The following is a 57,671-nucleotide window of genomic DNA, read 5'->3' as shown; positions in this document are numbered from 1 at the left end:
ATCAGGTTTTTCAAGAGGCTCAAAGGTTGGTGGCTGAGGGAAAAAGTGCAGTTTCAGCTTGCCTGCAAAAAGAGTCTGAAATTACTCAAATGTTGGAATTAACCGCGAATAGAGTTGCCGAATTGCAGCAGCAAATCACTCGAGTTATCGAAAATCCTCAGTGGGAAGTGTTGCGGTTGCAGCAGGAGTTGGCAATACTTAAAGAGAGCGACCGGCAATATCGCGAAACCGAGCAGCAGTTCCAACTCGCATCATTGGAATATGAGAATTTTCAACAAAGATTTAATTTTGCAGCGGCGACTCAATCAGCTAAACAGCAAGAATATCAAGATGCGATCGCCGAATCCGACCGTCGGCAGCAGCAGTTGCAAATTTGTGTTAATGCGCTTTATCAAATTACCGAATATCAACCTTATCCTAATTTAGCAAAAGCCTTAGAAGAAGACAAGCAAGACTTGGCAAATCTGCTGAAAGTTGCCGAAAAATCTTATCAAAATGCTCAAAATACGGTTATTCAAGCAGCAGAGAGAGAGCAACAAGCTGGAGAAGTTTTTGGAAAAGCCCAGGCCCATAAACAGCAGCTAAACCAGGATTGGTCAGCAAAATTAACAGCGGCTGATTTCACAGAAGAGACTTTTTTAGCAGCGGTTGCAACAGTTAAGGAACAATCAGACTGGGAAAATGCTATTCGTTCTCACCGCGAATCAAAAATTCAGTTAGAGACGCGGGCAAAAGATTTGAGCGAGGCGATCGCAGGCAGAACTACCGATGAAAATACTTTAGCACAAGTGCGATCGGCAAAACATACCGCCCAAGAAAACCTCAAACAAGCCAACAACAACCGCGCCGAACTTTTAGCTTGGATTCAAGTAGCAGTCCAAAATCTCGAACAAGCAGAAAGACTGTCACAGCAAATCACAAATTTCACAGAACAAGAGCAAACTTATCACACCTTAGCGCAGAATCTCAAATCCAACGAATTTCAATCTTACATTCTAGAACATTTAGAAGCAGAATTAGTCGGCAGCGCCACATTAATTTTGCAAGAATTAACCGAAAATCGCTACAAATTAAGAAACCAAGACGGCGAATACTGGGTAGCAGATAATTGGAACGGCGGGGAAGCTAGACGAGTGCGAACCCTTTCCGGCGGCGAAACCTTTGCCACTTCCTTATCAATGGCTTTAGCTTTGTCAGAAAAACTGTCTCAAGGATCTCACTTGGGCAGCTTATTTCTCGATGAAGGATTTGGTACTTTAGATACCGAAACTCTCGAAAGCGTTACTCAAATTTTAGAATCTTTGCGGCAGCGAGACAGGCTGATTGGAGTGATTACCCACGTTCGAGAATTGGGCGAAAGATTGCCCGCACAAGTTAAAGTGTTTAAGTCGCCGCAAGGTTCTAAAATAGAATTACATAGCTCCTGAATAGGAGAGGCGCGTGCCTGAAAGAGTAAACTTGCTTAAGGACGTAGATTATAACTAAACTTGCCCCTACAATTCCTTATAATATATTATGAAAAATCACCCGACTCGAATGCAATCGGTACAGTCGCCTATAATTCCAGTAGTTGGCGAACTGATTCGCAAAAATCCGGGAACAATATCATTAGGACAAGGCGTAGTTTACTACAATCCGCCACAAGAATCATTTGAAAAAATACCCGAATTCTTCGCAAATCCCGACAATCACAAATACAAAGCCGTGGAAGGAATTCCACAATTACAGGATGCAATCGCAGCCAAACTCAAAACAGATAATAACATAGACATTAACAGCAAAAACTACATTTGTGTTACCGCAGGTAGCAACATGGGATTTACCAACGCCATTCTCGCTATTACCTCGGCGGGAGACGAAGTTATTATCCAATCACCTTATTACTTCAACCACGAAATGGCGGTAATTATGGCAAATTGCCGACCGATAATAGTAGAAACTGACGCCAACTATCAACTTAATATCGCTGCTATAAAAAAAGCAATTACTGACAAAACCAGAGCCATAGTTACCATTTCACCAAATAATCCCACTGGTGTTGTTTATTCAGCCGAAGCACTCCGAGAAGTTAACGAAATTTGTCGCCAGCACAACATCTATCATATCAGCGATGAAGCTTACGAATATTTTACTTATAACGGCGTCAAACACTGTTCGCCCGCCGCTTTTCCCAACAGCAGCGAACATACAATTTCTCTGTTTAGCCTCTCCAAAGCCTACGGTTTTGCGAGTTGGCGGATCGGGTATATGGTAATACCAGAACACTTGCTCGTTTCAGTGAGAAAGATTCAAGATACAATCTTAATTTGTCCGCCGGTAATTTCTCAGTATGCAGCCCTGGGAGCCTTGCAAGTTGGTAGAGGTTACTGCGATAATTATGTAAGGGCGATCGCATCCGTGCGCCAACTCGTATTAGACGAACTCAATACCATCCAAAACTTGTGTACAATTTCCCCAGCCGCTGGAGCTTTTTACTTTTTCTTGAAAGTTGATACTGAACTCGATACCATGGAATTAGTAGAACAATTAATTCGCGAATATCACGTAGCAGTGCTTCCCGGTACAACCTTCGGCATGGATAGCGGCTGCTATTTGCGCGTTGCTTACGGTGCTTTGGAGAAAGCAACCGCCACCGCAGGTATTAGGAGATTAGTTAAAGGTTTGAAGACAATTTTAAACAAGTAAAATAGGAAAATTAAAAATGGTTGCAACTAACTTGAAATCAAATACAAATATTCAAGATGCCTCCGCTGCAAAACTAGCAGACTTGCGGGATTTGATGGCAGATTATGACTTAGATTGCTATTTCATCCCTGCGGTTGACGAACACTTAAATTTATCAGTTCCAGCCGCCAAGCAGAGGCGAGCTTGGATGTGCGGTTTTGCGGGTTCCGCCGGCGATTTGTTGGTTGGCAAAGATGCCGCTTGGTTGTTTGTGGATTCCCGCTATTACGAACAAGCAGAATTGCAAGTCGATACGGGAATTATTCACATATCGAAACTCGGCTTAGAAGGAAATTTAACCTATATTGAAACTTTGGAAAAACTGGCTGTTGAATCGGCACAAAAATCAAGGAAGATTCGCCTAGGTTTTGACCCGTTTACCGTAGCAACAGAGCAATATCAAAATTGGGTGAAACAATTTGCAACTGCCGAGATTGAGCTCGTACCAATCCGGGAGAATTTGACAGACAAAGTGCGATCGCAAAATCCTTGGAAAACAGCAGAGACTTTACCCGCGATTGATGCAGAACCCATATTTAGCTTACCTGTATCGCTGACAGGAGAAACCGCCGCCGAAAAATTAGCCAGAGTCAGGGAAGCCATGCAACAAGCCAACATCGATGTGCTTCCGATTACCAACCTCAATCAAATAGCGTGGCTGTTCAATCTCCGAGGCTCGGATATTCCCCACATTCCTATTTTCATATCTTATGCCATTGTCACCAAAGATTCAGCGTTTTTGTTGACAAATCCCGAACGAATTTCACCAGAAATTAAGCAACAATTGCGGGCAGATGTAACTTTGCTTCCCTACGCAGACTATCCGCATACATTAGAAACTTGCGTAAATTTGCCAAAGAAAGTTCGGGTACTTTTAGACCCGAAACACAGCACAGCAGGCACGTACCAGTTACTGTTAAACCAGCAAGAAGCGCAGTTTTACAACATCGAAATAATTTTTGATACTCATCCGGTAGAAGGGATGAAAGCTCGCAAAAATCCCGTAGAAATCGAGCAGATGAAATCAGCCAATTTTAAAGCAAGTCGAGCGAAAACTTTGACTTTAAAGTGGTTGACAGAACAGCTAGAAAATGGTAAGGTATTGACCGAGTTTGATGTCAAAGAAAACATCGAAAATTTTTACCAGCAAGAAACAGATTTTCAGACTTTAACTTTTAGAACGATCGCCGGTGCGGGAGCCAATAGCTCGATCGTACATTACGGAACCCCCAGCCCAGAAATAACCTTAAAACCGGGGGAATTGCTGTTATTGGACTCAGGCGCGCAATATTTAGCAGGTACAACCGACGATACGAGAACAGTAAGTATTGGAGAACCGACGGCGCTACAAATAGAACACTACACAACAGTGTTAATCGCGCACATCAACTGTGCAATGCAGCAATTCCCCAAAGGAACAACGGGATCGCAATTAGATGCGATCGCCCGTGCGGTATTATGGCAAGAACAGCTAGACTACGGACACGGTACAGGGCACGGAGTCGGCGCATTTTTAGCCGGTCACGAAGGGCCAAACGGCATCAGCAAATCTGTGCAGTATCCCCTAGAAGCCGGAATGGTAACTAGCATCGAACCGGGATATTACGAACCGGGATGGGGCGGAATTCGCATCGAAAATCTCTATGTTGTCAGGGAAATGCCATCAAAAAACGGTTTGGTTTGGTACGGATTTGAACCGCTGACGTATATTCCGTTTGAGCGCAAATTAATAAATGTCGATCGACTGTCAAAGACTCAACTAGCATGGTTGAACAACTATCACGCTTCGGTAGTCGAGAAACTGGAACCCGTACTTGATGCAGCAACAATTGAATGGTTGAAAAAAGCCTGCGCTGCGTTAGGTAAAGCCTTGTAATTGGTCGCACATTTAACTTGTGCACCTATTTTTATTAACACTCTTGTGGGGTGGGTACGCGAGTCCGCCCCAAGTGTAAAAAATAGCAAATATCAGATAGGGACACAGCACTGCCGTGTCCCTAATGTATTTAATCCGATATTTAATCCGATTGAAAACTGCTATAAAGCTGGTGACAAGACTCGAACTTGCGACAGGCTGATTACAAATCAGCTACTCTACCAACTGAGTTACACCAGCAGTGAAGATTAATATAGCAAACTTATAGCGATCGGCGCAACCCCCCCAGCCAATTTTTTTTTCAAATTCGCTCAAAACCCCTCCCCGTAAGGGCAAAACCGGAATTGTCTGCCCACAGCCCACTGCCAATTAACTAATCGCAGCGCCAAATCTTAATCGTCTGATCGGCACTGCCGCTGGCGAGCAAATTGCCCGAAGGTGCGATCGCCACCGAGTACACCGTACCCGAATGTCCCTTAAGACTGCTCAACAACTCCCCGGTCTGCAAATTCCAAATATTAATCGTATTATCATCGCACCCGCTAGCCAAAGTCAAACCGTCCCCACTGATAGCAACCGAATCGCCCCGACTCACATAATTCTGCAAAATATGCAGCGCCTCATTCATTCCTAAATTTGCTACACCCTTTCCCCTCGCATAATTAGTATTTAAAATCCGCAACAAACTGCCCGTGTGCAAATTCCGCAGCTTAATCGTATAATCATTGCTGACGCTAGCAAGAATCTGACCGTCCGGCGCGATCGCCACAGAATTCACCCCAACATTCAACCCCGAAAGAGTCCGCAGCAACTTACCGCTTTCCACATCCCAAACCTTGCTCGTCGCATCCGAACTGCCACTCGCCAATATTTTACCGTCCGGGCTAAAAACCACCGAATTCACATTGTCAGAATGACCCTTCAAAGTCCGCAGCAACTCACCACTCCGCAAATTCCATAACTTAATCGTATTATCAGCCCCGCCGCAGCTAGCAATTACCAGGCGCTTCGGGTTAATCGCCACCGAATTCACCTCCATAGAATGTCCCGGAAAAGTACACAGCAAATCACCGCTTTGCAAATTCCAAAACTTAATTGTTTCGTCCGAACTGCCGCTGACTAACATTTTTCCGTCATAGCTAATAGCAACCGAATTTACGCGATCGGTATGTCCCGTCAGAGTGCCAATTATTTCGGCTGTTTCTAAATTCCAAATCTTAATAGTTTTATCCCAACTGCCGCTAGCCAAAATTTTGCCGTCAGGACTAATCGCCAGAGAATTCACAAACGATGAATGTCCCGGCAGCGTGTATACACACCGCCATTTTAGATTTGTTAATTTATGAGCTAATTCCTTCGCCCGCTTAGATGCCTCCTCAACTGCCTCTCTGCGTTTGAGTTCAGCCTCTTCCAAACGCTTGCGTTCCGCCCTAGCTTTCGCCTCTCGAAGCGCCAGTCGCCGCATCTCTCCCTTATATACTATTCGCTGCTGATCCTGAATTTCTTTAAGAGTTTCAATATAGGGTAGGGCCCAATCTTTAGAAAACCATTCTTGAGCAAATTCCGCCTCTAATTTCAATAGCTGAGGTTCGTGAGTAAAATCGATATTTAAATAATACAAATCAGCTAAAAAAGCAGCCAATAACTTGTGAATAGTCACAATGATTTGCCGAATAATCCGCAGGCTCAGCTTTTCATCTTTACCCTCTGCCTCCAACTGGTGGTAAACCTCTTCCCAATTCCAAGGCTGCATCGCTATTAGAGAAACGCTCTGATTTATGATTCCCCAAAAACCGAGATGAAAATTAACTTCATAATCGCTGATATCGCTGTAAAGTATAGCTGTGGGTACGGGAGACAAAACAGTCTGCAACCGCTCCACATCAATATCAGAAATTGCCTTTTTGAAATAGTCCCCGTAAAACTGAACCGGAGACAAATCTCCGTACTGGGGGTAGTGCTGGTTTAAAAAAGCTCTCAACTTAGCCGGCAGCTCGATATTCAGATTGTGGCGAAACGAATCAGGGCAATCTTGGCTAATTTTTGCGGGAGCGACTAACAGCAGCAATCGGTGCTGCTGCTGCTGCAAAATCTGTTCAGTTTCCTGCCTGCTCAAATTAGAAAACCAGTTGTCTCTGTCCCAAATAATTTGAATTTCGCTCAGCTTAACTCGAATTGCTTCTGATTGAAACTCCCGCATTAAATCGCGGCAAAGCCTGCTAATTGCCCGCTGATCTCTCACTTCTTCTGCTTTAATTCGATTAGCGCGTTCTTGCTTTACCCATTCTTCTTCTGCACCCGCGATCGCGATTAATTCTTGTTCTCTGGCCTGCTGCCGCTGCAAATATCGCACTTGGGCTTTAATCCAGCGCGGGTCTTTTTTGATTTGCTGCTTCAAAACTGAAGAACCAGACGGCTCAATTTCTGCAAACCGTTCGTTGACAGCGCTTGCGCCCAATCTTTCTCCTAATTCAGAGGCTACAGGCTTCAACAGTTCAATTAGGGTGTCTGAGACGGGGCGGGGTAAGGACATACCAGTTAAAACTTTTTCTTACTTAAGGGCGATCGCGAGTCAGGCGTACCCCCCTGGGGCTGGGATCTTACATTGGGGCGATCGGTCAGCGTATCCGTAAGGCGTATCGTGCAGCCGCGCCAGCTTAGCACCTTAACTCAATAATAATATTTATTTATGCACTTTACATTTTCCCCCGAAGCTGGCTCGAAAGCACCGACGGAAAAGACTTCAGGATATTCGATCGACCCTGAGTTCCCCCAATTTGTTTTTTTTGTTGCCATTTGACTCGCTCTTGTCTATAATCATACTTCACAACCATAATTACGGTATTCCGACCTAATAACCGTACTTTTACTAGAGGAATAGATATAATGAGTCCGTGGCAACGCCTAACTCAACACCTTCACCGGCCGCAACAGCCACCAGCCAGCACAAATCAATCATTTACTGCGCTCAAAAGATTTGTGTCGCTATTTTTAGTGGGAATAAGTTTAAGTCTGGCCGTTGCATCCTGCGGTCAGGGAACCAGCAACAACCCCGCACCCACTCCCGGCGCAGGTTCTAGCCCAGCAGCCAACAAAGGTAACGTAGAATTAACCCTCGTTTCCTTCGCAGTCACCAAAGCCGCCCACGAAGCGATAATTCCCAAATTTGTAGAACAGTGGCAAAAAGAAAAAGGCCAAACCGTCACCTTCAACCAAAGCTACGGCGGTTCCGGTTCCCAAACTCGGGCAGTAATTGACGGTTTAGAAGCAGACATCGTACACCTAGCCCTCGCCCTCGACACCGAAAAAATCGAAAAAGCCGGACTCATTGAGCCCGGGTGGGAAAAAGAAGTCCCCAACGAAGGCACAGTCAGCAAATCCGTAGCAGCAATAGTCACCCGCGAAGGCAATCCCAAAGGCATCAAAACCTGGGAAGATTTAAGCAAAGACGGAGTAAAAGTGATTACTGCCGATCCTAAAACATCAGGCGTTGCACGCTGGAATTTCCTCGCACTTTGGGGCTCGGTTGTTAAAACCGGAGGAGACGAAACCAAAGCATTAGATTTTACCACCAAAGTCTACAAAAATGTCCCCATCCTGACTAAAGACGCCCGCGAAGCCACCGACGTATTTTTCAAACAAGGGCAAGGCGACGCCTTAATTAACTACGAAAACGAGATTCTTCTAGCTGGTCAGAAAGGCGAAAAACCGACTTATAGTATTCCCGAAGTCAATGTTTCGATCGACAATCCGATTGCCATCGTCGATAAAAACGTTGATAAACACGGCACTCGCGAAGTCGCCGAAGCATTTGTCAAATTTCTGTACACCCCAGAAGCTCAGCGAGAATTTGCCAAAGCAGGCTTCCGCCCAGTAGATGCGACAGTAGCGGCGGAACCAGAATTTGTCCAAAAATATGCCCCCATCAAAACCCTATTTACAGCTCAAGACTTAGGAGGTTGGGGAGAAATAGAGAAGCAATTCTTCGCAAGCGGAGCTGTTTTTGACAAAATTCAAGGTTCTATTAAACAGTAAAAAAACAGACTGCCCAGAGCCCCGACTTCCCCGAAGTTGTCGGGGCTCTAAAAGATTCACTCTTCTTGACAACTCAAAACTATTCACTTATGGCTGTATCATCTCCAACCAGCAACCTTCAATCTCCCATCGAAAATATCAAAAGGGCGATCGGCAAAATCACATTACCTTGGGGAATCACCCTGGGCTACCTCAGCTTAATGCTATTGCTCCCAGTTGCAGCAATGCTGCTGAAAGCCAGCACAGCAAACCCCGCCGAATTTTGGGCAATTGCCACCAGTCCGATCGCCATTTCCGCCTACGATGTTACCTTCTTTACCGCATTAATGGCGGCATTAATTAACGGAGTATTCGGCACATTAATTGCCTGGGTATTAGTCCGCTACGACTTTCCCTTAAAACGGGTTGTCGATGCAGCAGTCGATTTACCTTTTGCACTGCCCACCTCCGTCGCCGGTTTAACCCTCGCCACAGTTTACAGCGATAACGGCTGGATCGGCGGGCTGTTTGCACCCTTGGGAATCAAGATCTCATTTACTCGCTTGGGCGTAGGAATAGCCATGATATTTATTTCCTTGCCCTTTATCGTGCGGACTGTACAGCCAGTTTTAAACGAAATGGAAAAAGACATCGAAGAAGCAGCTTGGTGCTTGGGTGCTTCTCAATTTCAAACCTTCTGGCGAGTAGTTTTACCACCGCTATTTCCGTCTATTTTAACCGGCATTGCCCTCGGATTTTCGCGAGCGGTTGGCGAGTATGGCTCTACTGTAATTGTAGCTTCTAACATACCCTTCAAAGATTTAATCGCGCCAGTATTAATTTTTCAAAGATTGGAACAGTACGACTATGCAGGAGCAACAGTTATCGGCACTATTCTGTTAGCTATTTCCCTGGCAATGCTGTTCGCAATTAATCTATTACAAGCATGGAGAAGACGCTATGACGGCTAATATCAATTCACCCGCTGATTACAAATTTCCACCTGCGGGTTCTAGTCCGAGTCACGAGAAAGTCTGGGTAAAACCAACTTTAATCGGAATTGCGAGCGGCTATCTTGCTCTGGTCTTATTTATCCCCATGCTCAACGTTTTTTACCAAGCGTTCAGAAAAGGATTTGAGCCATTTTTGTCTAACTTAACCTCGCCCGATTTTCTGCACGCAGCGCAGCTTACCTTGGTGATTTCTCTGATAGTTGTGCCTGTAAATACAATCTTCGGTTTGTGTGCAGCCTGGGTAATCGGTCGCAACAAATTTCGGGGCCGCACGCTATTAATCAGCATTTTAGACGTGCCTTTTGCCATATCTCCCGTAGTTGCAGGTTTAATGATTGTACTGCTTTACGGTCGGCTGGGATGGTTCGGCTCTTGGCTGGAGGCAGCCAATATCAAGGTTATTTTTGCATTCCCTGGAATGGTACTGGCTACTGCTTTTGTTACCTTGCCTTTTGTGGCCCGCGAAGTGATTCCTGTTTTGGAAGAAGTGGGAACAGATCAAGAAGAAGCGGCGAAAACTTTGGGAGCAAATGACTGGCAAATTTTCTGGAATGTCACCCTTCCCAGTATTCGCTGGGGATTGCTTTACGGAGTAATTTTGACCAATGCTAGAGCAATGGGAGAATTTGGAGCCGTCTCTGTGGTATCCGGAAATATTGCTAAAAAAACGCAAACTTTGCCTTTGTTTGTAGAGGATGCTTACAAGCAGTATGCGACACAAGCCGCATTTTCAGCGGCGGTAATTCTAGGTTTTTTAGGAGTTATTACCCTTGTGCTTAAGGAGATTTTAGAACGAAAAACTAGCATTAAAGAAGTTGAATAACAGTCGTTTGTCATGTGTCATTAAGTCTGTAGGTATGCAGCGTACACCTCATCCCTGAAACCAGTCAATATTAGGAGGCCCAAATGTTAGATCACAACAGTAGCGAATCTAAATTTGAGGGTATAGGCGATTTTCACAAAACCCAAGAATCAGACCTTCCCAAATCTGAGAATGGCGACAACAGACAAACTCAAACCCGAATTCGGATTCGGATTCCTAAAGAATACCATCAGGAACCAGTCATTTCTCACCTGATTTCTGAATACGGTTTGACTGTTAATTTTAATGCTGCGTTTTTGGGTGTCAAAACTTTAGATGACGGTTGGTTTGATTTGGAACTTAACGGTACAAGTAAACAGATTGAAACCGCTCTGATGTATCTCAATGATTTAGATGTGGAAATCTGGAGCAATTCCAATAATCCCGATGAAGAAACTTGGTAATTAGTCACTCTAGGAGGCAGAAACCGGGAATAGGAAAGAAAATTCTGCGTTTTCCAGAATTTTCTTTCCTATTCCCGGTTTATTGAGTCTAATAGTCTCCTGGAATGAATGTTGCTCATGAGTCAGTATTCCTCTGTCATATCTATTCCTTTAAAATAACCGTTATCACGTTTGTAGTAAGGAATGCAAGTCCTGTGAGTTTGATGAGGACTTGCATTTCTTACTACAAATCACTGTGATTGCGGTTGTTCGATCGCACATACATACCATTCAGCAGCTAACCGCTACCAAATAATATCAGCTTACAGCTACAGTCAGGGATGCAAAAACTCGGTTTCTTCACCTAATTTGGTCATATACCCTCAAACGCGACAAGGAGAAACGGGGTTTTTTAAGGAAGCGTGCGTTCAAGACTCAGCTAATAACGGTGACTGAGGACTACTGAGTAATACGACTTACGCAAGGAATCATTTTTTACACTATCTGTAGTGATAAGGCGCGCAGTACGCACCTACAGGTAGATTCTGCGCGTCAGTCCTGACTAACAAAGATCGATCGCCATCCGTTTATTTGATTGACAATTTTTATAATATCTGATATTCTTTCCATCTCTGGTATATCAAAAAACAGAGCGCCAGTCTTCTCCAACTTTATTTGTAACAGCCGGAACAATATCTCCCTTTAAAACTTCTCAACAATCAAACTAACTCAGTTAGGGGAAGGGAGCATAAAAAAAGATTTTTGTCAAGATTTAATTGAGGTGAAAGTTAGGGGCGATCGACTCTCCTCCGCACCGGAAAAAGATCGCTCGCTGCTGCGGTTGGTTTGTGCTATGAATTTGATGTGTGTGTACTAGGAGAATTCGATCGTGGAACTTTATAAAGAACCGAAACACCAGATAGTTTTTGCAGATTCAAAAGTTACAGATTGCGAAAGTTTAACAGAAACGGCCAATCCCAATACAGAAATTGTTATTCTGAAAGCCGATCGCGACGGCATCGAGCAAATCGCCGAAACACTTAAACAGCGACAAAACATTGCAGCCGTCCACATTTTATCTCACGGCGCAGCAGCCAGCTTGCAACTGGGGGGAACAGAACTCAATCTCAGCAACATTGAAAGCTACCGCAATTATTTAGAAACATGGTTTGCTTTGCCAGCAGCCGAAGCAAACTCGAACTCTCCAATTACAGCTAAACCCGAAATTCTGCTTTACGGTTGCAACGTCGCCGCCGGAGAAGTCGGTGTCGCCTTCATCCAAAGGCTGAGCCAGCTAACGGGGGCAAATATTGCCGCTTCAGACAACTTGACCGGGAGTGCCGCCTTGGGTGGAGACTGGGAACTCGAAGTAACTACCGGCAACATAGAAACACCTTTAGCATTTTCTGCTGAGGCGAGGGAAGCCTACAGCGCAGTTTTAGTCGCCACATTTGGCGAACTGCAAGATGCCATAACTCTGGCTAACGCTTTGCCCAATGCAGACACGATTCCCATCACCGGCAACATCACCTTCGGGCCCGGACAGGTTCTGCCCAGGATTTCCACCCCCATCACTTTTACTGGTGGAGGTTTCACCCTAAATCTCGGCAATAACCGGGGCTTCTTCATCGACAGCGCCGGCAGCGCAGTCACATTTTCCAACCTCACAATTACCGGGGGCCGATCGACAGGCGCTGCCGGCACAGGCGGCGGTGGGGGTGCTGCCGGCATGGGCGGCGCACTATTTATCAATAGCGGCACTGTCACAGTTAACAGCGTGACCTTTACTGGCAACAGCGCTACGGGCGGCGCGGGCGGCGCTGCCCCCGTCGCTCCCGCCACCGCAGGGCCTGGCGGCAACACCGATTTTGCCGATCTCTTTCCCTTCGTGTCCGCAGGCGGCCCCGGTCAAACTGGACTCACCGGCTTGCAAAGCATCGGCGGTGATGGCGGCCCCGGCGGTACGGGGGGTGATGGCGGCGCGGGCAGTGGCGGATTGCCCGGTACGGGTCTTAACGGCGGCCCCGGAGGCCCCGGCGGTACGGGCGGTGCTGGTACCGGGGGAACTAACGGCGGTACGGGCGGTGCTGGCGGCGCTGGCGGTACGGGCGGATTCGGAGGAGGAGGAGGCGGCGGCGGCGCTGGCGGCGCTGGTGGCGTCGCCGGCAGTGGCACAGCAGGTGCAGCCGGCCCTGGGGGCATTGGCGGCGCTGCCGGTTTCGGAGGAGGAGGAGGCGGCGGCGGTGGCGGTGTTGGCGGCAACGGCGGTGTCGGGGGCTTCGGAGGCGGCGGCGGCTTCGGTACCGCAGGCGGAGCCAGCACGACAGTGGGAGCTTTCACCCCGGGCGGAGCAGGCAGCCCAGCCGGTGGCGGCGGCGGTGCTGGTTTGGGAGGCGCAATTTTTGTTAATAGTGGCAGTTTGACCCTGAACAACAGCACTTTGTTCAGCAACACAGCAACGGGAGGTGCTGCTGGTGGTGCGGGGGCTGCACCTGGCCAGGGCGCGGGGGCCGCGATTTTTGTCAACAGCGGCGCTACTGCAACTCTGACTAACAACACCATCACTGCTAACACTGCTACTGCTACTGCTCCTGCTGTTGCTGTCGGCGGGGGCATTGCTACTAATGGCGGTACTGTGAATGTCAGAAATTCGATCGTCGCGGGGAATTTGGGCGGCGCGAATCCTGACGTGTTCGGAACATCTTTCGCTGCCACCAGTATCCGCAATTTGATCGGGAACGTTACTGGCAGCAATTTACCTGTCGCCCAGCAACTGACGGTTCCTATAGGAAATGTCATCGCACCTGCAGCAGGATTGAACCAAGCTACAGGCGTTCCCGTGACTTATGCTTTGGTTGACAGCACTGCGACACTTAATCCCGCGATCGACGGCGGGGATGCCGCGGCTGCGGCTGCCGCCGGCGCGACTGACCAACGGAGTACGGGCTTTCCCCGGACGATCGGCACTGCTGTTGATATCGGGGCTTACGAGTACGGCCCGATCGTCACTGGCCTTAAATATAACGATGTTAACGGTGACGGCGTTCGGCAGGTGGCAACTGAACCGGGCCTCCCGGGCTGGGTGATTTCTATAGGCACCAAGAGCGCTACCACCGCAGCCGACGGCACTTATACCCTGCGCGACGTAAAAACAGCTACTCCGATTACAGAAGCGCCGCCCGCTGGAACCCCTGCGACTGCTTGGGTGCAGACTGTCGGCCCGACTCCGGCAAATACGGGTATTGTTAATGTCACAGGTGCCAACTTCGGTAATTTCCAGAAAACATCGATCGCAGGCAAAACCTACACCGATCTTGCGGGGAACGGCTTTACTCCCGACGACACTACACTAAACGGCGTCACCGTCAACTTATACAAAGACACCAACGGCAATGGCACGCTAGAAGTCGGCACAGATACTGTTGTCGGGACTGCCCAAACAACTGCCGGAGCCGGAGATTACACATTCTCCGATATCGGCCCGGGCAATTACCTGATACAAGCCACTCCTCCAGCCAACTCCAGCATCTCTTTCCCCGCTGGCGTAATTCTCGTTAGCGCCCAAAGCGGTACTGCTGTCACCGCTCAAAACTTCGGCGTTTTCCAAAACATCACTGTCAGCGGCACCAAATTCACCGACCTCACAGGCAACGGCTTCACTGCTGACGACACGCCCCTCAACGGTACTACCGTTCGCTTGTTGAAGGATACTAACAATAACAGCACTTTAGATACCGGCGACGCCGAAGTCGCCAGTCAAGTTACCGGAACAGCGCCTGCGGCTCCAGGTACTTATAGCTTTACCAACGTCGGCAGCGGTCGTTACTTTGTGAGAGAAGACGTACCGACTAATTCCTCACAAACCGCCGGTCCGGCTTTTTATACAATTAACCCGGTCAGCGGCACAAATATTACAGCTCAAAACTTCGGCAACTTCCAGCTAGGCAAAATCAGGGGGATCAAATTTAATGACCTCAACAAAAATGGCATCCAAGATGCGCCAGCAGAACAACCGCTAGGAGGCTGGACAATCTACGTGGATGCCAACAATAACGGCACCTTCGATCCTGATGAAGAAAGCGAAATCACCGATGCTACGGGTCAGTATGAGATCGACGACCTTAAAGCCGGCACTTATACAGTGCGGGAAGTGCCACAAACTGGCTGGACGCAAACTGCGCCTCCAGTCAACCCAGCGACGCCTACTCTTTCAGGCGCGTTTACGATCGCCGTCACCAGCGGCACAGACTCCCAAAACAACAATTTCGGCAACTTCAAGCCCAACTCGATTAGTGGTCTGAAGTTCAATGACATCAACAACAACCGGGTACAAGATACCGGGGAACTAGGGCTTGCCAACTGGCAATTCTTCCTCGATACCAACAACAACGGTACTCTCGACACCGGGGAACCGAACACCCTCACCGATGTCGCGGGCAACTACAAATTCATCGATTTGTCAGCCGGAACCTATAAGGTGCGGGAAGTCTTGCAGCCTACTTGGACGCAAACTACCGCCAACCCCGCCGACATCACTGTCACCAGCGGCCAAGACATCGTTAACATCAACTTCGGCAACTTCCAGTCGAGCACCATCAGCGGTCAAAAATTTAATGACCTCAACAACAACGGCGTTAAGGATGCCGGAGAATTGGGGCTAGCTAACTGGCAAATATTCCTCGACAGTATCACTCCGGATGGATTGTTTCAGCAGGGCGAACCCACTACCATCACCGATGCCGCGGGCAACTACACTCTTAAGGACATACCCGCAGGTACTTTCCAGGTAAGGGAAGTTCAGCAAAACGGCTGGACGCAGACGACCCCCAACCCCGCCCCCGTTACGGTAAAAGGTGGAGATAACATCACGGGCATTGACTTCGGCAACTTCCTGCCCCAACCGGGGGCGATCCGAGGTCTGAAGTTCCAAGACAGCAACAACAACGGCACTCAGGATGCTGGAGAACCGGGTTTGCCCAATTTCCAAATTCAGTTAACCAATGTTGTAGCTGGAACTGCTCCTGCTCCTGTTACTACTACCACAGACAACAGCGGCAACTACCTGTTCGCGAACCTAGCGCCGGGAACCTACCGCGTCAGAGAAGTCAACCAAACTGGGTTCACCCAAAGCACAACCCAACCGGACGACATCACCCTAACTTCGGGTGCTATTGTCAGCGGCATCAACTTCGGGAACTTCCCGACGCCGACGCCGACGCCGACACCGACGCCGACGCCGACACCGCCTGGAACGACACCGACGCCCGCACCTGTACCGACACCGACACCGACCCCTGAACCGACACCGACGCCTGCACCGACGCCTGCACCGACGCCTGCACCTGCACCTGTACCGACGCCTGCACCGACGCCTGCACCGACGCCGACGCCTGCACCTGTACCGACGCCGACACCTGCACCTGTACCGACAGATTTGGTTTGCCCTCAGGACTTCCCCAGGATTGTCGCTCCCAATTTGCCCCCCAGTCCGACCGGGGGTAATGTGATAAACGGCCCTAACGGCGACGATACGATCGTGGGTACTGCCGGCACTGACTCTATCTTCGGATTGGGCGGCAACGATTTGATCTTTGGCTTACAGGGTGGCGACTATATCAATGGCAATACGGCCAACGATACTATCTACGGAGGCATCGATAACGATACTCTCTTCGGCGGCAAAGGCTTTGACTTGATTTTTGGCGATCGCGCTAACGATACCATTTATGGCAATCTTGGCAACGACTCGCTCTCTGGCGACCAAGGCAATGACCTGCTGTACGGGGGCAAAGCCGATGACGTAATTTTGGGAGGCGCTGGCGAGGACGTGCTAATTGGCGATCGAGGCAATGACACTCTTTGCGGCAACGACGGTAACAATACCTTAATCGGCGGCAGCGGCGATGATGTGCTCTTTGGCGGCAGCGGCGATGACTTGCTCTTTGGCGGCCCTGGCAGCGATACTCTCGTCGGCGGCAGCAGCAATGGCTTTATCTTGGCAGCCGGCGGGGAAACTGACACTATTATCAACTTCACGGGAGGTGTTGATGAGTTCGTCTTGGTGGGAGGCTTGGACTTCAATCAACTGTCATTTACCGAAATTAGTGGCTCCACGGCGATCGGAATCGCGGGCAGCAACCAGATTTTGGCTCTAGTGACGGGCGTGCTGCCGAGCCAGTTATCCGCTCAAAGTTTTAGCTTGCTGGTTTAGTCGGCAGATCAAACTCGGCAGTTGAAACCGATCCTAAACTTGCCTCTGGTCCCAACAGAGAAGGACTAACCGAAAGCTGAGCCTCGAAACTCATGCTTCGAGGCTCAGCCAAAGAAGGGGAACGAATTCCGTTCCCCTTCTTTGGTCAAAGTTGTTCTAGATACTTCAGCAAGTCTGCCATTTCTTGCGGACTCGGCTGAAACTGGGGCATTGGTGGGGTTTGCCCGCTGGTAACTTGGCGGATCAGATCGAATTCGGATTTTCGCTCGGACACTCCGTGCAAGTTGGGCCCGACTTGACTGTCTGAAACGGATATGTGACACCCCGCACAGTTCATTTGAAAGATGGCGGAACCCTGAAACGGGTTGCCCGTGAGGGACAGGACGCTTTTGACGTAAGGATCGGCGACTTGAAACTGACGAATTGCGATCGCCGCCAAGATGATGGCAAGCAACACCACTAGCGCAAATATGGCAAGTCGCTCGATCGGGTTTTTAATTTCATTCCTGGCAAATTGGTTATTCAAAGGAGTTCAATTAAAAATAGTATCTACAAGAAAATTTATTTCTCATAACATAGCTTAATCGTTCGCAGCGGGGAGAGCAAGGTCTGATATTCCCGGAATGGCGTTTTTGGGAAAATTCATCTGTGTAAGTGCTGGTAATATTAAAAATAGGTTGTTAAATCTTAACTTTAAGGAGATCTCATGGTAGAACCGCTGCTTTCAGGTATTGTTCTGGGTCTAATCTTTGTTACTCTGTCGGGGCTGTTTTTTGCTGCTTATCAGCAGTACAAGCGTGGCGATCAGTTGGGTATCAATAAGTAAAAGGGGCTACAGTCCCTAACTTAGGCTGGCAGGAGGAGTGGGAATTGGGAATTGGGCATGGGGCATGGGGCATGGGGCATTAATCTACCTACTGACTTCTTTCTTCTTCCCTCTTCCCTCTTCCTTATTCCTTGGTTAAAGATATCGATCGAGAATAGCAGCAGTTTCCAGGCCTGTTTTTTCCCAGCTAAATAGTTTTGCTCTGGCTAAACCGAGCTCCCGCAAGTGCGATCGAACTTTGGCATCCACTGCAAGCTCTTGCATAGCAGAGGCAATTTCCTCGACGCTGTAGGGGTTGACTAACAATGCTGCACCCCCCGCCACTTCTGGCATTGAAGACAGGTTAGAGGTGATTACAGGAGTGCCGCAGGCCATTGCTTCGAGCACGGGGAGCCCGAATCCTTCCCAAAGACTGGGGAAAACCAGGGCGATCGCTTGGTTGATGACTTTGGGCAAGTCGGCTGCAGGAATGTAGTCTAAGAATTTTACTCGATCGACCAATCCCAATTCTTGAACCTGCGCCTTCAGCAGCGGCGTATAGCGTTTGTCTTCCGCACCTGCTATCCACAATTCGTACTCGGAATTATCAGCCAAAGCAGCAAAGGCTGCTACAACTCGCTGCAAGTTTTTATAAGGATTGTGGCGGCCTATATAAATAAAATAATTGCTGGTTGGTAAGTCTAGAAAACGGAAAAAACTGGTATCGTACCCGGGGAAAATTGGCGTAATTAAATTAGTAGGAATCTTACAAAAATTAGCGATATCGTTGGCAGTTGATTCTGAGTCGCAGATGACGTGTTGAGCCTGCCGGATCGCTTGGGGAATGTAATAGCGGTGGTAAGGTGTCAGAGGATCGAAGCGGCGGGGAAATCGCAGCGCTATCAAGTCATGTACTGTAATTATATAGCGGCAACCTGTAAATAGAGGAGCTTCCGGAATTGGGGAAAATAACAGGTTAGATTTTAGCTGTTTGTAAATTTTGGGGAGTTGGGTTTGCGTCCACAGCAATCGGTTGACGTGTCCTTTGGTTCCTTGTTCTGGTGTTAGGTTTGCGGGGATTTGGTAGCAGTTGTTATTGGGAAATTTTTCTGCTGTTAGTAATGTTGGATTGAGGGATTTTAGGTGGGGAAATAGGTTTTTGGCGTAGATGGCTAAGCCGGTTGGTTTGGAAATTAGGAAGGAGAGGTTGATGAGCAGGTTGGATTGGGGATGGGGCATGGGATAATAGTAGATTGCGGTTTTTGGGTGGGAATTTTTTTAACCGCAGAGGGCGCAGAGGACGCAGAGAGGAGAAAGGAAGAGAGGGAAGATTTAAAGATATTGCTGTAAGATGTTGGCGGTTGCTGTTCCGGTTTTGTTCCAGCTAAATTGAGCCGATCGCGCTAAACTAGCTGTTTTTAAGTTCGATCGCACTTGTGAATCTGTAGCTAGTGTTTGCATGGCTTCGGCTATTTCTCCGACGCTGTAAGGATTGACTAATAGTGCGGCATCTCCGGCTACTTCTGGCATCGATGACAGGTTGGATGTGATGACGGGTGTGCCGCAAGCCATTGCTTCTAAAATTGGTAAGCCGAATCCTTCCCAGAGTGTGGGAAAAACTAGGGCGATCGCCTGATTCATCAGTACGGGCAATCGATCGTAGGGAACGTAACCGAGAAACTTTACCAAAGATTGTAAACCTAATTGTTCAACTTGTGCTGTCAACTGCGGCGTGTAGGCATTGGGAGGGCCAGCTAGCCACAATTCGCAATTTGCGCGATCGGGCAAACTCGCAAATGCAGCAATTAATCTTTCTAAGTTTTTGTAAGGATCGTGTCTGCCGGTATAAAGAAAATAATTTTTGGTTGGCAAGTCGAGATATCTAAAATTAATATTATCGCAAGCTAGGGGAATTGCGGTCATCTTTTTAGGCGGAATTTGGAAAAAGTTAGCAACATCTGCCGCCGTTGCTTGAGAATCGCAAATAATGTGTTCTGCTTGCCGCAAAACCTGCGGTATGTAGTAGCGGAAATAAGCTGTTAAACGAGACAAGCGTTTGGGAAATCGCAAAGGAATTAAATCGTGAACAGTGACGATGTAGCGGCAGTCAGAATACAAAGGTGCTTCGGGAATTGGGGAAAATATCAGGCTTGACTGCAATTCTTTATAAATTTTTGGCAATTTGAATTGAGTCCACAGCAGCCTGTTAACTTGTCCTTTCGGCCCTCGATCCGGAGTCAGAGTTTCTGGGATTTGATAGCAAGTATAATTGTCAATTTGCTGGGAAGCAAGTAATGTGGGTTCTAGCTGTTGCAGTTGCGGGAAAAGATTAGCTGCATAAGTTCCGATTCCCGTTGGTTCAGGAGTTAAAAAGGACAAATTGATTAACAGTGAATTAGACATGATTTTATGTAACAGAAGTTCTCGCAATTGTAGGGGCGGGTTTTACCAATAATAATTGCCTAAAGCCCATAATCTCCTAAACCCGACCCACCCAACGAAGCATCAAAATGTACATTTTTATGGTTGCACAGAAGTCAGATTTCATGTAAGTTATTGGCGGTGTAGGGCGGGTTTATATAAATTGTTTGTAATTATTAAATATTGTTGGTAAAACCCGCCCCTACGCAATTTATCGATCGCGATCGCTCTAGAGCATTTGAGCTATATCGGCAGGATTCGGCAGCCGAATTGTAGCATATTCTTGGTGAATAATCTCAAAAAAACTCTTGACTTTTTTGTCGAAACGTGCAAGTCTAAAGTTCTGGCTGCGCTGCTGTGCACCAGCTTGAAGTTTTGCTAGCAAATCGGGATTAACAATTAGTTGATGTGAATGTTGGCAAAGTTCCTCAACGGTATTGAACAAAAAGCCCGATCGCCCGTGTTCGACAATTTCGGGTTGGCCGCCACCGTTGAAAACAATAGGAGCACAACTATTTTGCATGGCTTCGACAGTCGCCATCCCGAAATGCTCAAATCTTTGAGGATTGACTTCACCCAAACCGCAGGCGTGCCAGAATATGCTAGCTGTAGCATAAAGCGATTTTACCTCATCAAAGTCAGCATTGACTTTTAGCTCGATCGCCCTTGAATCTTGCTTCAATAAATTCTGAACCGTCTTTAAATAAGGATTTTTTGGAATGCTGCTTCCGGCTAAAACTAGCCGCCATTCTTGAAATTCTTCAGGATAATCTGCTAGCAAACTGCGGAAAGCTTTAATTAGTTCAATTTGCTTTTTTGTTCCCCCGGCTTCAAACTGTCCCACAGCCAAAATTATTTTTTCTTTCGGCACTTTAACTGTTGCCATTTCTATCGGCGGATAAAGCATAAAAGTTGGCTGTAGGTTCCAGCGTTTCTCCAACCACTTAACAGTAAATTGACTGTTTGCAATAATAAAAGTGTAATCATCTACAGCAAAGTGACGGTTGCGGAAGGTATTGGGAAAGTGGCAGAAAAATAGTGATATCGGCGACAGCGGTTTAACTTTTTCCAGTTGGTTGGCGTTGATAAAAATATCGTAGTTTTTGCTTTCTCTGGCAATTTCATCAAAGGGATTTTCCATATCTTCCACGATGATGCTGGAATCGATGCACTGCATTCCGCGTTTCTCGTAAAACGCCAAGGGCATAATTTTAATTTTGCACTCTGAAAGGTTGAGTCCGTACCACGATTCTAAGTCAGAAACAGCAACTGGTTTGTTGGCAATAAAAGTAATGTCAAATTTATTTTGCAGCAGCGAGGCGATGGTAGCGACGTATTTTTGACCGCCGCCGATAAAATGCAGTCCGTGATCGTAAATGGCGATCGACATTTTGCGATCGCCCCGAACCACCTGCAACCGAGATAAAATGCGATCGACCTTCATCCGACTGTAAATCACTGCCAACTTTTCCGACAACTGCGGAATTACAGTTTCGATGATTTCCGGTTTTTGATAATCTAGAAGTTTTTTAATCGCTACAAATAAACTCTCGAACAGCAAATCGTACTGCTTGTTAGTAAAAAAATCAGAAGTGTGAATTGCTTTGACTAATTGCAAAGGTTCGTGTTTCGCCAAATACAAAAACCGATTTCGGTTGCAGAAATACTCGGTAAGTTTGCTGCCTTTACTCGAACCCCGATACTCGTGATGGGCGATCGCTGCGGGAGTATAAAGCATTTTCCAACCGCGTTTGTGGCAGCGTTTGGCAAACTCTACATCTTCAAAATACATCACAAAATCTTCATCTATCGGCCCGACATCTTCCAGACATTCTCTGCGGAAAAGCACCGCCGCCCAACAAAGCCCTTCGACTTCCCGTTCTGTATCGTACTGTCCCGCATCTTTCTCGCCAAAGCCGACATCTTGCCAATAAAAATTAGGTAATTGCTGAATACCTGCGCTGTTAATCCGCCCGTCTTTAAACAGCAATTTGCCGCTAGTCGCACCGATTTTCTGATTAGTTTCTAGCAGTTTGACAAGTATCTCTAACCAGCGACTGTCAAGGGTAGCATCGTTATTTAGAAAGCCGATATATTGCCCTTTTGCTTCGCTGATGCCGAGGTTGATAGCTTTCGCAAAGTTGTTTGCCGAATTGACAAAAATGCGGACTTTCGGAAATAGTTCGCGCAGGGAATTAACGGAATCGTCTTGAGAACAATTATCAATTACAATTAAATCTAGCTGCTGTTCGGGATACGCAAGTTTTTGTAGAGATTTTAAGCAATCTTTCGTGTGGCGCAAACCGTTATAGTTGACTATAATTAACGAGCATATTGGCAGTACAATCATTCGATTTTAGATTTTAGATTTTAGATTTTAGATTTAGTAATTGAAGGATTGAAGGATTGAAGGATTTTCAATTTTTGATTGAAAAATTGAAAAATTTTCGATTGGGAATTTGGGATTTTAGATTGAGGGATTGAAGAATTTTATATTTTTGATTGAAGCATTGCTCTCGCGAATTAATTTGGGGCCTTGTGACTGAATTATTTTGGGTCATCTTGGATGCTTTATTTTTGTCGATCGAGCAATTGAGCCGTAATCTTCTCTAAAATAGCAGTATGTTGCTGCTGTACTGCTTTAATTTGCTCTATTTCTGACTGAAAGGCTGCGATCGCATTTTGTTGAGTCTCAAGCTGTCCTGTAACTTCTGGAGATCCGCTGCTGAATTCCGCTTGAATTTTTTTCTCTAGGCTTTGTTGATTTTCTTGCAATTTTTGCAATTGAATGCTCAATGTTTGAACTACGCGGGTATTAGCGAAATTATAAATTACTTGTCGTTCGAGTACGGGCCTGAGCAATTTTCGGACTATTTTTCTAACGGCGATGACTGCGGAACCCAGCCGCCTTTGGTAAGAGGTAATGGGGATGTTATAAATGTCAAAACCCGCCTTTAACAGGGCGATGTCTTCGTCATCTTCATTTTGGGCGTGAAGCGAAGCTATCCCGTTCCCCGCAGGGGTTCCCGAAGGGTAGGGAATCGCACTATTTTCTGTTCCCGACAGCGGCGGCTCAGCAATACCAATTCGCGGCTCCAAAGTTTGCCGCAATCTATCTATGATTTGTTGAGTTGGTATTTCTTCGTACTGCAAACTTTACTCTCCTTTAGATAACTTAGTATGATGTGTTATGGAACAGGCATCTTGGCTGTTTGAGGGCGGGCAGGATGCCCAACCCCTACTCCCCACAAGAAAATTTATCTCTTGTTAAATCAAGATTATTGCTTCCGATTTTGGCAATATCTCAATTTAAGCTAACTCAACTTGACTGTCATCACCAATCATAAAGCGCAGAGCTTTTGGACGAGCCGGTGCATTGGTGAGTTGAGCTCGCTGCCCGATCACGCTGTCAACAATTCGCTGGTGAATGGCAACTATTTTCGCCCCTTGCAATATTACGCTGTGTTCGATATCAACATCAATCATCGTCACGCGATCGGCAACACTGCTGTAAGGCCCGATAAAGCAATTTTCTATGCGGCAATTTTCCCCAATTACTACTGGCCCGCGAACTGTAGAATTAATTACCTCCGTTCCTTCCCCTATTTGGACTCGCCCGATAATTTGACTTTTGGCGTCTACTTTTAATTCAGTTGAAGCTACGATACGGCTATCTAAAATGATTTGGTTTGCACTCAGCAAATCGTCTTTTTTCCCCGTATCCAGCCACCAACCCTCTAAATTGCAGGCTTCTACGTGTTTTTCCTGATTGATGAGCTGTTGAATGGCATCGGTAATTTCGAGTTCGCCCCGGGGCGAAGGTTGAATTTGATCGATCGCCTCGTGGATAGTAGGAGAAAAAAAGTAAATTCCCACCAGTGCTAAATTTGACGGCGGAACTTTTGGTTTTTCTACTAACTGCAAAACTCGCCCGGTATCATCAACTTTTGCAACACCGAAAGCAGAGGGATTGGGAACTGGACGCAGCATAATCAGAGCGTCTAGTTTTTGCTTGTTAAAAATCTGTAAAAACGGATCTAGCTGATTTTGAATTAAGTTATCTCCCAAATACATAATAAACGGAGAATCGCCCAAAAATGGTCTGGCAACTTTCACCGCGTGAGCGAGTCCCGCCGGCTCTGCTTGCAAAATATAAGTAATTTTTGCACCGAAGCGAGATCCATCTCCTGTTTTTGTCTTCACCTCTTCCCCGGTTTCGGGACTAATAATAATCCCAATATCCGTAATCCCAGCCGCCACAATTCCTTCAATTCCGTACCACAGTATCGGCTTATTTGCTACAGGAACCAATTGCTTAGCACCCGTATAGGTGAGGGGACGCAAGCGTGTTCCTTTGCCGCCAGAGAGGATGAGTGCTTTCATGGGGTGAACTCTAAGTTATCCTTTAGGGTTTGCGGTGCTGGCTTGATTTGCCTGCACTTGTTCGCTCTTGTTGATTTTAAAACACTCCTACCCCGCTGGCAATAGTTGTCGTGTCTGATGATACAAATTATTTATGGCGATCGAGCTTTTATAGTCCTGGACGCATAGAGCGTCATAAACCTGGTTTATTGCCCGAGAAAACACCTAAAATTTCAGGTTTTTGGTCAATAAACCTGGTTGGTTTCTCAAGGTTGCGAGTGCGCCAGTCCAGATTTAATTGCGTACCGTTTTAATAGCGGCCGTATCGGGCAATCAATTGATTACCACTATTTTTTTTATTTGTCAACCAAGCCCACATCTGATCGCCGAGACAAAAATGCCACCATTCGTTAGGATGTTGCTGAAAACCCGCATTTATCATCGCATTTTTTAAGGTTTGCCTGTGACGGTTATATTTCTGTTCTTGTGGGTGATTGCTGTTAGCAAAATAATCGGGATAAGAACATTCTGATATTTCATCAATTGGAGAACCCATATCAATTAGCCGATTATTTTCATCCACTAAAGTTACATCTAAAGCTGCACCTGTACTGTGAGGGGGAGGCGTCGCGCGATCGAGGCTCGGTACTGCCCAAAATTGATATACGTGTTCTATAATCACTTGGCGTTTGTCTTCCGAAACCGGAAATTCGCAGCCTTGAGCTAGGGCAATTTGATTAAAAGTATAATCCACCATAAATTGCTGGACTTCCACCGGCCGATAAGCGTCAAATATCAGAATTTTCCAATTAGGGTGATTTTGTTGTAGCTGGGTTTTAGCGGCGATTAAACTATCTACAACTCCTTGCCGCAAATAGTAAGGGGAATCTGCTTTGCTGTTGTGATAGGGTGCGCCCAACTTTTGATAAGGGTGCGGGATTTCAAAGGCAAAATGTTCTGTTGGAATGGGGACTAAAGGTTCGCCGCATTCGTCGATAGCTATTTGCTGGTATGGTTTCATATCCAGGTTTTACCCTACTTTAGGATTACTGATGAACTACAATACTCAGTATATGCTTTTCACTTGAGTCCGTCGCGCTGCAAATAGCAAAGCATTTAGAATATCCTCATGTTATAAATTTTGAGATTCATCTATAATTTCTTTAGCATTCATACCAGAACTCAGTAATTCTTGAATTAACTCTACTGGATATCGGAGACCGCGAATATAGGGTTTTCCGTGACAAATATTTGGAGCGAGTGTGAGGCGCTGCAAGAGCTGGGTTTCCATATTTTAGGAGCAAATATTAAATATATCCTAACCTAAAGAGCGTAGCTTTCGATCGGTTTGTAGGAAAGACTTTAGTGCTTTCAATCTCCACCTAAAGTCCTAAAGTCTTTACTGCCAAAAAATCCTAACTTTGGCGGTAAGCAACTACCGCATAAAACGGATCGCCGCTTCCTATTCGCAGCATTTGCATAAAACTCGGCAAGTTAGGCTTGCGAACTATTACTTCCGGCTTGCTAAATCCTGGTATGTTCGCTCCTTTGACAGAATCAAAGTAACCCTTGACTAATTCTACCCGATCGCCCTCCGAACCTTCCCGCCAAGCCGCGATCGCCTTTTGATAAAACATCCGGTTGGAAAAGCTCACAATTGCTACGCCACCTGGCTTCAAAATTCGGTGAATCTCCGCAAAAATTGCATCCGGGTATTGCAAATACTGTACCGAAACGCAGTTGACAACCGCGTCAAACTCTGCATCCGGCAAAGGCAATTTGGGATTTGCGTTCAAATTCTGCACGAAATAATGATTTAGTCTGGGATTTTTTCCCAACTCTTCTTCATTCATGCCGTGCCCTTCAATATGGGCAAATTCCATCTCGTCTGGCAAGTGAGAAACCCAACTGCTCATCATATCAAAAATCCGAGTATTCGGTTTCAGCCGTTCCCGATACAAATCGGTTAGTTGCTGAATGAATCCCTCGTCTACGTGAGTCACAAACCGGGGATATGAGTAGAACAAATTGTCGTCCGTATCGTCTAACTTGGTGCGTTTGTCGGCTGGAAGCAACATAAATTCTGATGGGAAAGTAGATTTACCCTTTCTAGTTTAAGAAAAATTAAGAAATGTAAACACACCTCGCAGGGCGGACATCCGGCTTGCAGGGTAATGTTCGATCGCGCGATCGATAATTCTGTCGAAAGCTACACATCCTCCGCAGCGCCACAGTCTGCAAGTCTAGGCGCGAGTCAGCCAGGGACTTAAGTCCCTGGCTTACAGCTAAAGTCCACTTAAAGTGGACTAATATCATGTCCGGTTGAATAGCGATCGTACCTTTTTTTTCTTCGACTATGCTCTATACCCTATGCCCGCGGAGGCCTATGCCCGTATAAGTTTGATCAGTAATTAACCGGACTTGATATAAAAAGCAGTGGCAGTCTCGATCGAACGATAGAGCATCCCATCAGTTAAGCTTGAATTTTTTAGTAGGTTTCAACTGAGATCTTGCACCATTCTCAATTAGCCGTAGGGGCGGGTTCGCCAACAGCCTTAAAGCTTGCAAATAGCTTCTATAAACCCGCCCGACTAAAAATCCTCTTATTGATTTTGCTGCAAGATGTCAGTTTCAACCTACTTCAGCTTTTAGCCTGGGACTTAAGTCCCATAGGGATTCCCGGTTTTAGCATAGCTGTCGGCCTCAAAAAATCTGCTTGCGCCCCCTTGACAAAATCCCAAAAAACATCATACTCTAATAATACGCACGCTAACTAATAAGCAGATGGTTATTACATCCACTGTCGATCGTATAAATCTAGCTCAGTGGCACGAAGTTCTCGCCCCCCAAAGCCTGGGCTACCGGATCAAACTGCTGGGGCAGCTAAGCAGCCGCCGACTGCAAGAGGTACTCGAACCCTTTGGGCTGACGCCTTTTCACTGGCTGGTACTGTGTTGCTTGTGGCAAGAAGACGGTTTGCCGACTTCCAGCATTGGCGACAAACTGCAACAGGTAGGCGGGACGCTGACAGGCGTGCTCGATCGCATGGAAGAAAGAGGCCTAGTCCGCCGGGAGAGAGATTGTCGCGATCGCCGGATTTGGCGCATTTGGCTGACAGACTCCGGCACGGAACTGCAAGAGGTATTGCCCCCGCTGGTAGCTGCAATTAGAGATCGAGCTTTCGATGGCATTCCAGAGGCCGATCGAGAACTCTTTTCCCAAATGATCGATCGGGCGATCGTCAATCTCTCCTAAACCGACAAATCGCTCTTTTGAGTGAAGCGCAGCAGCATCTACCTCCACTACATTACAAATCATCGCAAAATACTACGCATTCTTAAAACAAGCAGTCTTACTAAATAAAAACTACGTACCCTAAACAAACGACATCTTACTAAACTATCAGGAGTCAAATACAATGAAAGGCACAAACGAAATCAACCCAGCAGAATTCAACGGCAACGTTAACGGCAAAGCAGTCGCCGTATTAGAAAAGCCGATAGACGACACCCAAGCTAAAAGCCTGCCAGTAATCCCCGCCCCAGAAACAGAAATCAGCACCCCCGCCGATGTCAAAACAGACGCAGAAACAGAACTGCAAGCACCCCTACCGGGGGCTGCAACACCCAAGAAAAAGTCCAAGAAACCGCTGATTTTCGCAGCGCTGGGCCTAGGGGCGATCGCTGCAGGCAGCTTCGGCTACCGCTACTGGCAATACGCCTCCATCCACCAAGAAACCGAAAACGCCACAGTAGCCGGACACATCCACCAAATCAGCAGCCGCGTCAACGGTACTGTCAGCGAAGTCTTGGTAGAAGACAACCAACAAGTAAAACCCGGACAACTGCTGATCGAACTCGACCCCCGCGACTACCAAGTTAAAGTCCAACAAGCCCAAGCAGCCTTAGAAAACGCCCGCCGCCAAGCCGAAGCAGCCGAAGCCAATATTTCCCTAGCCTCTCAAACCAGCCAAGGCAAAACAGCCCAAGCCCAAGGAGATATCAGCGGTGCAAACGCTGCGATTTCCACCGCCCAAGCAGCACTCAGAGAAGCCCAGGAAGGCGTACCCGCAGCAGAAGCCACCGTTGCTGAAGCCGAAGCCGGCGTACCCGCAGCCCAAGCCAAAGTCGCCCAAGCCGAAGCCGGCATTCCTCAAGCCCAAGCCAAAGTGACGGAAGCCGAAGCCGGCATTGCCGCAGCGCAAGCTCAGCTAGTACAAGCGCAAGCCAACCTAGTCAAGACGCAAGCTGATTATAAACGGTACGAAAGCTTGCAGGCAGAAGGTGCGATCGCCCGCCAGCAGCTAGACGCAGCCAGAGCCGCCTACGAAGTAGCCCAAGGCCAAACCACCGCAGCCCAACAAGGAATTGCCCAAGCCAGAGCGCGCTTAGCCCAAGCCAAGGAAGGCGTAACCGCAGCCCAAGCAGCAGTAGCCCAAGCTCGAGAAGGGGTAAAACAAGCTCAATCCCAAGTAGCGCGCGCCCAAGTCGGTGTCGCCAGCGCTCGAGCTAAAGTCGCCCTAGCGCAAGAAGGTATCAGCACCGCCGAAGCCAAACTTGCTGCATCAAAGGGCGGATTGCAACAGGCTCAAGCTACGGGCGAACAAACTAAAGTCAGCCGATCGCAGTATGATGCTGCTAAAGCTGCGATCGGGCAATCGGAAGCCGCAGTTAAAGACGCTCAACTGCAACTTTCCTACACGAACATTACTGCTCCCGCCGCCGGACAAATCGGCCGCAAATCCGTTGAAGTCGGGCAGCGGGTGCAGCCGGGAACTCCGTTAATGGCTATAGTAAGTAACGATTTGTGGGTAATTGCTAACTTCAAAGAAACGCAACTGGCAAACATGAAACCCGGTCAAAAAGTAGAAATCAAATTAGATGCTTTTGGTGGTCGCAAGTTTGAGGGTCATCTCGATAGTTTCTCCCCTGCTTCTGGCGCTCAATTCTCCTTATTGCCTCCCGATAACGCTACGGGCAATTTCACCAAAGTAGTGCAGCGGATTCCTGTCAAAGTTGTGTTCGATCCTGAAAGCATTAAAGGCTACGAATCGCGGATTGCACCGGGGATGTCTGCTACGGTAAATGTTGAACTCAAATAAGCGAAGAACCCGGATGTTGACACGGAATTACGCAGTTTCTTGCTCGTCTTCCATCCCTGCGGATCTAAAGCTTCTTGAAGTATCTGGCGACTGGTAACACCTCGAAGCCCACCTTTTCATAGGTACGACGCGCTCTTTCATGACCGGGATCGCCTCCGGTCTCAACCATAGCCACAGACATCCCAGCATCTTTCATCCAAGAGAGAGCAAATTCTATCAGAGCGGTGCCAATCCCTTGACCTTGAAAGTCTGGATCGACAGCAACCATGTAGATTTCACCCATAATGTCCTCCGAGTGTAGTTTTACGGCTACAAAGCCCACGGTTGAACTAGCGTCGATCGCAACCCATACATTTGTGTCCTCCGCAGCGCAGACATCCTCGACAGCCTTTTGTTGGCTCACGCGCCAATGATCGGGATAGAATGCCCGGTAGACATCAGCGTTCAACACGTTCTCAATCGAATCAAAGACCGGAGCCCATGCTCGCAGCGAAAGACGAATGACTGCATCAAGTTGATGAGGGTCGTAAGGTTCAATTCGGATTTCCATATTAACTCCAGGTCGGAAGTCTTAGCTGATATTTTACCGGGTATGACGATCGTCCTGGCAATATCATCCGTGTCTCCGTGCTATCCGTGTCGTGCTGTTGTTCTGTTTTGTCTAATAGACATCTCCAGAAAAGCCAGCTTTGAACAGGCATCCTGCCTGTTCCACAATAAAATTATTGGAGATATCTAATAGATATGTTTACGGAAAAAATAACTGACCTGCTCCTATGCGGTTAAAGACGCTCAACTGCAACTTTCCTACACGAACATTACTGCACCCGCCGGACAAATCGGCCGCAAATCCGTTGAAGTCGGGCAGCGGGTGCAGCCGGGAACTCCGTTAATGGCGATCGTCAGTAACGATTTGCGGGTAGTTGCTAACTTCAAAGAAACGCAACTGGCAAATATGAAACCCGGTCAAAAAGTAGAAATCAAATTAGATGCTTTTGGTGGCCGCAAATTTGAGGGTCATCTCGATAGTTTCTCCCCTGCTTCTGGCGCTCAATTCTCCTTATTGCCTCCCGATAATGCTACGGGGAATTTCACCAAAGTTGTGCAGCGGATTCCTGTCAAAGTTGTGTTTGATGCCCAAAGCATTAAAGGCTATGAATCGCGGATTGCACCGGGGATGTCTGCTACGGTAAATGTTGAACTCAAATAAGGGAAGAAGACGGAGGAATTTAGAAGCCTGGGATTGGATTTTTTGTGAATAGAAGAGGAAATCCCAGACTTCTGGGAGTTTGAGAAGTTTGAAAAGTCTGGGATTTGATTTTTTTCAGTTAAGGGCGAGCGCCCTTGCAATATCATCTTAGAAAGTTAGGGATATAGTAGTGAAAACAAAACCGAAATCTCGTCCACCAGCTCGAACACGGGTTGTTGCTTTGTGATAAGTGGCGATCTATCTGAGCTGTGTACTGCCCCAACTCAGAAACGAAGGGAGATAACCGTGCCCATCACCTAGCGCTAGTAACTTTGAACACTCGTACATAACCTTGTACGGTCAGGTGCAGGGGCGTTGTTAGGCGGCATCGGCAAAACACAAGCAAGCAGCGAGAGTTATGAGAGTATTCAGCCCGCTTAAGGCAGGGGTTCTAGACGTTGATCTACCTACAACTCGATAGTCATGAATACACTGAAAGAGTTATCTTCGTAGTCAGCGAAGGGTTGGCATCGAGTAAAACCAAAACGCTCATAGAGCAACCTTGCAGGTTGAAACGCATCTGTTGACCCGGTTTCTAGGTTCACGCGTTCGTACCGTCGGCGTTTTGCTTCGTCAAGGATGTGCTCTAGCAACTTAGTGGCGACACCCTTCCTCAAGTGTGCTTTGGAGGTTCTCATTGACTTGATTTCGCCCCATCGCGAATCCAACTCCTTCAAGGCTCCACAGCCCATCAATTCGCTAGACTCTCTAACAGTCCAGAAAGTAACTGACTTCGCCCTAAGTCCGTCCAGATCTAGAGCATGAACGCTCCCTGGGGGCGAGTGCTCTCGCATATCCGCCAAGTGTTCATGTAGTAGGGCGTGCACGTCCGGGTTCGTAAGGTCTTCGATTTCTATCTGCATTTTTGATGCTGGGTTACAATATACTCTGGGTCATAGTTTTGCCACGCACATATTAGATACGATATTCGTACTGTACAGGAGTTCCTCGGACACAAAGATGTGCAAATGACCATGATTTATACTCACGTATTAAATCGAGGTGGGTGGGGGTGAAAAGTCCACTCGATCGATGAGAAAGAGCGGAGCTGACTCTTATGGTATAACTTCATTAGATACTACCATGACAATACTGGGATCGTGGCGGCGATTGCGTTAACAGTGTCTTAGCTGCGAGGAGCTGATGTTTTTGGTTAAGGGCGATAGAACTTTTTTCAGCAACTACATCATGCTCGCTCGTATATCCCAATCATTTCTTTTTAGACCCTCGATCAACAATCGGCGCAAAATTTTTAAAGCTTCTTATTAACACATTGTTTTTCCAATATCGAATTCTTTCCGTAATGCTGTCAATAGAAGTCGGCGTTATAGCCTTTACCAATCATTCAAGGCTGCGATCGCAACTTCAGTCTTACTCTCATTTCAAATCGGAAAAATTTTATTGCCAAAAAAACAACTCTATGGTAAACTAGAAGATTGTGAATATTAATCAAAAGTAAAGTAACAAACCCGGAGAAATCAAAATGACACAGCAAACCCTGCACGGAACCAGCCGCAAAAGAAAAAGAACATCCGGTTTTCGCGCCAGAATGCGTACCGTAACCGGTCGATTGGTAATCAAAGCCCGCCGCAGCAAAGGTCGCCACCGCCTCGCAGTCTAGCACTGCATCAAGGTTGAGAGACCTCAACGATCGCCCTACGCCATGTTGCCCGAGACAAACCGACTCAAGCACCGAAAAGACTTCAGCGCCGTCTACCGCAAGGGAATGCGCCGCAACTCGGCTCATTTCAGCTTAAGAGCTCTGCGTAAACCCAAAAGCGTCGAATTAAGCAAACCGACAGCCGAGAAATCCTTGCAGCCCACTCGCACAGGCATTTCTATCAGCCTGAAGGTTAGCAAGCGCGCTGTAGTCCGCAACCGGATTAAGCGTCAGATTCGGGCAGCTTTGCGCCAGCTATTGCCCCGATTAAAATGCGGGTGGGATTTAGTAATAGTCGTGCGTCCGATCGCACAAGAGTGCAATTATGCAGAAATTCTGCAAGAATTAGAGCAGTTGTTGGTAGAAGCCGAGGTATTAAATGGGAATTCGAGAGGAAGTATATTATGAAGGCGGCCCGGCGCTGGGAGACTTGATCCTCAACTTACTCCTGGGGCTGACTGTGGTGGGAATCCCCCTCGCAGTAGGAGCAATTGTCCGGGCTCTGTGGCTGCGCTACCGGATCACGAGCCGCCGAGTGTCGGTAACTAGCGGTTGGATGGGGGGCGACCAGACAGACGTTATCTACTCAGATATAGTCAAAATAGTCACAGTACCTCGCGGTTTCGGGACTTACGGAGACATGGTGCTCACCATGAAAAATGGCAGCCGGTTGGAACTCAGAGCTATTCCGAAATTTCGAGCAATGTATGACTACATTAACGAAAAACTGCCGGCAGCAGCTCAACAAGCAAACGCTGCCAAAGCTAAATAACCGAACGGCTGTACCCTCAAATCAGGGTAAACTCAGTGCGAGTATTAGCCAGCTAATTACCACAAACCCGCAGACCGGGCGGTCGATCGACGGGCAATGTCCTAAGATAGAGACAAAACCCGAAAATTTGAGGCGGCTCGCGTTCAGCGGGTAAAAATAGTTCTCAACAGTAAACATAGAGCACCTAAATTAACGAACAAGCGAATGGATTTTGGTATCTCGTTTCTCTCCAACAACCTCATGCTCCCGATCCTAGATTTTTTCTACGGGATCGTGCCAAGCTACGGTTTAGCGATCGTAGCTCTGACGCTCGTGATTCGCTTTGCTCTTTATCCTCTCAATGCAGGCTCTCTTCGCAATATGCGGCGCATGAAAGTAGCGCAGCCGTTGATGAAAGAGCGCGTAGATCAAATTCAAAAACTCTATAAAGACAACCCTGCCAAACAGCAGGAGGAAATGAGCAAAGTATACAAAGAATTTGGCAATCCTCTAGCAGGATGCTTCCCGTTATTGCTGCAAATGCCAGTGCTGTTTGCACTGTTTGCAACGCTCCGGGGTTCGCCGTTTTCTGACATAAATTACAGCGTCAACGTTCAAGTTTTGCCGAAAGAACAAATCGAAACAGTTCAACCGCAAGCTTTTGCTACACCGCCACAAAATATTTACGTCACAGGTACTTTTCATGCTCCAGTTGTGGGCGTAATTCCAGGCGGCGACAAACTCGCAGTCGGCGACACAACCAAGATTAATTTTCAAACCCCAGAGGGCAAACCTCTCAAAGCCTTAGCGGCAGAAAATAAGAGCGAAATCGACTTTGAACCCCGCTGGAAAGTCATCAAAGGCGAAGAAATCGTCAAGGTAGATGAACAGGGCAACATCACGGCATTAGCGCCCGGTGAAGCTACAGTTCAAGGCACAATCCCCGGATTGGCTAGTAACAAAGGATTCCTGTTTATTGAAGCTCTAGGCCGCGTTGGCGCGATCGACTCAGACGGTACAATCCACTGGGATATTTTGGTGATGATCCTGGGCTTCGGCATCAGTTTGTATATCAACCAAACTCTTTCGGGACAAGCACAAGGACCAAACGACAACCCTCAACAGGCTACAGTCAACAAACTGACGCCAGTCATATTTTCAGGGATGTTTTTGTTCTTCCCCCTGCCCGCCGGCGTGTTGATGTATATGCTGATTGCTAACATCTTCCAGACAGTTCAGGCGTTTATTTTGTCGCGAGAACCGCTGCCCGAAAACCTCCAAAAAATAGTGGACGAAGCAGAGGCGAAAACCAAAAAAGAACAAGGATTAGATGCACTTCCCTTTGAGCCCAAGCGTTCTAAGAAAAAGGCTTGATTTTAACAACAATGAAAGATTCTCAAATGCAGCGCGGACAGCAATGGTTAGAAGAATTGCTAAAACTGTCCGCAATTCCTTCAAAAGTGGTATGCGAACAACAAGAAGATTGCTATTGGATGACAATAGATGAAAGCAATCTGACTCGAGAACAAGTAGCAATCTTAGTCGGGCCAAACGGTAATGTAATAGATGCCATTCAGTACCTCTGCAACACGGTTCAGAATATAGGTCAGGAAGTAGAGGTGTCAATTCCTTATACAGTTGAACTAAATGGCTATCGCATCCGCCGCCAAGAAGAATTGCGCTCTATGGCAGAGTACGCAGCAGATCAAGCGCGATCGACGGGAGTAGAAGTAGAAATAAAATCGCTGTCTTCGGCAGAACGCCGTCAAGTCCACAGCTTTTTGAGCGAATGTGAGGATATAGAAACTTACAGTCAAGGACAAGAACCAGATCGGCGTTTGGTAGTGCGGCTGCGCTGACAATAAAAAGAGAAAAAAGGAAAAAGGAAAAAGCGAAAGATTAGCTATTCCTTTTGACTTTTGACTTGTGCGTTGAGACAAACATAATAAAACGGCCAGAGATTATTATGGAGACAATTTATATCCCTCATCTCCTCACAAAAACAGAGCGGAAAGAGGTCATTGATTTTGAAGAATTTATCCCCGATTTAGAAACTCTGACTCCGGTGCGCGGGCGACTGCAAGTGACTCACCAAGGGAATTATCTTGAAGTGAAGGCGAAAGCAGAAACAATTGTTACTCTCACCTGCCACAGATGCTTGAAACAATACAATCACCGTTTGGCACTCAACTCATCTGAACTAATCTGGCTAGAAGAAACAGCAAATCAGACAGATTCAAGTTCAGCAGAAATAGAAGTTGCTTTAGAAGATTTGGTGGAAAATTTGTCCCCAAGCGGCTATTTTTCTCCGGGCGATTGGGTGTACGAGCACATGTGTTTGGAACTGCCGCACAAACAGCTATGCGATGCTAAATGTCCGGGAATAAGTTTAAATCATGCAGAAAAGACAGAAAGCTCAAAAGCTGCATCGGACAGTCGCTGGGCCTCTCTGGCAGCACTTAAACGGCAATTGCCTTCGTCGGTTGACTAATAACTAATGACTATTTTTAGCGACGAGTTTGAACTGCTGCTGCGATCGCGCTACCCCCTAATTTACATTCCCACACGGGAGGAAGAGCGCGTAGAAGCGGCGATCGCCCAATGCGCGAAAAAACAGGGTTCTCGCGCCGTCTACATCTGGGATTTTGTTGAAGGCTACCAAGGCAATCCCAACGATGCCGGTTTTGGCAAGCGCAACCCGCTGCAAGCTTTGGAATTTCTCGAAAAATTACCCGCAACCGCGCCGGCAATTTTTATTCTGCGCGACTTTCAGCGGTTTTTGGAAGATGTCTCGATTTCCCGCAAGCTGCGCAATTTGGCGAGACTCCTCAAATCTGTACCCAAAAATATTGTCATCGTATCTCCTCTAATTTCGATCCCGGAAGACCTCAGCGAAGTGATGACTGTTTTGGAGTTTCCCCTGCCTGCGGCGGCGGAAATCAAAATTGAGGTAGAAAGGCTGTTAGGGGCTACCGGACAAGCCATAGAAGGGCGTTTGCTGGACGAAATGGTGCGCTCGTGTCAAGGGTTGTCGATCGAACGAATCCGCAGAGTTTTGGCAAAGGCGATCGCCACCAGAGGCGAACTCCATCCCGACGACGCGGAACTGATTTTAGAAGAAAAGCGCCAAACAATTCGCCAAACTCAAATTCTGGATTTTTACCCAGCCCGCGAAAATATCTCCGATATCGGCGGTTTGGACAATCTCAAAGAATGGCTGCTGCGGCGCGGCGGTGCTTTTACCGAACGAGCCCGCCAATACGGTTTGCCGCATCCCAGAGGTTTGTTGTTAGTGGGAATTCAAGGAACCGGAAAATCCTTAACAGCAAAGGCGATCGCCCACCACTGGCATTTGCCTTTACTGCGTTTGGATGTCGGGCGCTTGTTTGCCGGCTTAGTCGGAGAATCGGAATCCCGCACCAGGCAAATGATTCAGCTAGCCGAAGCTTTGGCCCCCTGCGTGCTGTGGATAGACGAGATTGACAAAGCTTTTGGGGGATTGGACGGTAAAGGCGATTCCGGAACAACCAGCCGGGTGTTCGGGACTTTTATTACTTGGTTGGCAGAAAAAACTTCCCCGGTGTTTGTAGTCGCAACAGCCAACAACATCCAGTCTTTGCCGCCAGAAATGCTCAGAAAAGGCAGGTTTGACGAAATATTTTTTGTCGGTTTGCCCAGCCAGGAGGAACGGCGGGCGATTTTTGAGGTACATTTGTTGCGGTTGCGATCGCACAGTATCAAAAATTACGATGTAGAACGCTTAGCTTACGAAACTCCCGATTTTTCAGGGGCCGAAATCGAGCAAACTTTGATTGAAGCCATGCACATTGGATTTAGCCAAAATCGAGACTTTACCACAGATGATATTTTAGAATCAGCTAGTCAGATGGTGCCTTTAGCCAGAACGGCTCAAGAACAAATTCAGTTTCTCCAAGATTGGGCCGCTGCTGGGAAAGCTCGCCTTGCTTCTAGATACGGCAGTTTGAGCCGCCGGATTCAAGGTTAAGCTTTTGAAGTCAGCATTCAAGTTAGTAGCCAGTTGTCAGTTGACAGTTATCAGATTTTACTCAACATTCAGCAGTCAACACTCAACAGTCAACCTTCTGCCCTCTGCCTTCTGCCTTCTGCCTTCTGCCCTCTTCCTTCTTCCTTCTTCCTTCTTCCTTCATTTGCGGTTTTATGAACAGTGTATATAGCGTTTTCAAATTTTTAGTGGGTTTTCTGCTAGCGATCGTCCTGATGGCAGGTGCTAGCGTGGCCGCTGCACTTTACTTTGCCGCTAAGCTAACTACTGCGCCTGAAAAACCCGTGTTTTCCAACGACAAAACACCAACTCAGGTTGCAGGCACTGCGCCGAAGTCAACAGCCCAGGCTAGTGCTGTTTCTACATCTAGCGATGCCTCATCTCCCAAACCGCTGGAACCGGGAGCTTACCGCGCGATGGTGACTCAGCCGATCGGCTTAATTCTCCGGGATACTGGTAGCCGAGACTCGAACCGCATTGGCGGTGTTGGTTACAAAGAAAGAGTCGTAGTTTTGGAAGAGTCGCCCGACAAAGAGTGGCAGCGAATTCGCATTGAGGATGGCAACCGCGAAGGTTGGGTAAAAGGCGGCAATACTGAAAAAGTTGAGGAATAATAGATGGACAAAGAGGGAGATAACGAAAGGGGGAGATGGGGAGACCAAAGGAAACCCAGTTAAATTCAACAGTTAAATTCATGCGTATATCCGTGTCCAAATCCGTGTCCAGCCCTTCTTCCTTTTTCCCTCTTCCTTCCCGTTTCCATTCTTTATATATTACAGGACTTACGCAGGCACAGTACATATTAACTTTGCCCCCGCCTTGTTAATGGCTTTTTTTATTTCTTTTACCTTGTGAATACTATAGTTTTCGATCGATACACAAGCACCTTTCCAGAGTTTTGGTACGATTTTTATGTTGATAAAAGCCTCGAATGTAATTCCATCTATTCCGCTTTAATTCCCGTTACCTTGCCCGATCTCGTCGCACAAAGATGACAAAACAACTGCGGGTTCTGCACTATATGCGTACTTGCGTAAGTCCTGTTTCATCCCGACAGAGTTGCCCTAAAACAAAAGTGAATGCAGGAAGTCGAATTTGTATGCCACCTTCGACAACATGAAATTCTCCACCAGACGTAGCAATCAGCAGATCGACTCCGCAGAACTCACCATAGCAATTCTCGATCTTTAAAGCTTTCTCAAATACTGGTTTGGCTCCTAGGTTCATAGCCACAAAGAGCGGCAGAGCAAAAGCAGGATCGTGAATGAGTACACACCAAAGACCGTTATTCCTAGAGCATAATAAAGTGCGGACTCCATTCTGAATGAGTCTGTTTTGAAATCTAATTTCGGCCAACTCTCGAATCAGTACAAAGGTTGGGTGGGTTTGGTTGTAGGGAGCCAAAGATTTTCGGTTAATCGGACCAAACTGCCCAACACATGCAGGGTTATTAAACATATCTTCCCGCACGTAGCAATCATGGCCAATCCACTCTCCTGTATCCTCTCGTTGATACTTCCCTAGTGCCCCACAAAACTCCTGCTCCGTTCCTTGATAGATAGAAGGTATTTGAGGCCCTAGAATCAAGCAAGCTAGAGCAAAGCGGAGACGGACTAGAACATCATCTTGGTGTGCTATACGACTCGAAAACTCATGAAATATTCTAGTTGTGTCTTGGTTATCTAAGAACATAATATTGTTTTTCCAACCAGCATAATATGCCTGTGATGGAGCAAGAAAACCACAAAAATAATCTGCTAGACCCCCTAACCAATTTCCATCACCAAGAGAGTGCTTGATGTTATAATACGTTGGGTAGTCTATCAGATTAGAAAATTTCGCACCATTGTATGCTGTTAATTCTTTGTGAGTACTTCCAGCGTGTTCGGCTATCTGAAGAAACTGCTTTTTGCCCAGGTAGGTAGTGTACCTTGATATCTCTTCAACGCAAGGCTTCCAGAAGTCCAGACCAACGTGACGTGCCGAATCGTATCGAAAGCCATCAATGTCCGTTTCCGCAATCCAATACTTGAGGTGCTCGATCAGCAGAGTTTGAACATAGCTTGTCTCTGTTCGCCAATCTTCCAGGAAGCCAAATAGTCTTTGATTCACCATATCGGTGTATTCAGGACCGTGGAAAAGTGCAGTGTTCTGTACTTCTATTGGAAAGGGCATCACTGCGGTGTCATCGCTTTGCAAGTATTTGAACTCTCCTCCGGTCGGACCACCATACTGCTCCCACTGAATACTATCTGCGATGTGATTGTTGACGACATCTAAAATCACAGCGATGTCAGCTTGATGAGCTTTAGCAACAAGCTCTCGCAGACACATGAGTGTACCCAGACGCGGATCGACCATCAACAGGTGGATGGGATGATAGCCGTGGTAGCCGTCAGCAGCGTTGACATACACAGGGCTAAGGATAATTGCTCTTATTCCCAATGACTGCAAGTATTCTATTTTCTCGATCGCGCCGCGAATTGTTCCACCATGACTGGCATATGGACAACAGGGATCGTAATTGACTGCACCTAGACCAGTGCCATTGAATGCCGAACTCCGAGCAAATCTATCGATGATTATGGAGTAAAACAGACGTGTATTCCAATCTTGCGGGCTGGCTGTCATTTCAATTTGCGGTGTTGGTCCATACACGGGCTGATTGTTCACAAATCCCAGAAACCCTGATTGGAGCTCAGCCATTGACCGAGGTGCTTCATCACATACAATAACAAAACGCGATCGCACACTTGTATGCTCCGTACCGAAAATATCGACATAACCCAGTCTGTATCGATATCCTCCCCCGCTACTTATAGGTGGTAGGTTGACCGAAAAAATTTTGAAGCCATTTTCTACAATGCCTTCAGTAGATGTCGTAATTCGACCTGAATCACAATATCCTTGTCCATCATTTAACTCATAAGCTATTTGTCCACAATGTGGATGATTAGATAAGGCGACACCAAATTTGATGCGAATTTTTTCGTCACTCCTAAACACCCAGGTCCATGGTGCAGTACCTGGTTCCAGATGTACTTCACAGTATTCCTCAAAGTAGCGCATACGGTGGCTTGAAAAATAATTTCAAATATGATATCAGCTTAATAAGTGAAAAAAATAAAATAAGCTACCGAAAAAGATGCCCGTAACTTATTCCCAAGATTTGCCCCGCCGGATATGTAGATGCCTGGAAAGCTCGCGAAGGTTCACAGCGTCAACTAGCAGTAGGCTTTAAGGTCTACTTGAGCTTTGTAAGGGTGAGTGCTGCGCCGTTTTCAGCAGACCGGACAGATGGAATCACTGCCACGCGGGGCGACTGTGCAACCTCAGATTTCTGAGAAACAGTTGGATGTGGTACGGTCTTTAGTAGCAGAGCAACCCGATGCGCTCCTCTTTGAGCTATGTGAGCGCTATCAGCAGCAGACAGGGGTTGTGGTGAGCGTAACTACCATGCACGCCCTTTCGGCGACGCTTAAAAGTGCGTTATAAAAAAACGCTAGATGCTAGGCAGCAGGAGACCTCACGAGTCCGATCGATGCGACAGACTATTCTTTGTTGGGGATGTCGGGTGTACTCACGGAATTTGGTATTTGTCGATGAGTCTGGGGTCAATCTCGGTCTGACCCGTTTGTATCGTTGAGCTATCAGTGGGGAGTGACCCACAGCATTAAACGCAACAAGGGACAGAATGTTTCGCTGCTGGGCGGGCTCAGTTCAGAAGGATTGATGGCGATGGTGACATCTTCGGTAATGTCGAGACCCCCGTGTTCGTTACCTGTGTTGCATAGATTCTAGCGCCACAATTGTCGTCGGGGGCGATCGTAGTTATAGATAACCTCAAAGTAGATGATGCTATCTGTATGCAAGCTGCGATCTTTTGCGGTAGGAGCCCGAACCGAATTGCTCGCATTCACTAAATCGTGTCACCTAGTAACATGACTAATTAAACCAGGCATTTTTGTAATTAGCAACTTGGATTAGAGATGAATAAATATAATTCGGAAAAAATTTATGGTTTTGATTATCTTAGAGCTATTTGCTGTATGCTAGTTGTTGCTATACATGCAGGTATACCAAACTTCTTGTTAAGCTATAAGAGCCTGTATAATTTTATTGCTTATAACATATGTGATTTGGCTGTTCCTATCTTTTTTCAATTATCTTTTATTTTGTTCTTTGTCAGCAGAGAAAAACAGCAATATTACTTCTTTAAAAAAAGATGTTTTAAGCTTATAAAGCTTTATTTGTTCTGGGGATTAATTTTTCACCTATATTTATTAATTATTAATGAAATTTCTGTCAATCAGTTAATTGATTTAACTGATATGAGAAAACTTATAGTTTTTATTATTACCGACGGCTATTCTAACCCATTTTATTTTTTCTTTTCTTTACTCTTGTTAACCACTTTCGCTGAATTATTTGCCTTTTATATTGAAAAAACTCAAATAAACAATGAACTAATATGTTATTCTGCTTTAATATTTTTTTGTATAATTGTTTTTCTTTTGCCTTTAAGTGTCATATTTTTTGGCAAGGAATTTGCTATTCTAGCGCAACACTTCAATCCTCTAAACTTTGTACCTTATGTTTTTTCCTCATTTCTCATAAAAAATGAAATATCTAAAACTCAACTAAATAGTTTTTCTTATTTTAACAAAAAAAACTTATCGATATTAATATTATTTATTGTCTTTGCTATTATTGAATGGAAATATTTAGACTATCCGTTACTATGGAATGGCTTTAGAGAAGATTTTTTACCAACTGATTCTGAGGATGCTCTACCAGTTTACTCTAGACTATCTTTAGTTTTTGGTGCTTGGTCGATCGCTTTAATTTCACTAAAAGTTACATCTGAACCGCATTTTATAGTCAAATTATTTTCTGATTTATCATTAGGGGTATATTGCCTACATAGTTTTTTCGTAATATTGCTTTTGAGAATATTTCCATCTCCAGGTTATGCTCTGGTTTTAATATTCTTTATTACGCTTTTATTGAGTGCTATATTGACGAAATTTTTAAAGATGTTCAAAATTTTTAAAGATATTGTATGACGCGCCACGGCTTTCCTTGTAAAGCTAGCAAAAGATGTGGTAGACCTAAGCTGACGGGTTGTCACCCCGTCAGTCCGACATTAAATCATAAAGGTTTGCGTAGTACATATAGCCCTGCATTACGAAACTTTTCTCCTTGCCATGTACCAGATGCCACAGGGGGAATGAATGTGTCGCATAATATTGTGTGACGACACATAAAACCACAGTCGATCAATCGGCAATTCTCGATTGCATAGCTGATGGCATCACGAACTTGGGGGTTGGCGGCATCGTCGATCAAAATGTACCCACCGCGCCCAATATAAGGTATTGTTAGCATAATATCCATCAGGGCACCATCGTACATATGGTCTCCATCAATTAAAATTAAGTCGAAAAGCCCTGACAGTCTGGCCGCTTCAATCATTGCCTCCGGCGAATTCTTACTCTCAATGTATGTGAATTTTTCACCCAAGTAATCGCGCATTTCTCGATCCAGCTTAAAGTGAGGATCTATGCAAACGCCACGAAAATTGTCCAATCCCAAGGCGCGAATCGCCCCCAACACGATCATGGCTGAGCCACCAGCATCAGTTCCTATTTCCAAATAGCGTTTGGGTCCGAGACCGTAGACAAAAGACCAGAGAAAAAGTCGCTGAGCCAGTGGCATTAGTGAGGGCGATTGCTCAACCACAAATAGCTCTTCAGGAATTGTCCACTTTGTGGTGGATTCGACTTGATGCACAATTTGTGGGGCTTTGGCTAAAATATTAGATTGTGTTGGTAATTCTGCGGTAGGGGCTACGCTAATAAATTCTTGCTCTACCGTATTTATCAAATACTGCTTCATCTTTTCATCATATGTTTTACTATCTTCGGTAGTCATTCGATTCTCCTGCCTGTAATTATGTTGAAATTTCGTGAATGCTGTAGTTATTTATCGTCGTCAATAATACCACAGTGATGCTTGCCCTGCCACCAATGCAGAAGTTCACTAAATTGATTCTCAATAATTTGGACTAACCCCCCAAATTATTGAGAAGGGCTTTATAATTTTTTTTGCTGAAAGGCAGACTAGACAAATGTTTGCGCCTATTTGGATATGACCTGAATCCTTACGATATTTGCTTGAAGCGGACAAGTTTCTATTTTTTCAAACCTCCTTTGTAGTTTTTATATCAACCATAAACTCAGATTTGGGTACATCTGAGGAAAGAGCGACAACGATTTGATGATATTTTTTGAGAGTAGGACGATGACCAACACTGATAAAGGTTGTTCCTATCTCTAACAGAAGACGATAAAGATTTTCTTCATTGTTGACATCTAAAGCACTCGTTGACTCATCTAAAATCGCATATTTTGGTTTCGCAATCAGTATCCGAGCAAAAGCCAGCCTTTGTTGTTCTCCTAAAGAAAGAACATCACTCCAATCTTTCTCTACTCCCAAACCTCCAAATCGTTCTGCTAGATCCGACAGATTTACCTTGTGAAGGATTTGATGGATTTCTTCATCATTGAGATTAACTTTGGCATTAGGATAAATTAACTGCTCCCGCAGCGTTCCTAAAATCATGTAGGGACGCTGCGGTAAAAATAGCATTTCTTCTAATTTAGGACGAAAAATTACACCTGTCCCTGAATTCCACAAACCAGCTAACGCACGCAACAGAGAACTTTTTCCACAACCGCTTTCTCCCATAATTAATAATCCTTGACCTAGTTGCAGTTCTACAGAGAGGTTTGTAAATAAAGTTTTTTGATAATTGGGAGTCTGCAAAGTTAGATTTTTAACGGCCAAACGCCTCTGTTTTACTATATCAATTATCCCAGCATTAGCTACTTTTTTTATTGGTTGTTTTAGATATTCATGAAAAATGTATAAGCGATTAATCGAAGCACAAAATTTAGTATATTTATCAAACTGATACATAATCACATTGACAGAAAAAGCGACATTGCCAAATGCGCCTGCAGCTTCCATCACTTTTCCTACTTCTATCTCACCTGCCAAAGTCTGTTGTGCCAAAATTATCCCTGGTATTATCCAGGGTAGATAACTAAACTGAAATTTAAATATGTTTAAATATACCTCTGACCATAATATTAATCGCTTAAAATTATTAAATACCTCCTGAAATCTAAGTTTAACTTTGTTGTTTTCGTGAGAGATGCCGTTATAAAAGGCAATAGACTCGGCATTTTCTCGAATGCGGATTAAACTAAAGCGAAAATTTGCTTCTTTTTTCAGTTGCTCAGAATTTAATTTAGTTAATTGTCTACCGTAGAAACCAATAGTTAACAGGTAGGCTAATGTTGAATAAATTACTAGAGCAATAACTAGGTTTTTGGAAATAGACCAGAGAATGCTACTAAAAGCAATTACAATAAAGATAGATTCAATAATACTTACCAAAGATAAAATAGATTGCTGGCAAAAACTGGCAATATCTTCAGCTATACGCTGGTCTGGGTTATCAATCTCTTGGTTAGAGGTACTAAGCTCATAAAAAGCACGATTACTAAAATATTGATTGAGGAAGTGATGGGTCAACCACCGTCGCCAGTAGATGGCTATTGTTTGTTGCATATAACCATAACCAGAATTGACAAAACTAAAGATGATTATACCCCCTAATGCAACTAGTACAGTTCGCCAGAATCGATCGCTATCATGGGCAGAAAGGGCAGAAATCCACTCTCCCTGTTGAGCATTTAAAAACACCTTGACTAGGGTGCTAGCAAGCAATAAGACTCCGAGAAGCACAAGTAAACCTAGAGCACCTTCTTTTTCATTACCTAACCAATAAAGTTTAGCAATCGCCCAAAACCGCTTGACTACTTTGAAGTTGAATCTATGCATTTGTAGAGTTGATGTTTCTAGTTCTGAAGTCTTTTATGAATCAAGCGTTCGCTTGTAGTTTTTATAATTATACCTTTATGTTGTTCCCCAATACTTTTATATTGATTCGACCAACCAGGTAATATTTGTCCGCGCCACCCTGGCAGGAATGCCGATCGCAAGTGTGTTAGGTGGGATGTTTTTGGTAACAATGGATCGAGGGCCAATGACCACATCAGAACCGATGGTTACACCCTTTAACACCATCACTTCGCGTGTAAGCCAAACATGATCGCCAATCTCGATACTCTCGTCAGGGTTGATGCGATCGCCTTCGGCATTCAAAATCGAATGGCTATCTGTTGTACGTATATCAGTACGATCGGCTATCACACACCTCTCACCAATTCCGATTCGTTTTTCTCCATGTGCAGCGAGACGCACATCACTCGAAATCTGTGTTCGACTGCCGATCGCAATTTCATTCCCATTCCCGAACATTTCGATAAAGCCATCGATATCACAATTTTTTCCGATTGAAAGTACATTGTCGTTACCGTGAATGACAATTTGCAGGTTGTAGAGCTTTGTCCCACTTGCGATCGCAACGCGATTATTAGTTCCTTTAATATCGATTCGTTGATTAACGCCCACTTTGTCAGACCAGTGATGCTTAGCTTGCCGCCAATGCAGAAGTTCACTAAACCTCGTATTCATGGTTGCATCAATCTCCTTCATTCCACATTGTCAAAGATGTATGATTGCCATTAGCAGCACAATCGTTTTCAATCTCTAGGCTATTACCGCTGCCTTTAATCACAACATCATAATTAGATATCCTTGTTTGTTCCGAAATCTCCAGACGATTATCCACTCCCTTAACTAATATTCTTGTATTTAATAGATGTCCTGTGCAGTCGAAGACAGATTGTTGGGCAACTTCAATTTTGTTCGACCAGTGATGGTAATTTTTCAGGCGATTTAGAAAAAATTGAAATTTTGCATTCATCCTCAATTCTCACATTTTATATGGCTGGTTGACCTACTTAGAGGCTGTTTGAAAAGGGGGGTAGGGGATAAAAAAGCTTTCAGGATATAAGCTGTAGATACTTAAGTCACAACAACCTGAAAGCACAATGAGTAAAGTATACTCCAGTAACTTGACACAATGGCAATGAAAACTAATCCAACCAATGATTCCAGCCGCCAAACCTGGCAGTCGAAACCGAGAGGTAGAGGTATGGTCGGTGCTAAACGCCATTTTCTATGTCTTGACACAAGGCTGCACATGGAGAAACTTACCAGGAGATTTTCCAGCATGTCAGATGGTATATATACCTATTTTCGGAACTAGCGCCAAGATGGAACATGGGTGACAATTCATGAGCGATTACGGGACTGGGTCAGGAGTGAGCAACAGCGGAAAGCAGATCCGAGCGAAGCCATCATCGACAGTCAAAGCGTCAAAACAGCAGCAATGGTCAATCAATCAGTTGGATATGATGCGTTCAAGCAAATTAAAGGACGTAAACGCTTTGTGACCGTTGATACACTGGGATTAGTACTCTCGGTATTTGTGACCGCAGCTAGTAAGACGGAACGAGACGGCGGCAAAGTTGTTCTTCAACGGCTCAAACAGAAGGGAAAGCGAATTGCCAGATTACATACAATTTGGGTTGATGGTGGTTTTACTGGTGACTCATTCATGATGTGGGTAATGGATATTTGTCGCTGGGTTGTTCAAGTAGTTTTACGACCACAAGAGCGGAAAGGATTTGTGCTACTCCCGAAACGCTGGGTCGTAGAACGTACTTTTGGATGACGATCTTGGTGTCGGCGGTTGAGTCGAGCTCACGAAGGTTTACCAGAGACTTCGGAAGGTTGGATTTATATTCCGATGATCCGGATCGTGGTTCGTCGTCTAGCCTAATTTTATACTCCTCACCCACCTTTTCCAACAGCCTCTTATACTCTTTCTTGTTCATTACGAAACTTATCGATTGCCTCCTGCTCTACCAATGAGCTATCAATAATTATCAATTCCTCAGTTTTTTCTATACCAGCAAAGTAATTGTACAAACTGATTGATGTAATTAAAACGAACAGCCCTTGTACAATCATCAAAAAACCAATTCCACGCCCTTCGCCCGTTTCAACTAATCTGCCAACAGTATTAGCCAGTACCCCATCAGCAGATAGCATAGGTTCCAAAATGCGATCGACTAATGGGCTGGCACTGAGATTACCGAAAGCAAAGCCTAAGCCTGTCACTGTGTTGAATAATGAGAGAACACGTCCGAGAACCTTTGGGTTAACGGTATTTTGCCAAATTGCACCGTTAGTGCTTAGAACAATAGGCAAGGTAAAAAACGACAGAAAAATACCAAAGGTTATGGTAGGGATCAAGGGTTTTATGCCAGCAATTACCAAACCTATGCCATTTAATGCCGAAAACAAAAACAGAGGAGAGACAGCTTTTGTTCCTCCTCCCCAAATACTCATAATGATGCTGCCAGCAATCATTCCACACCCAGCAATTGACATCACGCTCCCAAATGTCGTAGCAGAAGAAAAGGATAATATCAGCGGATTAATTAAGACGGTAGTCATTCCATTAATAAAAAAATAAATTGTCATGAATGCCAGCAGGATCAGCAAAAAAGAACGAGATGAAATATTTTCCCAGCCGTAAATCATATCGTTGATGATATTACTTTCATTATCTGGTGTGGTATTAGTTTCAGGCTGAGGAATCTGAATAAAGAGTAGCGTCAACAATCCAACGACATAGGTAGAAAAATCAATCAGCAGCAAGCCTTGAAGTTGTAAAGTGGCAATGAGTACACCAGCAATGATTGGTGCTGCAAGTTGTCCTACTGCTGTGCTGAACTGAATTAAGCCATTGGCTCTCCCAATCTGCTCCCTGGGGACCATCATGGGTAAAGCAGCGGCCTTAGCAGTCAATTGAAAAGAACCGCACACTGATGTCAAAAATGCAGTCACATAGGTATGCCAGAGTTGTAGATTATCAGTTAGTAGCAGTAAGGCGAGTCCTAGTGTGACAAAAGCCGCAGCCAGGTCACTCAAAACAATTATCCATTTTCGATTCCACCTGTCTACCAATGCGCCAACAAAGGGAGTGATTACTACACCTGGTAATGTTGTAAAAAATATAACTAGGCTTACTTGTGTAACGTTGTGACTGTTCTGATAAACCCAGATACTTAAGCCAAATCCTGTCAGGCGAGTTCCGATTTCAGACACAGACTGCCCAAGCCAGAAGAGAGCAAAATTACGGAATTCAATAATTAGTTCAATCGGTTGCTTTACAGATTGCATGATTTTAGTTTAATAAGATGAAAAGCTTTTTTAAGCTACTGAGGATGCTCTCAGGCCTCACTCTGTTCCATTGGTGAAAAATCTGCTTCCAGAGTTATGACCGCACCTTTTGGTACACCCTCCTTTACCAAACGTTCCTGCCAAAATGCTACTAACTCTGTGAGTTCACCATAAAGCACAGGGCGATCGCCCTTTGTGAGAGCCTCTGCATCTTTGGCAGAACGGATTGTGCAGCAATTACTTGTCTTGTCTTTCTATTATACGATCTAGCTGCGTAACAGCTTATTGTCAGCTTCGTTAACTCTGCTCTTGCTTTGACTCAGTAGATTGAGCTGCCTCTGTATTCTGCTCCTTTAACCGTGTCTCATCTGGTTTTTGGATTTGTTTGAGATGAATCTCATTCACCTGATTGATAAAGTTTTCTATTGCCATTTTTGCCATTTGTTGATGTTGGGTTTAGTCGGCTACATCATAGCAACAATAAGCCGGAGTCACTCCCAAGATAAATTTCTCCTGTTCCGCTTCTAACCATTCCACAGTCGTGTTAGCAGAAACCCAATTCTCCTGAAAAGGAAAGGAGGTAACTATACTGGCGACTATCGAGGCGACAGCAGGACAAATTACGGGCAGCCACTTGAGTAGTGCTTGACCTGGTTCCAATTTGTCTACCAATACTAAAATTGGTGTGACTCCCGATAAAATAACGGTTGCCAATTGGAAAGTATAGTAAATATTTATCGAAGTCTCTCTAGTCTTTTTCTAGTCGCCAATCAACTCCTGGCAATATCGTAAAGCCTTTGCTCTCACCGGGCGATCGGATTGTTATCCGAAGAATTATTCGGGTTCAACACATAAGTATATAATTCAGCTTTTCTTCGGAACTCTAACTGATTAACAAGATTCCTAGAGTTCTGAGCTAATTGTCTCTTGGTCAGGAACAGAAAAATAAAACTAGAGAGAAAAATAGATCCTCAGATCAAGATAAGTTGATTGTCTGGAAAAACTCTGGTAAGGATGGATGCACCAACAAAAGCAGCTAGGGATAAATACTCAATAATTTTCAGGAAAGATCGCATTTGTGGACTTGATGAGACTGTATTGGAAATCTCGGTCTGGTTTTTAGGCGTAGAAGTAGTCATTGCTTTGTAGTAAGTTTGGCGATCGGATACAACTTTAGCATATAGGGGTTGGTACTCCACGCCTACCTAAACAGCTAGGGTAAACGAGGAGGACTGAACAGTCTAAGCGTTATCTAGTGTCTTTGCGTAAGTCCTGTATTAAGAAACTTATCTAAATTTTAAGCTTAGTTGCAAAACTGAAGGGATTGTCACTCTACAAAGAGCGAGAGTGCTAACTTTGATGACAAGATGTCAGTTTTTTAGATTCAAAGTTATCTAGGATAAGAAAATATGTACGGCAAACGTCCAGATAGAGATTTGGCGACTGCTGCTGTGACTGCGGCTTTGGGAGCTGGGGTTGTCACTTCTTTTGCAGTCAGCCGAGGGCAAAATCCACTTTTGGCATTAGGAATTACGGTTTTTGCAGCGGGAGTAGCTTTAATTTGCGATCGGTTCGGCTTAATTTAAGCGATGTCGATTTTTTAATACAAAGTCAACTTATCAAAAAATCCCCGTTTTATTTGCAAGTAGCAAGGGTGGGGATTTTTATTGGCTCGTTTTTCGGTCAATCGGCGGTACTTTCCGAGACGCACTCGCAACATGAAGAAACCGCGTTTACGAACAAAAAACCTGCGCTTTCAGGCTCTTTCCCAGACAGCAAATTAAGGTAATGACAACCTGGGCGCCAGTCTTGTGGTAATTTCAGCGGCAGCCAGATAAAATATTAGCCAGCACTACCCCAGAACTTCTCGTCTTTTGACCTCAAAGGCTAAGACTATGCCTGCAAACTTTTTTCCTAACACTCGCGTCTCTGTAAACCGCGATGCTATCTTAGTTGTTACCTGTAATTATTGTTGAAGGTAAATTTTTTCAAAAACGGGTGCTTCGCGCAAACAGGTAAAACTTAGCCTTAATAAATCCTTAGCAACCCACAGCTCAGCTTGAGTTTGCTCTTACACCCCACCCACAATTTCACAGTAAAAAGTTATGGAATCCCTCGCCTACCTAGAACTGGCTCTTGTTTGCGAAGCACCCGCAGAGTCGAAAATTTTTGATGAGCCCAAGCGGCAAAACCTATCCAGTCAGACTTATCTCCGTTTGCTGTCTCTGGCTTTGATGCTGTCGGTTTTGAGTGCAGCCGGTGCGGCTTTGGCTCAAATAGATCCGGTTTATCCCGATGTGCGAGCGGTTCAAGACAGGTTGCGGGAGCTCGGCTATTTTCCCAGATATTCCACCGGTCAACTCGGCCCGGTTACTAGACAAGCTCTGACTAATTTTCAGCGAGACTATCAACTGTCGCTCAGTGGCAGGCCCGATCGAGCTACTGTGAGCGCACTCAACAGTTTTGCCGGGGATGACGATCGACCTTTTAAAACTATTTATACCAATTATCGGGAACTGGGTTTTGGAGACAGGGGTGCAGATGTTTCGGCTCTCCAGCGCAGGTTGAAGCAGCTAGGCTATTTTAGCGCGCATCCCACAGGGAGTTTTCGCGAACTTACTCAAAATGCGGTTAGATACTTCCAGCGAATTAATCGACTGCGGGTGACTGGAGTTGCCGACAGGCAAACTTTAGCTTTGCTGTTTGGTTCCACCCGGCCGGTTCCCCCCGTTACCCTTCCGGGGGATATTTCGGGAAATGGCGGTTGCAAGGGGCTGCGGTTCGGGGACAGAGGGGCGACTGTAGACTTGATCCAGCGGCAGTTAAAAGCTTTGGGCTATTTTGAAGGCAACATTGACGGCAAGTTTCGCGAACGCACTCTCTACGCTGTGACTCGTTTTCAGCAAGATTACAATTTGGTTTCTGACGGCTGCGCTGACACGGCTACTTTGACTGCTATCGATTTCCAGATGAGGCAAGCTGAAATTAGCTCATGGGCTGAGGAAGATGACCCACAGAGTAATGACGAAGATTTTCTGGAGTTGGGCGATAGAGGCCGACAAGTGGAATTTGTGCAGCGGCGGCTGCAAGAATTGGGTTATTACAGGAGCCAGATTCACGGTTGGTTCGATCGACCAACTCAGGCAGCTTTGATCCGCTTTCAAAGGGATAGCGGGCTGTTCGGGACTGGAAGGGTCGATCGCAGCACTCGCTCGGCTTTGCGGCAAGGCCACAGGCAGGCCGCAGCGCCTGTGCGGCAAATCGCTGCAGGTCTGCGACGGGGCGATACTGGGTCTGCTGTCCGACAGCTTCAGTCTGGGCTCAGAAGTCTGGGCAAAAACCCCGGCCCGGTAAACGGAGTATTTGGAGCCGAGACCGAGTTTGCGGTGCTGTCGTTTCAGCAAGAACGCAATTTGTCACCGGCGACGGGTATTGCCACTCCGGCGACTTTGGCTGCGCTCCAAAACGGATTACCTCGGCGGGTAGCTGTTCCTGCTGTTCCTATTAGCAGCAGGTTCAACTCTCGATCGAGCATTCAGCAATGACAAAGGCGGCTGCAAGACCTGGGCTTTTACACAGACCCCATCGGCTGAGTTTTTGATGCTTAGACCAGAGACGCCCTCGCTCGATCGAGGGCTCTGTTAGGGGGTCAGCAGCGACTATTTGTTGAGCCAAAATCTTTAGCAGCGGACTTGCGGACGCTGCTGCATCAATCGGGTTTCTGGTTTCCGACTGATTCTTGAAATGATGTATTTTCCTGAAGAAACCCGGTTTCGGCGTAACGGCGAATCGCACTTGCGCCTAAGAGCTTTGTTAAAAATGGTAACAAACTGTACTTGAAATGCGAAAATAGTGTACTTTCACTCGACTGAATCCTGGGCGCTGGTGCCGTGCTGGGCGATCGACCTCGGACAAGACCAATTGCTGGAAACCAAAGACGGCCATCCCATCCGCAAAGCTTCGTGGCACACCGTATGAATGGTTAGCTGGCAGTCTAGCAGGTGCAACCCAGACTTTTCAGCTTGCTTCATGCCAATTTTTAAAATTGAATCGTTGTTAAATTCGATCGTTCTGTTGCACTGAACGCAGACTAGGTGGTGGTGGTGATGCGGGTAAGGCTGGTTTATTTCATAGTGTTTGTGACCTTCTGCTAGTTCGAGTTCGCGGAGCAGGCTCATCCTTGCCATTAACTTTAAAGTTCGGTAAATGGTGGACAAGCTAATGTTTTCTCCGCGATTTTTTAACAAAGTGTACAAATCCTCGGCACTCAGGTGATTGCCTTTGGGGAGGTTCTGAAAAACGTGCAAGATGGTTTCCCGTTGGGGAGTCATCCGCCAGCCTTTGTCATTGAGTTCGGATTTGAATGAGGACGCGGTGTAAAGTGCCATAGTGACCCTCTCAAGAAAGTCTGCCTATTGACAATCATACACAAAGATCGAGATATTTTGCAAATATCGGAGCTTATTGAAAAAAGCTTGAAGAAAAAATTTGGTTTTTGATATTTTTTGACCTTGCCCAAAAACGCATACTTGCTTTCCGACGGGAGTGGCTAGCAGAGCACAATTCAAACTCCCAGACTTATCTGTGGAGTAAATCTAAAATCTAAAATTGACTAACTTTTAAGCAGTTTTATGCCTTGTGGCAGAGGACAGAGAAGTTATGTAGAAGTAAATAGTGTTACTTCTGCCGAATGCCTCCTGCCTCCTGCCTTCTGCACAAGTGCCGAATGCCTCGCTGTGCGATCGATCGGGCCCAAGGGCAAATTTAAGTCAGAGACTCCAAATAGTCGCGCACGCGGTTGCGGCGCTTGGGTTGGCGGAGTTTTTGCAAGGCTTTGGCTTCTATTTGGCGGACTCGCTCGCGGGACAAGTCGAGAGCGCGACCAATTTCTGCCAGCGAGTAGGGGTGCCCGTCGCCCAAACCAAAGCGCATCAGAATTACATCTCGCTCGCGGCTGGTCAAATCTGCCAGCAGTTGCTGCAAGTCACGGTGCAGAGCTTCTCGCATCAGCATTTCTTCTGGGGAGATGCTGTCGGTTTCGAGCAAGTCGCCCAACTCTGTATCTTTTTCGTTGCCTACTTTAGTTTCCAGAGAAACAGAGCGGGGGACTCGCAGCAAAACTTCTCGGACTTGGGGTGGGGTCATGTCCAACTCGACAGCGATATCTTCGATCGTCGCTGTCCGACCTTTTTCTTGAGAAATTTTGCGCTGGGCTTTTTTGATTTTGTTAAGTTTTTCGGTGATGTGGACGGGGAGGCGAATGGTGCGGCTTTGAGTGGCTATAGCCCGCGTAATTCCCTGCCGAATCCACCAGTAGGCATAGGTGCTAAACCGATAGCCCCGCGTCGGATCAAACTTTTCTACAGCTCGCTCCAGTCCGAGAGTCCCTTCTTGTATTAAATCGAGCAATTCTAAACCGCGATTTTGATATTTTTTCGCCACCGAAACCACCAGGCGCAGGTTCGCCTTAATCATGTGGTCTTTCGCTTCGACGCCTTCAGCTTGAATTCTTTCGATGGTCTCGACCGTCATCTCTGCTAACTCTGCCCACTGGCGCTTGCCTTCGGCCATAATTTGCTTGAGTTCTGGCACGTCGCCGACGCCGGCGGTTAATGCCCAGCGTTCCAGGGAAGGTTTGTGTCCCAACTGTGCTGCCAAGTGATCGCGCACCTCAATTAAATGCACGAAGCGCTGTATCAGCCCTTCTTCCTGGGAAGCGGTGGTTTTGCGCAATTCGAGCAATTTGATGTAGCGCTGAACTTTTTGAGCTTCGGAGACTTCTTCGTCTCGACCTAACAGACGAACCCGACCTATTTCTTGGAGGTACAGGCGCACTAAATCTGTAGTGCGGCGGCTGGCATTTTTTTGCAATTTTGCTGCTGGGTCTGCATCCTCTGTCTCTGCTGGGTCTTGGTCGAGCAGTTCATCTCCAACTTCTTCAGCATCTTCATCCAACACATCATCTTGCAAGGGAATGACTCGCAGTTGTTCGTCGAATTCAGCTTCAGCGTAAAAAGAGGTGGCTGGCATAGTGATTTTCTCAGTTGCTCCGGGTGAAAAGATGCTACGCTTAGCGGTTATTTATAATTATGATGCCCAGTTTGTTAAGACGAAGCATCACCGCTTTGTGTTTCTTTACTAACTTTCCTGACTTTTCTGCTGTTGTTCGATCGAACTTTTGCTGCCCCACTTGTTTTACCAAGATTCTGGAAAATGCTAAGAACTTTCTGATGTAACAGATTGAGGGCCTGGAAAGTGTGTTGTACTTCTTTGTTTATGTAGCTAGTATAGATAGTGACTCGCTAGAAACAAGTGACGTTCGTCAGAAGTTAAGTTAATCTTCATCACCGATAAGCTGGTTCCCGATCACTTTTGAAAATTAGCGATTTTTTTAATAAAACTTTATATAACTCGGCGCTCTTGATTAAAGATAGCGCAGCGAGTGCGAAAGTTTAATCCCTGAAAAAATATGATATTCAGAGTTTGTGGCGATTTTTGTAATAAAACGTTATGTAACTCGGCGCTCTTGATTAAAGATAGCGCAGCGAGCGCTGAAGTTCAATGTCTTACAAAATATGACATTCAAATTTGGTACAGTCGGCAGTACCGAGTTAGCAACTTACGCAAAAACCGGGTTTCTCGACAAAACTTCTGGATTAAAACCTAGAAGTTTGAGGAAGAAACCCGGTTTCTGGATGTCTTTTCGGTAAGTCGCGACTTTGAGGGGGCGATCGACCGATAATAGTTTTGCTGTTGGCTGCTGCTTCCCCCGGCTAGCTCATCCAAGATAGCAAAGAGCGGAAACAGGGTTTTTGGCACTGGGCCTGTATAGAAACCCCAGGTTTTTCCTCACTGTTACCGGGTTAAGCGGGTTTTAGTGAGAATGGTGCGATCGGGCGCGAGTCAACTCAAATTAAAATTGCTAGCGTGGGTATAGTTTCATCAGTTCCCTCACTTGTTCGGCGTGATAGGAACTGCGAGTTAAGGGAGAAGCAACCACTTGCAAGAACCCCAAAGATTCGCCAAACTTTCTCCAAGCATCAAACTGTTCTGGAGGCACAAAGTTTTCTACGTTCAAGTGCTTTTGAGTCGGTTGCAGGTACTGTCCAACTGTTAAAATATCGCAGCCGACAGCCCGTAAGTCCTGCATCGCCTCCCGAATTTCGGCGTCTGTTTCTCCGAGCCCCACCATGATGCCGGATTTGGTGTAAACCCCAGGTGCGAGTTCGCGGCTTCGCTGCAACAATTCCAGGGTGCGATCGTACTTTCCTTGCGGTCGCACCTTGCGGTAAAGTCGCTTTACGGTTTCGGTATTGTGGTTGAGTACCTCTGGTCGGGCTGCGAGAATAATTTCTAAAGCTTGCCAGTTGCCGCACAAGTCGGGAATCAAAACTTCTATAGTTGTATCGGGCATCGCCGATCGCACCGCTTGAATGCACTCGACAAACTGAGACGCGCCCCCATCCGGCAAATCGTCTCGGTTGACAGAGGTAATCACCACGTGGTTGAGTTTGAGCCGCTGCACTGCTTCCGCCAATCTTTGGGGTTCTGTGGGATCTAAAGGTTGGGGCTTTTTCTCAAAATCGATGTCGCAGTAAGGACAGGCGCGGGTACAAGCCGGACCCATAATCAAAAATGTCGCAGTACCTGCGTTGAAGCATTCGCCGATGTTCGGACACGACGCCTCTTCGCAAACCGTATTGAGGGCTAAATCCCGTAAAATTTCTTTGACGTTGCCGACGCGCTCCCACTGGGGGGCTTTAACTCGCAACCACTGGGGCTTAACTGTCACGCCTGTCTCCGCCTGAGTAGTGTTTTACAAATTATATACGAGCTTGCTCAATTTTGACTTGAATGTGATATCATAAAAAAATAGTGACTAAATTCGGGATGTAGCGCAGCTTGGTAGCGCACCTCGTTCGGGACGAGGGGGTCGCAGGTTCAAATCCTGTCATCCCGATTGACTTTAACTCTTCACGGGTAACGAGTTTCGGATTTATTACCCTCTAGAACATTCCACTTTCCGCTCATCTTTCGCTCAGTCCGACTCTTCTAAGTGGCTGAGTATGTCCAACAGTGTTTGGGTAGTCATAAATATGTAGTGATAGCAGGTATTTGTTAGCTTGTATATCGGCAGACTTGAACTTGATGGGTCATAATCTGGCCATTTTTAGTTAAGGAAAACTTATAGCAGTTATTAAATATTTTTAGATAAGTAGGTATCCAAAAATGGTATTTCTTAAGGGGAAATAAAGCCACAAAATTTGCGTGAATTTAGGAAATATGGAAGATTTATTAAACTTTTTAGAAGGGAAACCTTGTTGTTCCTACTGCCAAGGATAAAAAACCATAAAGAATGGTAGTACCATAATAAAAAACAAAAATTTAAGTGCAAACAATGTGGCAAACAGTTTGTCGCTCACCCTACTAAAAAATATATTTCTGAACAGACTAAAATTTTAATAAATCAACTTTTACTTGAAAAAATATCGCTGGCTGGGATTGCTCGTTCAGTAGGAGTTTCCCCCAGTTGGCTGCAAAAATATGTAAATAATAAATATGCTCAAACTCCTCGCCAAGTAAAGGTTTCTCCGAAAACTAAAGGGAAATTAGCCATTGAGTGTGATCAATTGTGGTCATTTGTGGAAAACAAAGATAACGAGCAATCGGTCTGGCTTGCCATAGATAGGAAAACGAGAGAAATTGTCGGGGTATATATTGGTGACCGAACTCCCCAAGCGGCACAAAAACCCACATTCCGCACCCCCAACTGGCACATAGGCAGATGGAGGGGATAAAAGTGAATCATCCGAGATAATAAGTAACCACACAAAATTAATTACATAAAGACTCCTTGCTAGGCAAGGGTTTCAGTAGAAATATTGTGTAATTAATTCTGCACACCTACTTAGTGAGTAAAAACACCCAAAAATCTGTGCAACGCTCGCATCACTCAGTTAGGAATTCCTAAAAATTGACATGAGGG

The 57,671-nt window shown here is 45.9% G+C and carries 48 protein-coding genes, 2 tRNA genes and 3 pseudogenes (1 of these 53 running past the window's edge); 29 read left to right on the top strand and 24 right to left on the bottom strand.

What is annotated here, in order from left to right:
* From QUA80_RS14450 to QUA80_RS14440, 3 genes are all read left to right on the top strand, one after another.
* On the top strand, positions 1-1,427 hold the final stretch of the coding sequence (locus tag QUA80_RS14450) for an SMC family ATPase (RefSeq protein ID WP_333425530.1). The gene continues 1,615 nt to the left of window position 1, outside the view; 1,427 of the gene's 3,042 nt are visible here — the last part of the coding sequence; its start codon lies off the left edge, out of view; it ends in the stop codon at positions 1,425-1,427.
* A gap of 88 nt (positions 1,428-1,515) precedes the next feature.
* On the top strand, positions 1,516-2,685 hold the full coding sequence (locus QUA80_RS14445) for a pyridoxal phosphate-dependent aminotransferase (RefSeq protein ID WP_333425528.1): 1,170 nt from the start codon (positions 1,516-1,518) through the stop codon (positions 2,683-2,685).
* Positions 2,686-2,701: 16 nt separating this feature from the next.
* Positions 2,702-4,600 carry an aminopeptidase P family protein gene (locus tag QUA80_RS14440; RefSeq protein ID WP_333425527.1) on the top strand — a complete coding sequence of 633 codons (1,899 nt, stop codon included), beginning with the start codon at positions 2,702-2,704 and terminating at the stop codon, positions 4,598-4,600.
* Between the two features lie 167 nt (positions 4,601-4,767).
* Here the strand turns inward: QUA80_RS14440 and QUA80_RS14435 are convergent.
* Positions 4,768-4,840, bottom strand: a tRNA-Thr gene (locus QUA80_RS14435).
* A 133-nt stretch (positions 4,841-4,973) separates the two neighbouring features.
* Positions 4,974-7,133: a WD40 domain-containing protein gene (locus QUA80_RS14430; protein ID WP_333425525.1), complete on the bottom strand. Its 2,160-nt coding sequence runs from the start codon at positions 7,131-7,133 to the stop codon at positions 4,974-4,976.
* A 353-nt stretch (positions 7,134-7,486) separates the two neighbouring features.
* Between QUA80_RS14430 and QUA80_RS14425 the strand changes: the two genes are divergently transcribed.
* From QUA80_RS14425 to QUA80_RS14405, 5 genes are all read left to right on the top strand, one after another.
* Complete coding sequence (locus QUA80_RS14425) at positions 7,487-8,635, top strand: sulfate ABC transporter substrate-binding protein (protein WP_333425523.1); 1,149 nt, start codon at positions 7,487-7,489, stop codon at positions 8,633-8,635.
* Positions 8,636-8,724: 89 nt separating this feature from the next.
* Positions 8,725-9,585, top strand: a complete 861-nt coding sequence (gene cysT, locus QUA80_RS14420; RefSeq protein ID WP_333425521.1) for a sulfate ABC transporter permease subunit CysT — start codon at positions 8,725-8,727, stop codon at positions 9,583-9,585.
* Positions 9,575-10,450 carry a sulfate ABC transporter permease subunit CysW gene (gene cysW / locus QUA80_RS14415; protein WP_333425519.1) on the top strand — a complete coding sequence of 292 codons (876 nt, stop codon included), beginning with the start codon at positions 9,575-9,577 and terminating at the stop codon, positions 10,448-10,450. The genes cysT and cysW overlap by 11 nt, the downstream gene beginning before the upstream one ends.
* An 83-nt stretch (positions 10,451-10,533) precedes the next feature.
* Positions 10,534-10,893, top strand: coding sequence for an NIL domain-containing protein (locus QUA80_RS14410; protein WP_333425518.1), 360 nt, complete (start codon positions 10,534-10,536; stop codon positions 10,891-10,893).
* An 868-nt stretch (positions 10,894-11,761) separates the two neighbouring features.
* Complete coding sequence (locus tag QUA80_RS14405; protein WP_333425516.1) at positions 11,762-17,083, top strand: DUF4347 domain-containing protein; 5,322 nt, start codon at positions 11,762-11,764, stop codon at positions 17,081-17,083.
* A 145-nt stretch (positions 17,084-17,228) separates the two neighbouring features.
* On the opposite strand, the gene QUA80_RS14400 is transcribed toward QUA80_RS14405, so the two are convergent.
* On the bottom strand, positions 17,229-17,609 hold the full coding sequence (locus QUA80_RS14400) for a cytochrome c (RefSeq protein WP_333425514.1): 381 nt from the start codon (positions 17,607-17,609) through the stop codon (positions 17,229-17,231).
* A gap of 180 nt (positions 17,610-17,789) precedes the next feature.
* Between QUA80_RS14400 and petG the strand changes: the two genes are divergently transcribed.
* Positions 17,790-17,909 carry a cytochrome b6-f complex subunit V gene (gene petG / locus QUA80_RS14395; RefSeq protein WP_015174208.1) on the top strand — a complete coding sequence of 40 codons (120 nt, stop codon included), beginning with the start codon at positions 17,790-17,792 and terminating at the stop codon, positions 17,907-17,909.
* A gap of 135 nt (positions 17,910-18,044) precedes the next feature.
* Here petG and QUA80_RS14390 read toward each other — a convergent pair whose 3' ends face one another.
* From QUA80_RS14390 to QUA80_RS14355, 8 genes are all read right to left on the bottom strand, one after another.
* On the bottom strand, positions 18,045-19,127 hold the full coding sequence (locus tag QUA80_RS14390) for a glycosyltransferase family 1 protein (RefSeq protein WP_333425512.1): 1,083 nt from the start codon (positions 19,125-19,127) through the stop codon (positions 18,045-18,047).
* A gap of 93 nt (positions 19,128-19,220) precedes the next feature.
* Positions 19,221-20,291: a glycosyltransferase family 1 protein gene (locus QUA80_RS14385; RefSeq protein ID WP_333425510.1), complete on the bottom strand. Its 1,071-nt coding sequence runs from the start codon at positions 20,289-20,291 to the stop codon at positions 19,221-19,223.
* A gap of 247 nt (positions 20,292-20,538) precedes the next feature.
* Positions 20,539-22,659, bottom strand: a complete 2,121-nt coding sequence (locus QUA80_RS14380) for a glycosyltransferase (protein ID WP_333425508.1) — start codon at positions 22,657-22,659, stop codon at positions 20,539-20,541.
* Positions 22,660-22,880: 221 nt separating this feature from the next.
* Positions 22,881-23,462 (bottom strand): hypothetical protein, encoded by a 582-nt coding sequence (locus tag QUA80_RS14375; protein ID WP_333425506.1) that lies wholly within the window; start codon positions 23,460-23,462, stop codon positions 22,881-22,883.
* 156 nt (positions 23,463-23,618) lie between these two features.
* On the bottom strand, positions 23,619-24,692 hold the full coding sequence (locus QUA80_RS14370; RefSeq protein WP_333425504.1) for a glucose-1-phosphate thymidylyltransferase: 1,074 nt from the start codon (positions 24,690-24,692) through the stop codon (positions 23,619-23,621).
* Positions 24,693-24,981: 289 nt separating this feature from the next.
* Positions 24,982-25,692, bottom strand: coding sequence for a M15 family metallopeptidase (locus tag QUA80_RS14365; RefSeq protein ID WP_333425502.1), 711 nt, complete (start codon positions 25,690-25,692; stop codon positions 24,982-24,984).
* A gap of 111 nt (positions 25,693-25,803) precedes the next feature.
* Complete coding sequence (locus QUA80_RS14360) at positions 25,804-25,962, bottom strand: DUF433 domain-containing protein (RefSeq protein WP_333425500.1); 159 nt, start codon at positions 25,960-25,962, stop codon at positions 25,804-25,806.
* Between the two features lie 124 nt (positions 25,963-26,086).
* Complete coding sequence (locus QUA80_RS14355) at positions 26,087-26,749, bottom strand: class I SAM-dependent methyltransferase (RefSeq protein WP_333425498.1); 663 nt, start codon at positions 26,747-26,749, stop codon at positions 26,087-26,089.
* A gap of 706 nt (positions 26,750-27,455) precedes the next feature.
* Between QUA80_RS14355 and QUA80_RS14350 the strand changes: the two genes are divergently transcribed.
* Together QUA80_RS14350 and QUA80_RS14345 are read left to right on the top strand one after the other, a co-directional pair.
* Positions 27,456-27,926, top strand: coding sequence for a MarR family transcriptional regulator (locus tag QUA80_RS14350; protein WP_333425496.1), 471 nt, complete (start codon positions 27,456-27,458; stop codon positions 27,924-27,926).
* Positions 27,927-28,089: 163 nt separating this feature from the next.
* Positions 28,090-29,772 carry an HlyD family efflux transporter periplasmic adaptor subunit gene (locus QUA80_RS14345; protein WP_333425494.1) on the top strand — a complete coding sequence of 561 codons (1,683 nt, stop codon included), beginning with the start codon at positions 28,090-28,092 and terminating at the stop codon, positions 29,770-29,772.
* A gap of 64 nt (positions 29,773-29,836) precedes the next feature.
* Here QUA80_RS14345 and QUA80_RS14340 read toward each other — a convergent pair whose 3' ends face one another.
* Positions 29,837-30,322 carry a GNAT family N-acetyltransferase gene (locus QUA80_RS14340; protein ID WP_333425492.1) on the bottom strand — a complete coding sequence of 162 codons (486 nt, stop codon included), beginning with the start codon at positions 30,320-30,322 and terminating at the stop codon, positions 29,837-29,839.
* A gap of 213 nt (positions 30,323-30,535) precedes the next feature.
* On the opposite strand from QUA80_RS14340, the gene QUA80_RS14335 reads away from it, so the two are divergent.
* Positions 30,536-30,982: an HlyD family secretion protein gene (locus QUA80_RS14335; protein WP_333425580.1), complete on the top strand. Its 447-nt coding sequence runs from the start codon at positions 30,536-30,538 to the stop codon at positions 30,980-30,982.
* 446 nt (positions 30,983-31,428) lie between these two features.
* Here the strand turns inward: QUA80_RS14335 and QUA80_RS14330 are convergent, their stop codons facing one another.
* Positions 31,429-31,884 (bottom strand): GNAT family N-acetyltransferase, encoded by a 456-nt coding sequence (locus QUA80_RS14330; RefSeq protein ID WP_333425490.1) that lies wholly within the window; start codon positions 31,882-31,884, stop codon positions 31,429-31,431.
* Positions 31,885-31,935: 51 nt separating this feature from the next.
* Between QUA80_RS14330 and QUA80_RS14325 the strand changes: the two genes are divergently transcribed.
* From QUA80_RS14325 to QUA80_RS14285, 9 genes are all read left to right on the top strand, one after another.
* Positions 31,936-32,037, top strand: coding sequence for a tyrosine-type recombinase/integrase (locus QUA80_RS14325; protein ID WP_445302236.1), 102 nt, complete (start codon positions 31,936-31,938; stop codon positions 32,035-32,037).
* 467 nt (positions 32,038-32,504) lie between these two features.
* Positions 32,505-32,642, top strand: coding sequence for a 50S ribosomal protein L34 (gene rpmH / locus QUA80_RS14320; protein ID WP_015174196.1), 138 nt, complete (start codon positions 32,505-32,507; stop codon positions 32,640-32,642).
* Positions 32,643-32,684: 42 nt separating this feature from the next.
* Positions 32,685-33,089: a ribonuclease P protein component gene (gene rnpA, locus QUA80_RS14315; protein ID WP_333425488.1), complete on the top strand. Its 405-nt coding sequence runs from the start codon at positions 32,685-32,687 to the stop codon at positions 33,087-33,089.
* Positions 33,061-33,453 carry a PH domain-containing protein gene (locus QUA80_RS14310; protein WP_333425486.1) on the top strand — a complete coding sequence of 131 codons (393 nt, stop codon included), beginning with the start codon at positions 33,061-33,063 and terminating at the stop codon, positions 33,451-33,453. Before rnpA ends, QUA80_RS14310 begins: the two co-directional genes overlap by 29 nt.
* 204 nt (positions 33,454-33,657) lie before the next feature.
* Positions 33,658-34,806 carry a membrane protein insertase YidC gene (gene yidC / locus QUA80_RS14305; protein WP_333425484.1) on the top strand — a complete coding sequence of 383 codons (1,149 nt, stop codon included), beginning with the start codon at positions 33,658-33,660 and terminating at the stop codon, positions 34,804-34,806.
* Positions 34,807-34,817: 11 nt separating this feature from the next.
* Complete coding sequence (locus tag QUA80_RS14300) at positions 34,818-35,291, top strand: R3H domain-containing nucleic acid-binding protein (protein ID WP_333425482.1); 474 nt, start codon at positions 34,818-34,820, stop codon at positions 35,289-35,291.
* 107 nt (positions 35,292-35,398) lie between these two features.
* Positions 35,399-35,923 carry a YceD family protein gene (locus tag QUA80_RS14295; RefSeq protein ID WP_333425480.1) on the top strand — a complete coding sequence of 175 codons (525 nt, stop codon included), beginning with the start codon at positions 35,399-35,401 and terminating at the stop codon, positions 35,921-35,923.
* 6 nt (positions 35,924-35,929) lie between these two features.
* Positions 35,930-37,438: an AAA family ATPase gene (locus QUA80_RS14290; protein WP_333425478.1), complete on the top strand. Its 1,509-nt coding sequence runs from the start codon at positions 35,930-35,932 to the stop codon at positions 37,436-37,438.
* Between the two features lie 173 nt (positions 37,439-37,611).
* The gene (locus tag QUA80_RS14285; RefSeq protein ID WP_333425476.1) at positions 37,612-38,070 is read left to right on the top strand and encodes an SH3 domain-containing protein; all 459 of its coding nucleotides are present in this window, start codon (positions 37,612-37,614) and stop codon (positions 38,068-38,070) included.
* Positions 38,071-38,473: 403 nt separating this feature from the next.
* On the opposite strand, the gene QUA80_RS14280 is transcribed toward QUA80_RS14285, so the two are convergent.
* Positions 38,474-40,525: an alpha-amylase family glycosyl hydrolase gene (locus tag QUA80_RS14280; RefSeq protein ID WP_333425474.1), complete on the bottom strand. Its 2,052-nt coding sequence runs from the start codon at positions 40,523-40,525 to the stop codon at positions 38,474-38,476.
* A gap of 228 nt (positions 40,526-40,753) precedes the next feature.
* On the opposite strand from QUA80_RS14280, the gene QUA80_RS14275 reads away from it, so the two are divergent.
* Both QUA80_RS14275 and QUA80_RS14270 read left to right on the top strand, forming a co-directional pair.
* Entirely contained in the window at positions 40,754-40,951 is a 198-nt protein-coding gene (locus QUA80_RS14275; RefSeq protein WP_333425472.1) for a hypothetical protein, read from the top strand.
* A 494-nt stretch (positions 40,952-41,445) separates the two neighbouring features.
* Positions 41,446-42,522 carry an acyltransferase family protein gene (locus QUA80_RS14270; RefSeq protein ID WP_333425470.1) on the top strand — a complete coding sequence of 359 codons (1,077 nt, stop codon included), beginning with the start codon at positions 41,446-41,448 and terminating at the stop codon, positions 42,520-42,522.
* 85 nt (positions 42,523-42,607) lie between these two features.
* On the opposite strand, the gene QUA80_RS14265 is transcribed toward QUA80_RS14270, so the two are convergent.
* The 4 genes from QUA80_RS14265 to QUA80_RS14250 all read right to left on the bottom strand — a co-directional run bounded on the left by QUA80_RS14265 (position 42,608) and on the right by QUA80_RS14250 (position 46,355).
* Positions 42,608-43,390 carry a class I SAM-dependent methyltransferase gene (locus tag QUA80_RS14265; RefSeq protein WP_333425469.1) on the bottom strand — a complete coding sequence of 261 codons (783 nt, stop codon included), beginning with the start codon at positions 43,388-43,390 and terminating at the stop codon, positions 42,608-42,610.
* A gap of 267 nt (positions 43,391-43,657) precedes the next feature.
* Positions 43,658-45,367: an ABC transporter ATP-binding protein/permease gene (locus QUA80_RS14260; protein WP_333425467.1), complete on the bottom strand. Its 1,710-nt coding sequence runs from the start codon at positions 45,365-45,367 to the stop codon at positions 43,658-43,660.
* A 96-nt stretch (positions 45,368-45,463) separates the two neighbouring features.
* Complete coding sequence (locus tag QUA80_RS14255; protein WP_333425465.1) at positions 45,464-46,084, bottom strand: acyltransferase; 621 nt, start codon at positions 46,082-46,084, stop codon at positions 45,464-45,466.
* Positions 46,071-46,355: a hypothetical protein gene (locus tag QUA80_RS14250; protein WP_333425463.1), complete on the bottom strand. Its 285-nt coding sequence runs from the start codon at positions 46,353-46,355 to the stop codon at positions 46,071-46,073. Before QUA80_RS14250 ends, QUA80_RS14255 begins: the two co-directional genes overlap by 14 nt.
* Positions 46,356-46,539: 184 nt before the next feature.
* On the opposite strand from QUA80_RS14250, the pseudogene QUA80_RS14245 reads away from it, so the two are divergent.
* Positions 46,540-47,276 (top strand): annotated as a pseudogene (locus QUA80_RS14245) (IS5 family transposase).
* A 35-nt stretch (positions 47,277-47,311) separates the two neighbouring features.
* Here QUA80_RS14245 and QUA80_RS14240 read toward each other — a convergent pair.
* From QUA80_RS14240 to QUA80_RS14230, 3 genes are all read right to left on the bottom strand, one after another.
* Positions 47,312-48,685, bottom strand: a complete 1,374-nt coding sequence (locus QUA80_RS14240) for an MFS transporter (protein ID WP_333425461.1) — start codon at positions 48,683-48,685, stop codon at positions 47,312-47,314.
* 297 nt (positions 48,686-48,982) lie between these two features.
* Positions 48,983-49,126 (bottom strand): hypothetical protein, encoded by a 144-nt coding sequence (locus QUA80_RS14235; protein WP_333425459.1) that lies wholly within the window; start codon positions 49,124-49,126, stop codon positions 48,983-48,985.
* A 15-nt stretch (positions 49,127-49,141) separates the two neighbouring features.
* Positions 49,142-49,399 carry a DUF4231 domain-containing protein gene (locus QUA80_RS14230; protein ID WP_333425457.1) on the bottom strand — a complete coding sequence of 86 codons (258 nt, stop codon included), beginning with the start codon at positions 49,397-49,399 and terminating at the stop codon, positions 49,142-49,144.
* A 695-nt stretch (positions 49,400-50,094) separates the two neighbouring features.
* On the opposite strand from QUA80_RS14230, the gene QUA80_RS14225 reads away from it, so the two are divergent.
* Both QUA80_RS14225 and QUA80_RS14220 read left to right on the top strand, forming a co-directional pair.
* The gene (locus QUA80_RS14225) at positions 50,095-50,271 is read left to right on the top strand and encodes a hypothetical protein (protein ID WP_333425455.1); all 177 of its coding nucleotides are present in this window, start codon (positions 50,095-50,097) and stop codon (positions 50,269-50,271) included.
* A gap of 519 nt (positions 50,272-50,790) precedes the next feature.
* Positions 50,791-52,230, top strand: coding sequence for a peptidoglycan-binding protein (locus QUA80_RS14220; protein ID WP_333425453.1), 1,440 nt, complete (start codon positions 50,791-50,793; stop codon positions 52,228-52,230).
* 315 nt (positions 52,231-52,545) lie between these two features.
* On the opposite strand, the gene QUA80_RS14215 is transcribed toward QUA80_RS14220, so the two are convergent.
* Together QUA80_RS14215 and sigC are read right to left on the bottom strand one after the other, a co-directional pair.
* Positions 52,546-53,073 (bottom strand): transcriptional repressor, encoded by a 528-nt coding sequence (locus tag QUA80_RS14215; protein ID WP_333425451.1) that lies wholly within the window; start codon positions 53,071-53,073, stop codon positions 52,546-52,548.
* A gap of 376 nt (positions 53,074-53,449) precedes the next feature.
* On the bottom strand, positions 53,450-54,715 hold the full coding sequence (gene sigC / locus QUA80_RS14210) for an RNA polymerase sigma factor SigC (protein ID WP_333425449.1): 1,266 nt from the start codon (positions 54,713-54,715) through the stop codon (positions 53,450-53,452).
* Between the two features lie 545 nt (positions 54,716-55,260).
* Here sigC and QUA80_RS14205 point away from each other — a divergent pair.
* Positions 55,261-55,395 (top strand): hypothetical protein, encoded by a 135-nt coding sequence (locus QUA80_RS14205; protein WP_333425447.1) that lies wholly within the window; start codon positions 55,261-55,263, stop codon positions 55,393-55,395.
* 212 nt (positions 55,396-55,607) lie between these two features.
* Here the strand turns inward: QUA80_RS14205 and lipA are convergent.
* Positions 55,608-56,480: pseudogene (gene lipA, locus QUA80_RS14200) on the bottom strand (lipoyl synthase); the annotation flags it as partial.
* A 91-nt stretch (positions 56,481-56,571) separates the two neighbouring features.
* On the opposite strand from lipA, the gene QUA80_RS14195 reads away from it, so the two are divergent.
* A tRNA-Pro gene (locus tag QUA80_RS14195) sits at positions 56,572-56,645 on the top strand.
* Between the two features lie 389 nt (positions 56,646-57,034).
* Positions 57,035-57,426 (top strand): annotated as a pseudogene (locus tag QUA80_RS14190) (IS1 family transposase); the annotation flags it as partial.
* Positions 57,427-57,671: the final 245 nt, after the last annotated feature.

Source organism: Microcoleus sp. F4-D5 (assembly GCF_036704885.1).
GTDB lineage: Bacteria > Cyanobacteriota > Cyanobacteriia > Cyanobacteriales > Microcoleaceae > Microcoleus.
Note: the sequence above shows the minus strand (reverse complement) of the source record. Positions and strands in the feature narration are given on the sequence as shown.

Bases quoted from the DNA above. Each gene is read 5' to 3' on its own strand.
- QUA80_RS14445 (WP_333425528.1), top strand. From the start codon at position 1,516: ATGAAAAATCACCCGACTCGAATGCAATCGGTACAGTCGCCTATAATT.
- QUA80_RS14440 (WP_333425527.1), top strand. From the start codon at position 2,702: ATGGTTGCAACTAACTTGAAATCAAATACAAATATTCAAGATGCCTCC.
- QUA80_RS14430 (WP_333425525.1), bottom strand. From the start codon at position 7,133: ATGTCCTTACCCCGCCCCGTCTCAGACACCCTAATTGAACTGTTGAAG.
- QUA80_RS14425 (WP_333425523.1), top strand. From the start codon at position 7,487: ATGAGTCCGTGGCAACGCCTAACTCAACACCTTCACCGGCCGCAACAG.
- cysT (WP_333425521.1), top strand. From the start codon at position 8,725: ATGGCTGTATCATCTCCAACCAGCAACCTTCAATCTCCCATCGAAAAT.
- cysW (WP_333425519.1), top strand. From the start codon at position 9,575: ATGACGGCTAATATCAATTCACCCGCTGATTACAAATTTCCACCTGCG.
- QUA80_RS14410 (WP_333425518.1), top strand. From the start codon at position 10,534: ATGTTAGATCACAACAGTAGCGAATCTAAATTTGAGGGTATAGGCGAT.
- petG (WP_015174208.1), top strand. From the start codon at position 17,790: ATGGTAGAACCGCTGCTTTCAGGTATTGTTCTGGGTCTAATCTTTGTT.
- QUA80_RS14390 (WP_333425512.1), bottom strand. From the start codon at position 19,127: ATGCCCCATCCCCAATCCAACCTGCTCATCAACCTCTCCTTCCTAATT.
- QUA80_RS14385 (WP_333425510.1), bottom strand. From the start codon at position 20,291: ATGTCTAATTCACTGTTAATCAATTTGTCCTTTTTAACTCCTGAACCA.
- QUA80_RS14380 (WP_333425508.1), bottom strand. From the start codon at position 22,659: ATGATTGTACTGCCAATATGCTCGTTAATTATAGTCAACTATAACGGT.
- QUA80_RS14370 (WP_333425504.1), bottom strand. From the start codon at position 24,692: ATGAAAGCACTCATCCTCTCTGGCGGCAAAGGAACACGCTTGCGTCCC.
- QUA80_RS14365 (WP_333425502.1), bottom strand. From the start codon at position 25,692: ATGAAACCATACCAGCAAATAGCTATCGACGAATGCGGCGAACCTTTA.
- QUA80_RS14360 (WP_333425500.1), bottom strand. From the start codon at position 25,962: ATGGAAACCCAGCTCTTGCAGCGCCTCACACTCGCTCCAAATATTTGT.
- QUA80_RS14355 (WP_333425498.1), bottom strand. From the start codon at position 26,749: ATGTTGCTTCCAGCCGACAAACGCACCAAGTTAGACGATACGGACGAC.
- QUA80_RS14350 (WP_333425496.1), top strand. From the start codon at position 27,456: ATGGTTATTACATCCACTGTCGATCGTATAAATCTAGCTCAGTGGCAC.
- QUA80_RS14345 (WP_333425494.1), top strand. From the start codon at position 28,090: ATGAAAGGCACAAACGAAATCAACCCAGCAGAATTCAACGGCAACGTT.
- QUA80_RS14340 (WP_333425492.1), bottom strand. From the start codon at position 30,322: ATGGAAATCCGAATTGAACCTTACGACCCTCATCAACTTGATGCAGTC.
- QUA80_RS14330 (WP_333425490.1), bottom strand. From the start codon at position 31,884: ATGCAGATAGAAATCGAAGACCTTACGAACCCGGACGTGCACGCCCTA.
- rpmH (WP_015174196.1), top strand. From the start codon at position 32,505: ATGACACAGCAAACCCTGCACGGAACCAGCCGCAAAAGAAAAAGAACA.
- rnpA (WP_333425488.1), top strand. From the start codon at position 32,685: ATGTTGCCCGAGACAAACCGACTCAAGCACCGAAAAGACTTCAGCGCC.
- QUA80_RS14310 (WP_333425486.1), top strand. From the start codon at position 33,061: ATGGGAATTCGAGAGGAAGTATATTATGAAGGCGGCCCGGCGCTGGGA.
- yidC (WP_333425484.1), top strand. From the start codon at position 33,658: ATGGATTTTGGTATCTCGTTTCTCTCCAACAACCTCATGCTCCCGATC.
- QUA80_RS14300 (WP_333425482.1), top strand. From the start codon at position 34,818: ATGAAAGATTCTCAAATGCAGCGCGGACAGCAATGGTTAGAAGAATTG.
- QUA80_RS14295 (WP_333425480.1), top strand. From the start codon at position 35,399: ATGGAGACAATTTATATCCCTCATCTCCTCACAAAAACAGAGCGGAAA.
- QUA80_RS14290 (WP_333425478.1), top strand. From the start codon at position 35,930: ATGACTATTTTTAGCGACGAGTTTGAACTGCTGCTGCGATCGCGCTAC.
- QUA80_RS14285 (WP_333425476.1), top strand. From the start codon at position 37,612: ATGAACAGTGTATATAGCGTTTTCAAATTTTTAGTGGGTTTTCTGCTA.
- QUA80_RS14280 (WP_333425474.1), bottom strand. From the start codon at position 40,525: ATGCGCTACTTTGAGGAATACTGTGAAGTACATCTGGAACCAGGTACT.
- QUA80_RS14275 (WP_333425472.1), top strand. From the start codon at position 40,754: ATGGAATCACTGCCACGCGGGGCGACTGTGCAACCTCAGATTTCTGAG.
- QUA80_RS14270 (WP_333425470.1), top strand. From the start codon at position 41,446: ATGAATAAATATAATTCGGAAAAAATTTATGGTTTTGATTATCTTAGA.
- QUA80_RS14265 (WP_333425469.1), bottom strand. From the start codon at position 43,390: ATGACTACCGAAGATAGTAAAACATATGATGAAAAGATGAAGCAGTAT.
- QUA80_RS14260 (WP_333425467.1), bottom strand. From the start codon at position 45,367: ATGCATAGATTCAACTTCAAAGTAGTCAAGCGGTTTTGGGCGATTGCT.
- QUA80_RS14255 (WP_333425465.1), bottom strand. From the start codon at position 46,084: ATGAAGGAGATTGATGCAACCATGAATACGAGGTTTAGTGAACTTCTG.
- QUA80_RS14250 (WP_333425463.1), bottom strand. From the start codon at position 46,355: ATGAATGCAAAATTTCAATTTTTTCTAAATCGCCTGAAAAATTACCAT.
- QUA80_RS14240 (WP_333425461.1), bottom strand. From the start codon at position 48,685: ATGCAATCTGTAAAGCAACCGATTGAACTAATTATTGAATTCCGTAAT.
- QUA80_RS14235 (WP_333425459.1), bottom strand. From the start codon at position 49,126: ATGGCAAAAATGGCAATAGAAAACTTTATCAATCAGGTGAATGAGATT.
- QUA80_RS14225 (WP_333425455.1), top strand. From the start codon at position 50,095: ATGTACGGCAAACGTCCAGATAGAGATTTGGCGACTGCTGCTGTGACT.
- QUA80_RS14220 (WP_333425453.1), top strand. From the start codon at position 50,791: ATGGAATCCCTCGCCTACCTAGAACTGGCTCTTGTTTGCGAAGCACCC.
- QUA80_RS14215 (WP_333425451.1), bottom strand. From the start codon at position 53,073: ATGGCACTTTACACCGCGTCCTCATTCAAATCCGAACTCAATGACAAA.
- sigC (WP_333425449.1), bottom strand. From the start codon at position 54,715: ATGCCAGCCACCTCTTTTTACGCTGAAGCTGAATTCGACGAACAACTG.
- QUA80_RS14205 (WP_333425447.1), top strand. From the start codon at position 55,261: ATGACATTCAAATTTGGTACAGTCGGCAGTACCGAGTTAGCAACTTAC.